The 57,178-nt window shown below is 69.9% G+C and carries 50 protein-coding genes and 2 pseudogenes (1 of these 52 cut by a window edge); 25 read left to right on the top strand and 27 right to left on the bottom strand.

Features of this window, described 5'->3' with window-relative positions:
- Positions 1–92: 92 nt before the first annotated feature.
- Entirely contained in the window at positions 93–539 is a 447-nt protein-coding gene (locus ACWCO3_RS00405) for a Cif family virulence factor (RefSeq protein ID WP_145784555.1), read from the bottom strand.
- A gap of 71 nt (positions 540–610) precedes the next feature.
- The gene (locus ACWCO3_RS00410; protein WP_358052007.1) at positions 611–1,141 is read right to left on the bottom strand and encodes a P-loop NTPase family protein; all 531 of its coding nucleotides are present in this window, start codon (positions 1,139–1,141) and stop codon (positions 611–613) included.
- A gap of 169 nt (positions 1,142–1,310) precedes the next feature.
- On the opposite strand from ACWCO3_RS00410, the gene ACWCO3_RS00415 reads away from it, so the two are divergent.
- Positions 1,311–2,474 carry an RNA ligase RtcB family protein gene (locus tag ACWCO3_RS00415; protein ID WP_269680219.1) on the top strand — a complete coding sequence of 388 codons (1,164 nt, stop codon included), beginning with the start codon at positions 1,311–1,313 and terminating at the stop codon, positions 2,472–2,474.
- Positions 2,471–3,106: a peptide chain release factor H gene (prfH, locus tag ACWCO3_RS00420; protein ID WP_450007709.1), complete on the top strand. Its 636-nt coding sequence runs from the start codon at positions 2,471–2,473 to the stop codon at positions 3,104–3,106. Before ACWCO3_RS00415 ends, prfH begins: the two co-directional genes overlap by 4 nt.
- Positions 3,107–3,115: 9 nt before the next feature.
- On the opposite strand, the gene ACWCO3_RS00425 is transcribed toward prfH, so the two are convergent.
- Complete coding sequence (locus ACWCO3_RS00425) at positions 3,116–3,991, bottom strand: alpha/beta fold hydrolase (protein ID WP_358052011.1); 876 nt, start codon at positions 3,989–3,991, stop codon at positions 3,116–3,118.
- 225 nt (positions 3,992–4,216) lie between these two features.
- On the opposite strand from ACWCO3_RS00425, the gene ACWCO3_RS00430 reads away from it, so the two are divergent.
- The 3 genes from ACWCO3_RS00430 to ACWCO3_RS00440 all read left to right on the top strand — a co-directional run bounded on the left by ACWCO3_RS00430 (position 4,217) and on the right by ACWCO3_RS00440 (position 7,194).
- Positions 4,217–5,047, top strand: coding sequence for a PIG-L family deacetylase (locus tag ACWCO3_RS00430; protein ID WP_145784563.1), 831 nt, complete (start codon positions 4,217–4,219; stop codon positions 5,045–5,047).
- A gap of 385 nt (positions 5,048–5,432) precedes the next feature.
- Complete coding sequence (locus ACWCO3_RS00435; RefSeq protein ID WP_145784565.1) at positions 5,433–6,626, top strand: endo-1,4-beta-xylanase; 1,194 nt, start codon at positions 5,433–5,435, stop codon at positions 6,624–6,626.
- Positions 6,627–6,852: 226 nt separating this feature from the next.
- The gene (locus tag ACWCO3_RS00440; protein WP_088990648.1) at positions 6,853–7,194 is read left to right on the top strand and encodes an ArsR/SmtB family transcription factor; all 342 of its coding nucleotides are present in this window, start codon (positions 6,853–6,855) and stop codon (positions 7,192–7,194) included.
- Positions 7,195–7,209: 15 nt separating this feature from the next.
- Here the strand turns inward: ACWCO3_RS00440 and argS are convergent, their stop codons facing one another.
- Both argS and ACWCO3_RS00450 read right to left on the bottom strand, forming a co-directional pair.
- Positions 7,210–8,919: an arginine--tRNA ligase gene (gene argS / locus ACWCO3_RS00445; protein WP_450007712.1), complete on the bottom strand. Its 1,710-nt coding sequence runs from the start codon at positions 8,917–8,919 to the stop codon at positions 7,210–7,212.
- Between the two features lie 31 nt (positions 8,920–8,950).
- Positions 8,951–9,094, bottom strand: coding sequence for a hypothetical protein (locus tag ACWCO3_RS00450; protein WP_167524898.1), 144 nt, complete (start codon positions 9,092–9,094; stop codon positions 8,951–8,953).
- A gap of 170 nt (positions 9,095–9,264) precedes the next feature.
- Here ACWCO3_RS00450 and ACWCO3_RS00455 point away from each other — a divergent pair, with 170 nt between their 5' ends.
- Positions 9,265–10,026: a hypothetical protein gene (locus tag ACWCO3_RS00455; protein WP_450007715.1), complete on the top strand. Its 762-nt coding sequence runs from the start codon at positions 9,265–9,267 to the stop codon at positions 10,024–10,026.
- Between the two features lie 21 nt (positions 10,027–10,047).
- On the opposite strand, the gene ACWCO3_RS00460 is transcribed toward ACWCO3_RS00455, so the two are convergent.
- The gene (locus ACWCO3_RS00460; RefSeq protein WP_145784572.1) at positions 10,048–10,431 is read right to left on the bottom strand and encodes a hypothetical protein; all 384 of its coding nucleotides are present in this window, start codon (positions 10,429–10,431) and stop codon (positions 10,048–10,050) included.
- Positions 10,432–10,770: 339 nt separating this feature from the next.
- Here ACWCO3_RS00460 and ACWCO3_RS00465 point away from each other — a divergent pair, with 339 nt between their 5' ends.
- Positions 10,771–11,205 carry a DUF6223 family protein gene (locus ACWCO3_RS00465; RefSeq protein WP_145784574.1) on the top strand — a complete coding sequence of 145 codons (435 nt, stop codon included), beginning with the start codon at positions 10,771–10,773 and terminating at the stop codon, positions 11,203–11,205.
- 61 nt (positions 11,206–11,266) lie between these two features.
- On the opposite strand, the gene ACWCO3_RS00470 is transcribed toward ACWCO3_RS00465, so the two are convergent.
- From ACWCO3_RS00470 to ACWCO3_RS00485, 4 genes are all read right to left on the bottom strand, one after another.
- Positions 11,267–11,929, bottom strand: a complete 663-nt coding sequence (locus ACWCO3_RS00470; protein ID WP_145784575.1) for a response regulator — start codon at positions 11,927–11,929, stop codon at positions 11,267–11,269.
- On the bottom strand, positions 11,926–13,071 hold the full coding sequence (locus ACWCO3_RS00475; RefSeq protein ID WP_450007718.1) for a sensor histidine kinase: 1,146 nt from the start codon (positions 13,069–13,071) through the stop codon (positions 11,926–11,928). The genes ACWCO3_RS00470 and ACWCO3_RS00475 overlap by 4 nt, the downstream gene beginning before the upstream one ends.
- Positions 13,072–13,163: 92 nt before the next feature.
- A complete protein-coding gene (locus ACWCO3_RS00480; protein WP_450007760.1) occupies positions 13,164–15,044 on the bottom strand; it encodes an ABC transporter ATP-binding protein in 1,881 nt (626 codons plus the stop codon).
- 250 nt (positions 15,045–15,294) lie between these two features.
- On the bottom strand, positions 15,295–15,786 hold the full coding sequence (locus tag ACWCO3_RS00485; protein ID WP_145784581.1) for a MarR family winged helix-turn-helix transcriptional regulator: 492 nt from the start codon (positions 15,784–15,786) through the stop codon (positions 15,295–15,297).
- Positions 15,787–15,897: 111 nt separating this feature from the next.
- Between ACWCO3_RS00485 and ACWCO3_RS00490 the strand changes: the two genes are divergently transcribed.
- The 3 genes from ACWCO3_RS00490 to ACWCO3_RS00500 are packed head-to-tail and all read left to right on the top strand — an operon-like array spanning position 15,898 to position 18,696.
- On the top strand, positions 15,898–16,947 hold the full coding sequence (locus ACWCO3_RS00490) for an LLM class flavin-dependent oxidoreductase (RefSeq protein WP_357934480.1): 1,050 nt from the start codon (positions 15,898–15,900) through the stop codon (positions 16,945–16,947).
- On the top strand, positions 16,940–17,968 hold the full coding sequence (locus tag ACWCO3_RS00495) for an LLM class flavin-dependent oxidoreductase (protein ID WP_145784585.1): 1,029 nt from the start codon (positions 16,940–16,942) through the stop codon (positions 17,966–17,968). Before ACWCO3_RS00490 ends, ACWCO3_RS00495 begins: the two co-directional genes overlap by 8 nt.
- A 26-nt stretch (positions 17,969–17,994) precedes the next feature.
- Positions 17,995–18,696, top strand: coding sequence for an NADPH-dependent F420 reductase (locus ACWCO3_RS00500; RefSeq protein WP_450007722.1), 702 nt, complete (start codon positions 17,995–17,997; stop codon positions 18,694–18,696).
- 152 nt (positions 18,697–18,848) lie between these two features.
- Here the strand turns inward: ACWCO3_RS00500 and ACWCO3_RS00505 are convergent, their stop codons facing one another.
- Positions 18,849–19,577 carry a tetratricopeptide repeat protein gene (locus tag ACWCO3_RS00505; RefSeq protein WP_423438368.1) on the bottom strand — a complete coding sequence of 243 codons (729 nt, stop codon included), beginning with the start codon at positions 19,575–19,577 and terminating at the stop codon, positions 18,849–18,851.
- 38 nt (positions 19,578–19,615) lie between these two features.
- Positions 19,616–20,380, bottom strand: a complete 765-nt coding sequence (locus ACWCO3_RS00510; RefSeq protein ID WP_450007724.1) for a GNAT family N-acetyltransferase — start codon at positions 20,378–20,380, stop codon at positions 19,616–19,618.
- Positions 20,381–20,584: 204 nt separating this feature from the next.
- Here ACWCO3_RS00510 and ACWCO3_RS00515 point away from each other — a divergent pair, with 204 nt between their 5' ends.
- From ACWCO3_RS00515 to ACWCO3_RS00535, 5 genes are all read left to right on the top strand, one after another.
- The gene (locus tag ACWCO3_RS00515) at positions 20,585–21,034 is read left to right on the top strand and encodes an iron chaperone (protein ID WP_145784593.1); all 450 of its coding nucleotides are present in this window, start codon (positions 20,585–20,587) and stop codon (positions 21,032–21,034) included.
- A 128-nt stretch (positions 21,035–21,162) separates the two neighbouring features.
- Positions 21,163–21,678, top strand: a complete 516-nt coding sequence (locus ACWCO3_RS00520; protein ID WP_358162955.1) for a hypothetical protein — start codon at positions 21,163–21,165, stop codon at positions 21,676–21,678.
- Positions 21,679–21,681: 3 nt separating this feature from the next.
- Positions 21,682–22,488 carry an inositol monophosphatase family protein gene (locus tag ACWCO3_RS00525; protein WP_450007728.1) on the top strand — a complete coding sequence of 269 codons (807 nt, stop codon included), beginning with the start codon at positions 21,682–21,684 and terminating at the stop codon, positions 22,486–22,488.
- Positions 22,489–22,560: 72 nt separating this feature from the next.
- Positions 22,561–22,965: a superoxide dismutase, Ni gene (gene sodN / locus ACWCO3_RS00530; RefSeq protein WP_145784599.1), complete on the top strand. Its 405-nt coding sequence runs from the start codon at positions 22,561–22,563 to the stop codon at positions 22,963–22,965.
- Between the two features lie 61 nt (positions 22,966–23,026).
- A complete protein-coding gene (locus tag ACWCO3_RS00535; protein ID WP_450007731.1) occupies positions 23,027–24,337 on the top strand; it encodes a radical SAM protein in 1,311 nt (436 codons plus the stop codon).
- A gap of 51 nt (positions 24,338–24,388) precedes the next feature.
- Here ACWCO3_RS00535 and ACWCO3_RS00540 read toward each other — a convergent pair whose 3' ends face one another.
- On the bottom strand, positions 24,389–25,957 hold the full coding sequence (locus tag ACWCO3_RS00540; RefSeq protein ID WP_450007733.1) for a pectate lyase family protein: 1,569 nt from the start codon (positions 25,955–25,957) through the stop codon (positions 24,389–24,391).
- Between the two features lie 435 nt (positions 25,958–26,392).
- Here ACWCO3_RS00540 and ACWCO3_RS00545 point away from each other — a divergent pair, with 435 nt between their 5' ends.
- A complete protein-coding gene (locus tag ACWCO3_RS00545; RefSeq protein ID WP_450007735.1) occupies positions 26,393–27,721 on the top strand; it encodes a hypothetical protein in 1,329 nt (442 codons plus the stop codon).
- A gap of 109 nt (positions 27,722–27,830) precedes the next feature.
- Here ACWCO3_RS00545 and ACWCO3_RS00550 read toward each other — a convergent pair whose 3' ends face one another.
- The 4 genes from ACWCO3_RS00550 to ACWCO3_RS00565 are packed head-to-tail and all read right to left on the bottom strand — an operon-like array spanning position 27,831 to position 32,130.
- Positions 27,831–28,982: a serine hydrolase domain-containing protein gene (locus tag ACWCO3_RS00550; protein WP_450007737.1), complete on the bottom strand. Its 1,152-nt coding sequence runs from the start codon at positions 28,980–28,982 to the stop codon at positions 27,831–27,833.
- A gap of 3 nt (positions 28,983–28,985) precedes the next feature.
- Complete coding sequence (locus tag ACWCO3_RS00555; protein ID WP_145784610.1) at positions 28,986–29,810, bottom strand: carbohydrate ABC transporter permease; 825 nt, start codon at positions 29,808–29,810, stop codon at positions 28,986–28,988.
- Complete coding sequence (locus ACWCO3_RS00560; RefSeq protein WP_145784612.1) at positions 29,807–30,778, bottom strand: carbohydrate ABC transporter permease; 972 nt, start codon at positions 30,776–30,778, stop codon at positions 29,807–29,809. The genes ACWCO3_RS00555 and ACWCO3_RS00560 overlap by 4 nt, the downstream gene beginning before the upstream one ends.
- Positions 30,775–32,130 (bottom strand): ABC transporter substrate-binding protein, encoded by a 1,356-nt coding sequence (locus ACWCO3_RS00565; RefSeq protein WP_145784615.1) that lies wholly within the window; start codon positions 32,128–32,130, stop codon positions 30,775–30,777. The genes ACWCO3_RS00560 and ACWCO3_RS00565 overlap by 4 nt, the downstream gene beginning before the upstream one ends.
- Before the next feature lie 371 nt (positions 32,131–32,501).
- Here ACWCO3_RS00565 and ACWCO3_RS00570 point away from each other — a divergent pair, with 371 nt between their 5' ends.
- Positions 32,502–33,527, top strand: coding sequence for a LacI family DNA-binding transcriptional regulator (locus ACWCO3_RS00570; protein WP_145784618.1), 1,026 nt, complete (start codon positions 32,502–32,504; stop codon positions 33,525–33,527).
- Positions 33,528–33,570: 43 nt separating this feature from the next.
- Positions 33,571–34,566: pseudogene (locus tag ACWCO3_RS00575) on the top strand (family 43 glycosylhydrolase); the annotation flags it as partial.
- Between the two features lie 114 nt (positions 34,567–34,680).
- On the opposite strand, the gene ACWCO3_RS00580 reads toward ACWCO3_RS00575, so the two are convergent.
- The 6 genes from ACWCO3_RS00580 to ACWCO3_RS00605 all read right to left on the bottom strand — a co-directional run bounded on the left by ACWCO3_RS00580 (position 34,681) and on the right by ACWCO3_RS00605 (position 42,659).
- Positions 34,681–37,074 (bottom strand): RICIN domain-containing protein, encoded by a 2,394-nt coding sequence (locus ACWCO3_RS00580; RefSeq protein ID WP_450007741.1) that lies wholly within the window; start codon positions 37,072–37,074, stop codon positions 34,681–34,683.
- 67 nt (positions 37,075–37,141) lie between these two features.
- Positions 37,142–37,993 carry a sugar phosphate isomerase/epimerase family protein gene (locus ACWCO3_RS00585; RefSeq protein ID WP_145784623.1) on the bottom strand — a complete coding sequence of 284 codons (852 nt, stop codon included), beginning with the start codon at positions 37,991–37,993 and terminating at the stop codon, positions 37,142–37,144.
- 6 nt (positions 37,994–37,999) lie between these two features.
- Positions 38,000–39,181, bottom strand: a complete 1,182-nt coding sequence (locus ACWCO3_RS00590; protein ID WP_208745070.1) for an ABC transporter substrate-binding protein — start codon at positions 39,179–39,181, stop codon at positions 38,000–38,002.
- 12 nt (positions 39,182–39,193) lie between these two features.
- A complete protein-coding gene (locus ACWCO3_RS00595; RefSeq protein WP_208745071.1) occupies positions 39,194–40,177 on the bottom strand; it encodes an ABC transporter permease in 984 nt (327 codons plus the stop codon).
- Positions 40,178–40,179: 2 nt separating this feature from the next.
- Positions 40,180–41,151, bottom strand: a complete 972-nt coding sequence (locus ACWCO3_RS00600; RefSeq protein ID WP_145784625.1) for an ABC transporter permease — start codon at positions 41,149–41,151, stop codon at positions 40,180–40,182.
- Positions 41,148–42,659 carry a sugar ABC transporter ATP-binding protein gene (locus ACWCO3_RS00605; protein WP_357934417.1) on the bottom strand — a complete coding sequence of 504 codons (1,512 nt, stop codon included), beginning with the start codon at positions 42,657–42,659 and terminating at the stop codon, positions 41,148–41,150. The genes ACWCO3_RS00600 and ACWCO3_RS00605 overlap by 4 nt, the downstream gene beginning before the upstream one ends.
- A gap of 523 nt (positions 42,660–43,182) precedes the next feature.
- On the opposite strand from ACWCO3_RS00605, the gene ACWCO3_RS00610 reads away from it, so the two are divergent.
- A complete protein-coding gene (locus ACWCO3_RS00610; protein WP_145784629.1) occupies positions 43,183–46,731 on the top strand; it encodes a ThuA domain-containing protein in 3,549 nt (1,182 codons plus the stop codon).
- A 95-nt stretch (positions 46,732–46,826) separates the two neighbouring features.
- On the opposite strand, the gene ACWCO3_RS00615 is transcribed toward ACWCO3_RS00610, so the two are convergent.
- From ACWCO3_RS00615 to ACWCO3_RS00630, 4 genes are read right to left on the bottom strand one after another with little or no spacing between them, the layout of a single operon-like run.
- Positions 46,827–47,825, bottom strand: coding sequence for an aldo/keto reductase (locus ACWCO3_RS00615; RefSeq protein ID WP_358162940.1), 999 nt, complete (start codon positions 47,823–47,825; stop codon positions 46,827–46,829).
- On the bottom strand, positions 47,822–48,700 hold the full coding sequence (locus tag ACWCO3_RS00620; protein ID WP_145784633.1) for an amidohydrolase family protein: 879 nt from the start codon (positions 48,698–48,700) through the stop codon (positions 47,822–47,824). The genes ACWCO3_RS00615 and ACWCO3_RS00620 overlap by 4 nt, the downstream gene beginning before the upstream one ends.
- Positions 48,697–49,458, bottom strand: a complete 762-nt coding sequence (locus tag ACWCO3_RS00625; RefSeq protein ID WP_145784635.1) for an SDR family NAD(P)-dependent oxidoreductase — start codon at positions 49,456–49,458, stop codon at positions 48,697–48,699. Before ACWCO3_RS00625 ends, ACWCO3_RS00620 begins: the two co-directional genes overlap by 4 nt.
- The gene (locus ACWCO3_RS00630; RefSeq protein WP_145784638.1) at positions 49,455–50,480 is read right to left on the bottom strand and encodes a zinc-dependent alcohol dehydrogenase; all 1,026 of its coding nucleotides are present in this window, start codon (positions 50,478–50,480) and stop codon (positions 49,455–49,457) included. Before ACWCO3_RS00630 ends, ACWCO3_RS00625 begins: the two co-directional genes overlap by 4 nt.
- A 69-nt stretch (positions 50,481–50,549) precedes the next feature.
- On the opposite strand from ACWCO3_RS00630, the pseudogene ACWCO3_RS00635 reads away from it, so the two are divergent.
- The 6 genes and pseudogenes from ACWCO3_RS00635 to ACWCO3_RS00660 all read left to right on the top strand — a co-directional run.
- Positions 50,550–50,801, top strand: a pseudogene (locus tag ACWCO3_RS00635) (UDP-N-acetylmuramoyl-tripeptide--D-alanyl-D-alanine ligase); the annotation flags it as partial.
- Positions 50,798–51,922, top strand: coding sequence for a phospho-N-acetylmuramoyl-pentapeptide-transferase (gene mraY, locus ACWCO3_RS00640; protein ID WP_145779727.1), 1,125 nt, complete (start codon positions 50,798–50,800; stop codon positions 51,920–51,922). The pseudogene ACWCO3_RS00635 and the gene mraY, both read left to right, overlap by 4 nt.
- A gap of 497 nt (positions 51,923–52,419) precedes the next feature.
- Positions 52,420–53,850, top strand: a complete 1,431-nt coding sequence (locus ACWCO3_RS00645; protein ID WP_145785527.1) for an FtsW/RodA/SpoVE family cell cycle protein — start codon at positions 52,420–52,422, stop codon at positions 53,848–53,850.
- A complete protein-coding gene (gene murG, locus ACWCO3_RS00650) occupies positions 53,850–54,956 on the top strand; it encodes an undecaprenyldiphospho-muramoylpentapeptide beta-N-acetylglucosaminyltransferase (RefSeq protein ID WP_145779728.1) in 1,107 nt (368 codons plus the stop codon). Before ACWCO3_RS00645 ends, murG begins: the two co-directional genes overlap by 1 nt.
- On the top strand, positions 54,953–56,518 hold the full coding sequence (gene murC, locus ACWCO3_RS00655; protein ID WP_145779729.1) for a UDP-N-acetylmuramate--L-alanine ligase: 1,566 nt from the start codon (positions 54,953–54,955) through the stop codon (positions 56,516–56,518). The genes murG and murC overlap by 4 nt, the downstream gene beginning before the upstream one ends.
- A protein-coding gene (locus ACWCO3_RS00660; protein ID WP_145779730.1) for a cell division protein FtsQ/DivIB crosses the window boundary here: on the top strand, positions 56,515–57,178 show its 5' portion. Its footprint extends 155 nt past the window's final position; 664 of the gene's 819 nt are visible here — the first part of the coding sequence; its start codon is at positions 56,515–56,517; the stop codon falls past the right edge of the window. Before murC ends, ACWCO3_RS00660 begins: the two co-directional genes overlap by 4 nt.

Genomic DNA, 57,178 nt, shown 5'->3' on the forward strand with positions numbered 1-57,178 from the left:
GGACACCATCCCGGGCACCGCCGCCGAGATCCTCGACGACGATGTGCGGTGGGTGTTGACCACGGGCCGACGACGACTACCTGGACCCACGGTCAGCCGACGAGCCCCAGCTTGCGAAGAGCTTCGTCCTCGCGCTCGTGCGAGAGGTAGAGCAGGATCTGCGGCCGGTCGCCGCCGACGCGCACGACGTAGGTCTGGGCGAACTGTGCGCTGCCGGCCCTGCCGGCGGACGGCGCGAAGTCCAGCGTCCACCGGGTGTGGACGAGAACGTGACCCGGCGCGAGATCGAGCACATCGTCGACCACCACACGGGCGCCGGTCAGGCCGAACTGCTCGGTCATCGCGGTGTGGCGCGCGTCGAGCGCCGCGCGGTACTCCGCGTCGTTGGTGACGACGGCGGACGTGCTCGGGTCCCCCTCGATGTACGACTCGGCGTAGCTCGCGGCGATGGTGCCGCTGTCGCCGGCCTCGACGGCTCGCGCGTAACCGCGAAGGAACCTCTCGATCGACTCGCGTACGGATGCTTCCGCAGACTTCATGTGCGGTCCCTCCGGATGTCCAGACTCGCGAGTATGTCAGGCGACGCCCTGATCAACGCCCTCGCGCGGCTTCACCGGCGGGGCAGGCTGGTCATCCAGTCGTCCAGCTCCGCCGGTGAGCGCAGCAACACCACCGGCGGCGCGGACGGGTCGGTCTGCCAGGCGCGCATCCGCCGTCGCGCCCGACCGAACGCCGTCACGTGCCACACCAGGATCGAGTCCGGGGACAGCACGCTGCCCAGCGTCTCCCGGTTGCCGTTGCAGATCTCCTCGCCCGTCAGCACCCGGCGGACGGTGCGCCGCAGCAACCGCCCGAACGAGCACCACCGGGGGTAGTCCAGGCCGACGACCAGGTCGGCGCGGGCCAACGGTACGTCCCGCCAGCCGTGGTACGCCCCGTCGACGATCCAGCGGTCCCGCCGGCAGATCTCCTCAATCCGGCTACGTTGCTGCGCGACGGGCACCTCGACCCAGCCCGGCTCCCAGAGCAGGTCGTCCACCGGATACCAGGGCAGCCCGAGGTGTTCGGCCATCCGCGCGGCGAGGGTGGACTTGCCGGAGCCGTACACCCCGTAGATCAGGATGCGACGCGGTGCGCTCATCGCGGCAGCGTACGACGCGAGGAAAAATCGTTTGTCGTACGCGGCGCGCTCCGCGAGAGTGACCTCCATGACGTACTGACGGACCCACTCCCCCTCCGCCCCCCGGTGACACCTTCCCGGGCGGCGTGACTCGTCCGTTGCCACGTTCTCGGTCAGAAGCGAGCTCTCCTTGATCCAGCACCAGTCTCTGCCCTCGTCCAACCCCGCCACCGTCACGGTGTTCGCGTCGTCCACGAGCTGGATCGAGTCGGACGCGCTCGCCCAGTGCCAGCAGGTGGCCGCCCTCGACGGCATGATTCACGTTGCCGGAATGCCGGACCTACACCCGGGCAAGGGCGCCCCCATCGGTGCGGCCATGGCGTCGACGGTGCTGTACCCGTTCCTGGTGGGGTCCGACATCGGCTGCGGCATCGCCGTGTTCCCCATCAAGCTCAAGCGGGCCGTACCGGAGCGGCTGGCCGCACGGTTCCCCGACCTCGATCGGACGCTCGACGCCGACGACCCGGCCTGGGCGGTCGTCGAGGGCGACGTCCCGGCCGGTCACCTCGACGGTCTCGGGACGGTCGGCCGTGGCAACCACTTCGTCGAGCTGGCCCGGGTCGGGCCTGTCCTCGACCCGGGCCACGCGGCTCGTCTCGGGGTCGACGCGGACGATCTGGTGCTCGTCGTCCACAGCGGTTCCCGTGGTCTGGGCGAGCGGATCCTGCGGACGCACACCGAGGCCCATGGCGCCGGTGCCGCTCCCGATCCCGCCGCCTACCTGGCGATGCACGACGACGCTGTGCGCTGGGGTTCGCTCAACCGCCGGGTGCTGGCCGCCCGGGTCGCGTACGCGCTGGGGGCCGAACCCGCCGATCCGATCGTCGACCAGTGCCACAACCTGGTCGAGATCCGCGACGGGGTCTACCTGCACCGCAAGGGCGCAGCACCGGGTGACGGCCGCGACGTCCTGGTCGCCGGCACCCGGGGAACACCGTCCTACCTGGTGGCCGCCCATGCCGGTCCGGACGCCAATTTCTCCGTCGCACATGGCGCCGGCCGCAAGATGTCGCGCTCCGACGCGCTGCGGCGGGGTCGTGCCAAGCACACGGTCGAGGAGCTACGCCGCACGCCGCTGGGTTCACTTGTGGTGTGTGGTGACCGTCAGCTCCTCTTCGAGGAGGCGCCCACCGCGTACAAGCGCATCGAGCAGGTGATCGCCGACCTCGTCGAGCACCGACTGGCCACGCCGGTCGCCAGCACGATTCCGCTGGTCACCTACAAGACGGCCGACCTCGGGCCGACGACCCGGACCGATCGGCGGGGCCACCGTGGTGGGCGGGGGCGGTCGTGAACGTGCTCCTGCTGCTGTCCGCCGGGCGCGGCCCACGGGAATGCGCCTGGGCGCTGACCCAGCTCCTGTACCGCCTGACCGCGGAGGGCACCCGTCGAGGAGTGACGATCGAGCAGGTGCAGGCGGTGCCCGGCGATCGGCCCGGCACCCACCGGTCGGTGCTCATCCAGATCTCCGGTGTCGACGCGGAGGCGTTCGCCGCCTCGTGGACCGGCACGCTGTGCTGGCAGGCCCCCAGCCCCTACCGGACGAGCACCGGTCGCAAGAACTGGTACGTCACCGCCCAGCGACCCCGCCTCGACGCGGTGCCGACGATGTTCTCGGAGGCGGATGTCGACATCGTCGGCTGCCGCACCGGAGGGCCCGGCGGCCAGCACCGGAACAAGGCCAGCACTGCGGTACGGGCGACGCACCGCCCCTCGGGCATCGTCGTGGTCGTGGACGAGGAGCGGCAGTTCAGCCTGAATCGGCGAATCGCCCTGGACCTGCTGCGGCAACGCGTCGAGCATGGCGACGAGGTGGCACGACGTGCCGTCACCACCGCCCGCTGGCGCATCCACGACGACCTCGTCCGCGGCGATCCCGTCCGCGTGGAGCGTCCGGAGCCGCAGCGGCCGGGCCGCCCGCGTTGACGGGCTCCGTCAGACCTCCAGCACCGCGTCCGCGAACGCCTGCGGCGCCTCCTGCGGCAGGTTGTGCCCGACACCGCCGCCGATGGTCCGGTGCTCGTAGCGCCCGGTGAACTGCTTGGCGTAGACGCTGGGCTCCACGTGCGGCGCGCCGTTGGCGTCCCCCTCCAGGGAGATGCTGGGTACGGTGATCTTCGGTTGCGCGGCCAGGCGCTTCTCCACCTCGTCGTACTGTGGCTCGCCGTCGGCGAGGGCCAGCCGCCACCGGTAGTTGTGCACCACGATGTCGACGTGGTCGGGGTTGTCGAACGCCGCCGCGCTGCGGTCGAACGTCGCGTCGTCGAACGTCCACTGTGGTGACGCGGTGTGCCAGATCAGCTTGTTGAAGTCACGGCGGTTCTTGTCGTAGCCTTCCCGGCCACGCTCGGTGGCGAAGTAGTACTGGTACCACCACGCCAGTTCCGCCTTTGGCGGCAACGGCGCCCTGCCCGATTCCTGGCCGGCGATGAGGTAACCGCTCACCGAGACCAGGCCCTGGCAACGCTCGGGCCACAACGCGGCCACGACGTCCGCGGTCCGCGCACCCCAGTCGAACCCGGCCAGCTTCGCGCTGTCGATGTGCAGGGCGTCCATGAGCGCGATGAGATCGAGCCCCATGGCCGCCGGTTCGCCGTTTCGCACGGCGTCGTCGGAGAGGAAGCGGGTGCTGCCGTAGCCCCGCAGGTACGGCACGACGACCCGGTAACCGGCGGCGGTGAGCAGCGGCACGACGTCGACGAAACTGTGGATGTCGTACGGCCAGCCGTGCAGCAGGATCGCGGCGGGGCCGTCGGGCGGCCCGGCGTCCACGTACCCCACGTTCAGGACACCGGCATCGATCTGTCTCACGTCGGTGAACGATCCCGCACCGGCCACCGTCATCGACCTCTTTCCCGTCCCGAGCTGTTGTGACCTGCTGGTCCTGTCGAATGTAGGAGCCGGCGCCGTGCCGGACGGCGGATTGCCCAAGCTTCGCTGGGCCGATGCCGGGCTGGGTAGGATGCGGGCCCCGCTTCCAGGCGAGGTCGGACAGGGTCCCGGCGGGCCGTCGGAGCCTGACCGTAGGGTGATGGCATGGCTGAGCGACCTCTGACCCTGATGGCGGTGCACGCCCACCCCGACGACGAGGCGACGAGCACCGGCGGCGTGCTGGCCCGCTATGCCGACGAAGGGATCACGACGGTGCTCGTGACCTGCACCGACGGGCGGTGCGGCGATGGCCCGGGCGGGGTCAAGCCGGGCGACCCGGGGCACGACCCGGCCGCCGTCGTGGCGATGCGTCGGGCCGAGTTGGAGGCCAGCTGCGCGGTGTTGAAGGTCAGCCACCTGGAGACGCTCGGTTACGCCGACTCGGGGATGATGGGATGGTCGACCAACGACCAGCCCGGCGCCTTCTGGACGACGCCGGTGGCGGAGGCGGCGGGCCGGCTCGCCGAGTTGATCCGGCAGTACCAACCAGATGTCATCGTCACGTACGACGAGAACGGCTTCTACGGCCACCCGGACCACATCCAGGCGCACCGGATCACGATGGCGGCCGTCGAGCTGACCGACAGCCCGGCGAAGGTCTACTGGACCACCGTGCCGCGTACGGCGTTCGAGCAGTTCGGCCGCATCATGCGGGAGCTCGGCGTCGACTGGGCCGAGCCGGACGAGGCGGCGGAGCCGATGCCGCAGCTCGGCCTGCCGGACGACGAGATCACCACCTGGGTCGATGCCAACAGCTACGGCGGGCAGAAGTTCGACGCGCTGGCCGCCCACGCCAGTCAGACCGAGAACATCTTCTTCCTGCAACTGGGCCGCGACCGGTTCACCGAGCTGATGGGCGTGGAGACCTTCCTGCGGGTCCGCGACCGGACGGGCGCGCCGACCCCCGAGGACGACCTCTTCGCCGGCCTGCGCTGACTGCGCGGATCAGCTCCCGTAGCGACGCCAGGCGTGTCGGCCACCCGGCCGGCACGCCTGGCGTCGCTACTCGATCACGTGGGCGACGGCATCGGACCCGACCGATAACGCGCCGAGAGCAGCGTGTCCCCGGCCGCCGAAAGTTTCGCGGTGCTGTCGCGCAAGACCGCGCAGGTCATATGACGAATTTCCGGAAGTTTTCAGCGTTGACGCCCGGACATAGACGGCCTTAACGTTTCGAGCAGGTTTCCGGTCACCGGCCGGAACTACCGGCCCTCCGGCCGCACCCGGCCGCTCCGCCCCGAATCCGCTCCTTATCCGCCATAACCGGACCCGCACCTTCTTGATCGACAGTTGTCGATCAAGGGTCTGGAAAGGAAGGCACATGAAGCTGAGACAGTGGACCACCGTCGGAGTGGTCGCCGTCGCGACCGTCGCGGCGTTGAACACCGTGCCGGCCACCGCGAGCCGGCCGTACGACCCGACGGCGCAGAGCCTCGGCGCCCTGGGTCTCCGCCACGGCCTGCACGTCGGCACCGCGGTGAACATGGATGCTCTCAACGACGCCGGCGACCCGCAGTACCGCGCGCTGGCCTCCTCCGAGTTCGCCTCGGTCACCGCCGAGAACGTGATGAAGTGGGAGGTCCTGGAGCCCACCCGCGGCACCTACAACTGGGCGGCGGCCGACCAGTTCGTGGAGTTCGCCAAGCGCAACCGGCAGAGCGTGCGCGGTCACGTGCTGGTCTGGCACAACCAGTTGCCCGCCTGGTTGACCAGCGGCGTCGCCGACGGCTCGATCAGCAAGCAGGAGCTGCGCGAGCTGCTGCGCAAGCACATCACCACCGTCGTCAACCGCTACAAGGGCAAGATCTGGCAGTGGGACGTGGTCAACGAGGCCGTCAGCGACCCGTGGGACACCCCGTCGACCCTGCACTACAAGGGCTTCTGGGCGCAGAACCTCGGGCCCGGCTACATCGCCGACTCGTTCCGCTGGGCGCGGGCGGCCGACCCCAAGGCCCTGCTGTTCTACAACGACTACAACATCGAGGCCTTCGGCTCCGGCAACCCGGCCGACGACAAGACGCAGTTCGTCTACGACATGACCAAGGGCCTGCGCGCCCAGGGTGTCCCGATCGACGGCGTCGGCGCCCAGGGCCACCTGGGCACCCAGTACGGCAACTTCGACACCCTCCAGGTGACCGCCGCGTTGAAGAAGTTCAGCGGGCTCGGCGTCGCCACCGCGTTCACCGAGGTCGACGTCCGTAGTCAGATGACGGAGGCCGTCCGGGCCGGCAACTCGGAGGAGATCAACCCACGGTTGCAGGCGTCGGCCGCCAACTTCAGCGTGCTGATGAAGGCGTGCCTCGCCGTGCGGAGCTGCCTGTCGTACACGGTCTGGGGTTTCAGCGACAAGTACTCCTGGGTGCCGGACTGGTTCAACGACCCGCCGGAGGGCCTGGCCACCATCTACGACGAGAACTACCAGCCCAAGCGGGCGTACAACGAGTTGAAGTCCGACCTGATCTTTGCTGGGCCGCCGTACGTGCTGCCTCGGATCGCACCCAAGCCGCGCCGCTGACCCGACGGCCAGGCTGATCCGGCGACGCGTGCGTCGGCGTAGGGACCGTGTGGGGCGCGGCGGAGCCCCACACGGTCCCTACGTCACCACGGACGTCGGTGTTCGACTCACGTTCGGCTGGACCGTTCCGCCATCCGGACGCCATCGGAGGTGCTGGTGCCGGTTCTACCGGTTTATTGATGGTTTTGGTGTCACTATGGCAGGCGTGGGAACTGCGAAAACTGCCATGCCTGCCATCTCGCCGCTCACCGGCGATCCGATCAAGCGGGCCGATGCCGAGCGACTCGCTGGGGTGCTGAAGGCGTTCGCCGATCCGGCGCGACTCCGGCTGCTCAGCCTGATCCAGTCGGCGCCGGACGGTGAGGCCTCCGTCAGCGACCTCACTGGGGCGCTCAACCTCTCCCAGCCGACAGTGAGTCATCACCTTCGGATCCTCACCGAGGCCGGCCTGCTGGAGCGCGACAAGCGCGGGGTCTGGGCGTACTACCGCCTGGTGCCCTCCGCCATCGCGCAGATCGCCGACCTGCTGACGCCGCCCCGGAAGCGGGCGACGAAGAAGGCCCGCTGACCGGGCGCTGCCTCGTCACATTCGATCGAGGGTTCGGATGCCGAGCAGGTGCAACCCCTGCCGGAGCGTCCGGGCGGTCAGCTCGGCCAGCAGCAGCCGACTCTCCCGCAGGTCGTCCGGCGCGCGTAGCACGGGGCAGTGCTCGTAGAACGCGTTGAACGCCGTGGCGAGCCGGTGCAGGTAACCGGCGAGTTGGTGGAATTCGAGGGTCCGCTCCACCTCGGTGACCACCCCGGCGAACCCGAGCAGCTCGACTGTCAGGGCCCGCTCTGCCGGCAGGGCGAGCACGAGGGGCGCGTCCACCCGGGCATCCGTGCCGGCCCGCCGGAACATCGACCGGACACGGGCGTACGCGTACTGGAGGTAGGGCGCGGTGTTGCCCTCCAGCGAGAGCATCCGCTCCCAGTCCAGGACGTAGTCCTTCGTCCGATCGGTGGACAGGTCGGCGTACTTGATCGCGCCGATGCCGACGGCGCGACCGATCTCGGCGGCGGCCTCGGCGTCCAGCTCCGGGTTCCGGCTCAGCGCCAGGTCGCTGGCGCGGGCCACCGCCTCCTCCAGGAGCCCGACCAGCTTCACCGACTCACCGGCCCGGCTGCGCAGCATCCGCCCGTCGGCGCCGAGGATCGAACCGAAGCCCAGATGTTCGGCGTGAGCCGGCGGACTCAGCCAACCGGCGGCCCGGGCGACGGCGAACACCATCGCGAAGTGCTGCCGCTGCGGCAGCCCGACGACGTACACCAGCCGGGTCGCGCCCAACTCGCCGGTGCGCTGCCGCAACGCGGCCAGGTCGGTTGCCGGATAGCCGTACCCGCCGTCACGCTTACGCACGATCAGCGGCAACGGGTCCCCGCCGCGACCGACGAACCCAGGCGGGAACACGCAGTCGGCCCCGTCGCTGGGCGTCAACAGCCCCAACCCGTCCAGGTCGTCGACGACACCGGCGAGCAGGTCGTTGTAGGCGCTCTCGCCCAGGAAGTCGCCCTCGGACAACGTCACGTCGAGCAGGTCGTACACGGTCAGGAAGTACCGCTCGGACTGCTCCACCAGCAGCCGCCACAGCCGTGACGTCCGCTCGTCGCCGCCCTGCAGTGCGACCACCCGTGACCGCGACCGTTCCCGGAACGCCTCGTCGGCGTCGAACTTCAGCCGGGCCGCCCGATAGAAGGTGTCCAGGTCGCCCATCGACAGCTCGTGCGCCGCCTCCGCCCCGCCGAGGTCGGCCAGGTGCTCGATGAGCATGCCGAACGGCGTACCCCAGTCACCCAGGTGGTTGACCCGCACCACCCGGTGCCCGAGCCACTCCAGCAGCCGTACCGCCGCGTCGCCGATGACCGTGGACCGCAGATGCCCCACGTGCATCTCCTTGGCCACGTTCGGCGCCGAGTAGTCGACCACCACGGTCTGCGGCGCGGTCGTGGACGGCACCCCGAGCCGGGCGTCGCCGGCCAGCCCGGCGGCCAGTGCCCGGTCGGCGACGGTCAGATTGAGGAAACCCGGCCCGGAGACCTCCGCCGACGCGCAGACGTCGTCGAGCACCGCGCGCTCCAGCACCGCGGCGGCGATGTCGCGCGGCGGGCGACCGAGCCGCCGGGCCAGCGCCAGCGCCGCGTCTGACTGGAAGTCCGCGCGCGGAGACCGCCGCACCAGCGGGTCGACCGGGCCACCGGCCACCTCCGCGAACGCTGGCGCCAGCCGGTCGGACAACAACCTTTCAAGATCCATGAGTACGCCGATCTCACTCGGACCCGCGCTGTCACGCGAGCCGTTCAACGGGGAGATGCGGGCGGACCGGGAACGACCAGTCGGTGACCGGCGGCTCGATCCGCCGGTCGCAGGAGAACAGGTCAGCGCGGGCGGGCGACGGATCGCCGGCGTCGCGCACCAACCAGGACGTCACACGACGCTCCGGTGCAGGGCACGATCACGCTGGTCATGGCAGCAGCCTAACGGCTGGTCCGGTGTGGCGGCACCCCGGTTTCGGCAGGTCCGGTTACCGTCCGATGGCGGTGTGTGGTCGTTTCGGCCGACTCGTAGCAGGGAACTGCCCGGGACAACCGAGGGAGGATCATGAGCCGACACCGACCGACGTCGACCGCCCGTACGCGCGGCGTCCTTGCGTTGATTCCGCTGGTGGGAAGCGTCGCACTGGCCGCCTGCACGTCCACCGAGGACCCGCCGGGCTCGACCCCGTCGATGGCGGCCCCGACGGTCGCCTCGGCATCAGCGAATCCGACCGACGCGCCGACGCCGGGGGCCGGCACTCCGGCAACCATCCCGACGTCGGCCTTCGTCGAGTTGCCGACCGAGTTGCGGAAGTCCCCCCGGCGGACGACGCCGGTGACGGACGCCCTACCGACGATGTGCGGCAACGAGTTCGGGACCGGGGGTCGGCAGGTCACGGCGAGCGCCGCGATGACCAACACCTACCAGAAGGCCGGCGCTACTGAGGCTGACGTGCCGCAGGGCCTGATCCACCAGGTCATCTTCACCTTCGACGGCGACGGCGCGTCGGCGTACCTGGGACGTCTGCGTACCGACGTGCAGGCGTGCCCCGCCTACGACCAGTCCGGAAACCGGGTCACTGTCAAGAGCGAGCCGCTGACCGGCGTCGGCGACGAGGCGCTGCTGCTGACCCGCACCTGGGCCGAGACGAGCCTGAACGGAGAACGCACCGGCGACACCGCGTCCAGCCAGATCGCCGTCGCCCGGGTCGGCAAGGCGGTGACGGTCTTCAACGACCAGGGGTGGGAGGGCACCAGCGGCAACTCCACCATCCTGGACCGGGTCGTCCGCGACGGCGTACGCACCATCGACGCCTGGCAGCGGTAGATCACCCGGCTGCCCCGCGGGTCAACGGCCGAACGCCAGATAGAGACCCAGGCCGAAGTTCACGACCAGGATGATCGCGCCGACGACGGCGAACCAGCGCTGCCATGCCGTCCACCGGACCGTCCGCTCGGACTCGACGATGCCCGCCTCCTCCACCCGCATCGCCGCGATCTTGTCGCGCTCACTGGTGTCACGGCGGTTCGAGGTCACGTTGGCGCTGAGCAGAGACGCGTTGGCGCGTATCTCCTCGGTGAGGGACCCGAGTGCTTTCGTCATCGAGTCGATCGAGCCATTGATCTGTCGCAGGTGCTCATCATGCCCCTGCAGACGCTGCTCGATCCGGCCCGCGTCCTGACCACGCGCGTAGGCGGCCGCCTTCTCCGGGGTGTTCTCCGGGCTTGTCACTGTGGATGCATGGTGCTCGTGAGACTCATCAACGCCACCTCCTACTGACCCGCACCACCCGGTCGATGCATCAGTCGTACCACTTGCGGGCGTCGAACACCACTGCCGGAATCCGACAAAACCGCAGGTCAGAGGCGTTCTTCAAGACCACGTCGTGCGCGAGTCAGGGGTGCCGGACGGTGGCCCGCACCAGCCCGGGAGACAACCACTGCGGTACGACGCCCCCGAGCCCGTACATCCCGGGTGGTAGGCCTACCGGCAACTCCGGCATGACGACTCACCAGCGGTCTGATTCCTAGGCTGCCACCCGTACCCGTCACGCGACCGAGGGGATCCACGATGTCCATCCGTCACCTGCTCGCCGCCGCCGTAGTCGCCCCGCTGGGGGGCATCGAACCGGCGGCCCCGGCAGCCGCGCACGTCTCGGCCCAGCCGATCGCCGCCGCTGCTCTCTCCATGAGTTCCGGGCGTTTCGGCGCCAGTGCGGCCGTCCTGCTGGGGCTGGTCGGCGCCATCGTCGGCGGGCTGGCTCTGGCCCGCCCCGCCAGTCGCATCGGCGCTGCTTCGGGGCGCCTCGGAGCCCTCTTGGCCCTGGCGACAGGGCTGGTCGGCATGGCGCTCGGTGGTCTGGTGGTGGCCACCTCCGACAGCGGCATCGGCACCGGAAACGGGCGAGGCGGGGCCTTTGTTGCTCTGGCAGTCGGACTGGTCGGAGTGGTTCTCGGCGGGCTGGCCCTGGTTCGCGCCCGCCGCACCGGCCGCCTGACCGGGTGACGGGCTGACCGTTCCGGCGCAGGCGCCGGTCGTGGCTCTGCCGCCCAGCCGGAGACCGTGGTCAGGAGCGGGCGAGCCAACCGGGCACGGTCAGGCCGGACTCGTAGGCGAGGATCACCAACTGGGCCCGGTCCCGCACCTGCGACTTGGTCATGATCCGGCTGACGTGCGTCTTGGCGGTGGCCGGACTGAGTACCAGCCGTGCGGCGATCTCGTCGTTGGACAGGCCCGCGGCGACCAGGGCCAGCACCTCACGCTCCCGCTCGGTGAGCACGCTCAACCGCGGTTTGGGGTCCGGATGCGTCGCCCGGGTGGCGAACTCGGCGATCAGTCGGCGGGTGATCGACGGCGCGATCAGCGCGTCGCCCCGGGCGACCACCCGGACCCCGTGGATCAGCTCCGCCGGCTCGGTGTCCTTCACGAGGAAGCCGCTCGCGCCGGCCCGCAACGCACCGTAGACATATTCGTCCAGGTCGAACGTGGTCAGGATGATCACACGGGCTTCGGTGCTCGCAACGATCTCCCCGGTGGCGGCGAGGCCGTCCCGCACCGGCATCCGAATGTCCATGAGGACGACGTCCGGCCGCAGCTGCGCGGCGAGGCGCACCGCCTCGGACCCGTCGGCCGCCTCGCCGACCACCTCGATGCCGTCCTCACCGTCCAGGATGGAACGGAAGCCCGCGCGCACCAGGGTCTGGTCGTCGACGATCAGCAGCCGGATCATGCCGGCTCCGACGTCGGTGCCGGGCGGGGACGCAGCGGCAGGCGGGCGTGGACCCGGAATCCGCCGTCCGGCCGCGTACCAGTGGTCAGTGAGCCGCCGAGCGCGCGGGCCCGCTCGTGCATGCCGAGTATTCCGCTGCCCGGCGCGCCGGGCGCGCCGGTGCCGTCGTCCTCCACCTCGACCAGCACGTCGTCACTGTCGGATCGCACCCGGACCACAGCGGTGGCGGCCCTGGCGTGCCGGGTGACGTTGGTGAGCGCCTCCTGGACGATCCGGTACACCGCCAGGTCGACCTCCGGCGGCAGCGAACCGACCTCCGCGAACTCGGCTCGGATGTCCACCTCGGAACGCCCGACCGTCGTGATCAGATCGTCGAGGCGGCGCAGGCCCGGCGCGGGCACGACCGGCGCCTCGCCCTCCTGCCGTAGCGCCCCCAGCGTCGTTCGCAACTCACGCAGCGTCTCCTTGCTGGCTTCCTTGATCGCGGTGAGCGCCTGCTCGGACCGGGTGGGGTCCGGTCGGTGCAGTGCGGCACTGGCCTGGACGTTGATCAGCGAGAGGTGGTGGCCGAGGATGTCGTGCAGGTCGCGCGCGATGCGCAGTCGCTCCTCGGTGGCGCGTCGCCGCGCTTCCTCCTCCGTCCACTGCTTGGCTGCCACTGCCCGGGCCTGCGCCTCGGCAAGGTAGGCCCGGCGGTTGCGGGTGACCCCGACGATGACCGCGACGAGCCAACCGGCGTGCAGCAGCGTCGCCCCGTTCATGGTGTCCGGGGATCGGTTGTAGCCGTCCGCGACGGCGAAGGCGATCACCGAGGCGAGACCGAGACCGACGGCGACCCGGAGATGGCCCTCGTCGACGACTGTGTAGAGCGCCACGACGAACACCAACATGATCGGGCCGGGCTTGTGTAGCAACGCCCCGTACGCGCCGACGGCGGCAAGCGCCACGAGGCCCACCGGCACCGGGTGGCGACGGCGGACGGACAGCGCGGCGGAGGAGGCCAGCACCACCGGAAGTGCCGCCCATTCGGCGACGGTGTCGATGCCCCGCGACTGCACCACCAGGCCGACGAGGGCGACCAGACCGACGGCGAGCACCAGGGCTGTGTCCGCCGGTCGACCACGCCATCGCGACACCGACATGGACCGCAGCCTAACCTCCCCACGACCGGCGGAGAACGGCCTAACCGCTGGGTGAGCCCGATGAAACGGCCCGTCCGCGCCGGCGTTGGTGGTCAGCGGGAGGCCGAGGGCGGCCGAGGATCCCCGGCCGGGCTGGTGTCGTAACCGGCGGCCTGGAGGGCGAACAGCTCGGCGTACCGACCGCCGGTGGCGACGAGGCCGTCGTGCGTGCCGGCCTCGACCAGCCGGCCGTGGTGCAGGACGAAGATCCGGTCGGCGTGACGGACGTTCGCGAGCCGGTGCGTGATGAGGATCGTGGTGGCTCGACCTCTCCGGTCACGGATGGCCTGGAACAGGGCGTCCTCGGCGCGGGGGTCGAGCGCTGAGGACGGCTCGTCCATGATCAGCAGTTCGGCGTCACGCAGGAAGCCACGGGCTGCGGTGATGCGCTGCCACTGCCCACCGGAGAGGTCCTGGCCACGAGCGAAGGTGCGGTCGAGCAGTGTCTCGTACCCGTGGGGCAGCTCGTTGATCATGTGGTGGGCCACCGCGCGGGCGGCGGCGGCCTCGATGCGCTCCTGCCGGGCCTCGGTCTCGACGTCGCCGATGGCGATGTTGGTGGCGGCGGTGAACGGCCACTTGTGGTACTCCTGCGTCACCACGGCGATCCGGGCGCGCAGCCCGTCGACGTCCCAGTCCGACAACTGTCGGCCGTTCCACTCGATCGTGCCGTCGCTGGGTACGCGGAGGCCGGCGATCATCGCGGCGAGCGTCGTCTTGCCCGAGCCGTTCTCCCCCACGAACGCGACCGTCTGCCCAGCGGTGATCCGCAACGTCACGCCGTCCACGGCAGGGGTGTCCCGGTCGGGGTAGCGCAGGCTCACCCCCCGGACGCTCAACTCCCGCAGCCGTTCGGCACCGGCACCGGCATCGGGTCGGGTGGCCTTCGGCAGGTACGCGACGGCCCGCGCCATGAAGCCCGTGTAGTCACCGAAGTGCTGCCCCTCGGTGTAGACGTGGTCGACCTGGAAGGTGGCGATGGCCAGGGATCGCTGGGCGGACTGCACCGCGATGACGCAGGTCGCCGCGGCGGCGAGAGGGATCTGCCCGTCCAGGAGCAGCAACCCGAGCAGGACGTACACGGTGCCTGTGGCGAGACCGCCGATGAGTGCACCGACGGTGGTGGTCGTGGTGACCCGGCGGGCGAGGGCGAGTTGGATGTCGGTCTCCACCCGCATCACCCGGTCGTACTGGTCGAGCAGGAATCCGCGTAGCCCGTACGAGCGCAGCTCCGGCGCTGAGGCGCGTTCGGCCATCAGCTTGTGCAGCAGCCACAGTCGACGCCGACGCACCGACCCGGCGGTGTACGTCCGGTACCGCAGGTGCCCGGACCGCAGCGACGCCCAGGCGTTGGGCACCGTGGCGACGACCAGCGCCAGCAGCAGCAACGGGTGGATGATGACGACGGCGGCCGCTACGGCCAGGAGCCCGGCCAATCCGGCGAGCAGGTTCATCGACGCCTGCACCAACCCGATCGTCGACTCGGTCCCCCGGGAGGCCCGTTCCATGTCGTCGGCGAACGCGTCAGCGTCGAACGCCTCCAACCGGACTGCCGTCGACACCTCGAACAGCCCCCGCTCCACCTCGCGGCTCACCCGGGGCGTCAGCCCGTTCTGCGCGTACCCGGTGGCGATGCCCATGCCGGCGCGGAGCGCAACCGTCGCCGCCAGCACGGCCAGCGCGGGCAGCGCCGCCCGCACCTTGTCGGCGGTCGGTCCGCCGGCGAACAACTCGACGAGGACCCGCTGCGTGGCCAACAACCCGAAGGCCGCCATCACCCCCGCGCCGACCGTCGCGGCGGCCACCACGCCGGTACGAAGTCGGTCCGCGCGCCAGCTGATGCCCAGCGCTGTCCGGACGAGCCCGGGTAGTTCCGCGAACACGGCGAAGACGCCGGCCTCCGCCCGCGCCCGCACTCCCGTCTCCCACCACATCTCGCGTAACTCCGGCAGCACCGACTCCGCCCGCTGGTTTGGTGGAGTCGGTCGGGTCCCTGCGGTGGCGGTCTCGATCATGGGCGTACCTCCCGAGCGGCGCAGCCGTCGCCAGTCCGCCGGTCGGCGGTCGGAGTGGCGGGTTTCTGGAGGATTGGACCACCCCAATGTTGCTGTGGGCAATCTGATGATCACTGACAGTTATTGACGTCTGCTGTTTCCAGTGAGCCGTTCACCCGGTGACCGTCGGTCATCCCTCGCGGAGGACGTCGAGATTCCTCTGCAGCGCTGCGGCGATCTCGCCCGCCGCGACGATCTGATCCGGCGTGAGGGCGTCGACGAACAGCTCGCGGATGGCGCGTAGGTGCGGAAAGGTGGCCCCTCCGAACGCCTCGGCACCGGTCGTGGTGAGCAACACCTCCGCCCCTCGGGGCACTGTCGCGCACTCCTGACGGCGGATGAGACCACGTCGCTCCATCCGCCCCAGGTGGTGCGACAGGCGGCTGCGCTCCCAGCCGATGTGTGCGGCGAGTTCGGACGACCGCATCGACTGACCCTCCGCCTCACTGAGAGCGAGGAGCACGGCGTAGTCCCCGGTCGAGAGCGAGGAGTCGCTCTGGAGACGGGATTCGAGTCGGGAGCTCAGCGCTGCCGTCGTCTCGATGAAGTCCCGCCAGATCCGCAACTCCTCGGCGGTCGGGAGTTGGCGGCCGCCCCGCCGGCCGGGTGTGGTCTCCGTCATCTCACTCTCCCGGGAATTGACGCGTCAATCGCCAAGTTAGCATCATTGACACGTCAACCGGTAGGTCTACTTCCGTGGATCGCCGGCTGCGAGAGCACCGAGGAGGAGACGATGGCAGCTGCAGACTTCGAGCTGGGGCTCAACTCGTTCGGCGAGGTGGCCACCGACGGCGACCGCGTCCTGAGCGACGCCGAGACCGTACGGCTGCTCGTGACCGAGGCACGACTCGCCGAGTCGGTCGGACTCGACGTGTTCAGCCTGGGTGAGCACTACCGGGAGGGTCACAACGACTCCGCGACACCCGTGTTGCTCGCGGCAGCCGCGACGGCGACCGAGCGGATCCGCCTCGGCACCTCGGTCACGGTGCTCAGCACGAACGATCCGGTACGCCTGTACCACGAGTTCGCGACCCTCGACGCCGTCTCGAACGGCCGCGCCCAGATGGTCCTCGGCCGCGCCTCGGCGACCGAGTCGTTCCCGCTGTTCGGTTACGACCTGGCCGACTACGAGCGACTGTTCGAGGAGAAGCTGGATCTCTTCCTGCGACTTCAGCGCGACGAACCGGTCACCTGGTCCGGGACGGTGCGAAGCGCTCTGGTCGACCAGCGCCTGCACCCCCGGATGCAGCCCGGCGGCATCCCGACCTGGATCGGCGTCGGGGGCAGCCCGAACTCGGTGGTCCGCGCCGCCCGGCACGGCCTCCCGCTCATGCTCGCGATCATCGGCGGGCGACCCCAGCGGTTCGCCGGCCACGTGGACCTCTACACCAAGGCGCTCGAACAGTTCGGGCATACCCCGCAGCCAATCGGGCAGCACTCTCTCGGCCTTGTCGCCGACACCGACGAGGAGGCGGTGGAGACGTGGTGGCGGTACTGGCAGCCGGTCGCGGCGGCGCTCGCCAAGGAGCGTGGCTTCTACAAACCGGACCGCGCACGCTACGAGGCGGAAATCGACCACGGGGCGCTCTTCGTCGGATCGCCCGAGACGGTGGCGCAGAAGATCGCCAGAGTCGCCCGCGACCTGCGGCTGAGCCGCTTCGACCTGAAGTACGACATCATGCACCTCCCCCGCGACGCACGCGCGCGCACCATCGAACTGCTCGGCAGCGAGGTCGCTCCGCGGGTCCGCGAGTTGTTGGCAAAGGAGCCCACCAATGTCTGACGTTCTGTTCGGCCTCGACACGTTCGGCGACGTACCGAACGACGACTCCGGCAAGCTCGTCTCCCACGCCGCGGCGATCCGGCAGGTCGTCGACGAGGCAGTGCTCGCCGACCAACTCGGCGTCGACGTCATCGCCCTGGGCGAGCACCACCGGCCGGAGTACTCGGTGTCGACGCCGGAGACGGTCCTGGCCGGCATCGCCACCCGTACCTCCCGGATCCGGCTGGCCTCCGGCGTGACAGTGCTGAGTTCGGACGACCCGGTCCGGGTTTTCCAGCGCTTCGCCACCGTCGACGCGCTGTCGAACGGTCGGGCCGAGGTCATCCTCGGTCGCGGCTCGTTCACCGAGTCGTTCCCCCTCTTCGGTTACGACCTGCGCGACTACGACACGCTGTTCGAGGAGAAGATCGAACTCTTCGTGAAGCTGCTGGACGAGAAGCCGGTGACCTGGAGCGGCACCCTGCGGGCGCCGCTGGAGAACGCCGACGTCTTCCCGAAGACCGAGTCGGGTCACCTGAGCACCTGGGTCGGCGTCGGCGGCTCGCCGCAGTCGGTCGTCCGCACCGCCCAGTACGGCCTCCCGCTCATGCTCGCCATCATCGGTGGCGCCCCCGAGCGGTTCGCGCCCTACATCGACCTGTACCGCCGGGCGGCCGACCAGCTCGGCACGACCGCGCACCCGGTCGGGATGCACTCGCCCGGCTTCATCGCCGACACCGACGAGGAGGCCAAGGAGATCTACTGGCCGCACTACCGGGTCATGCGGGACCGCATCGGCAAACTGCGTGGTTGGCCGCCGATCCGCCGGCAGGAGTTCGACTCCGAGGTGGAGAACGGTTCCCTCTACATCGGTTCCCCGGAGACCGTGGCCCGCCGGATGGCCCGTGCGATCCGCAGCCTCGGTGTCGGCCGGTTCGACCTCATCTACTCGGCCGGAGCACAACCGGCGAGCGCCCGGATGCGCGCCGTGGAGCTGTACGGCTCCAGGGTGATCCCCATGGTCCGCGACATCCTGGCCTGATCAGCCCGTCACACCGAGAGGACGACATGAACGACAACGACCGGAGCCGGCCCACGACCCTTGGCATCCTCGGGGCCGGCAAGGTGGGAACGGTGCTGGCCCGCCTCGCCGTCGCCGCCGGCTACCGGGTGTTGGTGGCCGGCTCCGGCGACCCAGCGAAGATCGCGCTCACCGTCGAGGTCCTCGCCCCGGGGGCGGAGGCCACAACGGCCCTCGACGCTGCGGCACGCGCCGACGTCGTCATCCTCGCCCTGCCACTGGGCAAGTACCGCAGCGTCCCCGTCGACGCACTCCGCGGCAAGCTCGTCGTCGACGCCATGAACTACTGGTGGGAGATCGACGGCATCCGCGACGACCTCACCGACCCGCGTACCTCGTCGAGTGAGACAGTGCAGGCCTTCCTGTCCGGCTCACGCGTCGTCAAGGCGTTCAACCACATGGGCTACCACGATCTCGAGGACGAGGCCCGGCCGGCCGGCACGGCCGACCGCAAGGCCATCGTGCTCGCTGGTGACGACGCCACCGACGTCAGCGCCGTCGCGTCCCTGGTGGACGCACTCGGCTTCGATCCGGTCGTCGCCGGCCCGCTAAGCGAGGGGGTACGCCTCGAACCCGGCAGCGAGTTGTTCGGCGCGAACGTGAGCGCCGACGACGCGCGGGCCATGCTCGACCGCTTCCCCGAGTCGGAGCGTGGACGGATCATCGCCGACGCCCGAGAACAGTCCTAGCCGTCCCGGCGGCCGTCGCCACGATCCGCGCAAGACACGATCCGCGCAACATCAGGGATGTTGGTGTCTCCCAAGCTCCGGAGGCAGCACTATCCATGAAGTTGCGCGGATCTTGGGCGCGAGGCGCGAGTGCGCGGGGCGCGTGCGTTCGGTCAGCGGTTGTCGTAACCGAAGGCCCTTTGCGGGTCGAGGCGCTGTCCCTCGGCGTACTCCTTGTCGAACGCGGCGGCGCCGAGGGCCTCGGTCGCTGCGGCGCGCATCGTGGCGAGATCGGCCGCGTCGTCCGGGTCCGGCACCTGGCCGATCGCCGCGAACGCCGCGTCCGTGACACCGATCATCCGCGCCGTCCGCGCGTGGTCGCCCTCGGCCGACGCGAGCGCGGCGCCGGCGACGCAGACGTACGGCACGAAGTCGGCCCAGGCGTTGCGGAACACCCGCTCGCGGTTCTCGGCGAACAGTGTCCTCGCCACCTCGAGGTTGCCCAGCCCCAGCTCGCAGAACGCCAGGTTGTGGTACTCGGAGTTGACAGTCTGGGGTTGGCCCAGCGTCTCGTTGAGCGCGATGCTCTCCCGATACAGGTCCCGGGCGCGGACCAGGTCACCGGACATCCGCGCGACGCCGGCCAGCACGTGCCTCGGCCGTTCCTCGAGGCTGCGGTCACCGGAGCGCAGCGCCACCTCCAGGGCCTCCCGCGCGCGGGCCTCCCCGCCCGGCAGGTCACCTCCGCGGATGGCGACCCGGGCCAGGCTGTAGCGGGCCTCTACCTCACCTGCCGGGTCGCCGGCTGCCTGCGCCCGCGCGATCTCGGCCTCGCTCATGCGCACCACGGCGTCGGTCTCGCCTCGGCGGAAGGCCGAACGTACGTTCTCGCTGAAGCTCATGGCCTTCTCCCCCATCAGGAAACAGTTCGATCGCGCCGTCACTGCGTCGCGAACATCGTCCAGTTCTCCACGAGCGCGAACCCCATCGACTCGTAGAGCGGCCGGCCCATCGGGCTGGTGTGCAGGTAGGCGGCGTCCGCGCCGGCCGCGATGCCATCGCGCAGCACCGTTTCGGTGAGCGTGCGGCCGAGGCCACGACCCCGGGCGGACGGTACGACGCCGATGTTGAAAACGCCGATCACGCCGGAGGTCAGCATCCCGAGGGCGGTGCCGACGGGACGGTCGGACTCCTCGGCCAGGTAGCCGGTCACACCGTCGGTGTCGAGCACCGCACCGCCCATCAACGAGCCGAAGGCGCCTTCGGGCGCCTCGAAGCTCTCGGTGAGGGCGTCGGTGTACGTGTCGTTCTCGGTGGCACCAACCCGACGCACCGGAGTCCGCTGCTGGGGCGGGTCAGGCCGGAACGCGATGTCATCCGTGGCGCAGGCCAGGAAGGGCATGACGCTGCGTCCCCGCAGCCCGTGCCGGGCCGCGAGGTCGACGACCGCGGCGCCCGCCTCACCTCGAACAATGATCGACCAGTGCGGAATGTGCCTGGCGACCTCGGTCGCCAACTCGTCGAGCGACTCGAGATCCGGGTCGGTGGTCAGGTCGAAGACCCCGTTGAGCGACGCGAGGCCGGCGTGGGTGATCCCCGCGCGAGCGGTGCCCCGCTCGGCGTACCAGCCCTTCGGGGTCACCTGGCAGAGGGCCGCGATGGCGTCGAAGTACGCGGTCGCCAACCGGTCGGCGGTGGTGCTCATGCCTGGTCTCCCCCATCGAACGGTCGTCCTGCCAGAACGCCAACCTAGCCAGCGACCTCTTACGTGAGCAAACGTGACGATCCGGGCACTTCGTAACGCGCCGCACCGATCAGGAATCAAGAAGCCCCGGGGCGCACGTCCGGCCTAGCCTTTTTCCAGGCAGCCGGCAGCACACCGAGCCGGACGACGAGAGGGAGCCCGAGCATGGCCGCGAAGACCACCACCACCGATTCCGACGGCTTCACCGCCGAGGAGCGCGCCGCGATGAAGGAGCGCGCCGCCGAGCTGCGCGCCGAGGGCAGGAAGGGCGCGAAGAAGGCCGACGGGTTGCAGGCAGTCCTCGACCGGATCGCACAGATGGAGCCGGAAGATCGCGCGCTCGCCGAGCGCGTACACGTGACGGTGACCGCAGCCGCCCCGGAGCTGTCGCCCAAGACCTGGTACGGCATGCCCGCCTACGCGAACGAGGACGGCAAGATCGTCGTCTTCTTCCAGGACTCCGGGAAGTTCAACTACCGGTACTCGACGCTCGGCTTCCAGGACCCTGCCAACCTCGACGACGGGGACCTGTGGCCGGTGGCGTACGCGCTGCAGAACTGGAGCCCCGAGGTGGAGAAGAAGATCACCGCTCTGGTGCGGGCTGCGGTCTCCTGATCTCTGCGGGCATCGGGGCAACCGCCCTGGCACGACCGGCCTGAGGTGAGCGATGATCGAGATCGGAGCTGAGGGAGGCGGACAGTGCGGACGACGGGGCGCGGGCGAGCGGCGAGACGAGTCACTCGGTGACGGCGAAGGCAGGCCAGGCGTTCGACATCGGTCGGGCGGTGTCCGACATCGAGTCGCTGCTCGCCGTCGAACTGCCCACCGACGGCGACCCGGTCAGTGAGGGAGACCCGGCCACCGGGGAGTGGACCGGCACCCGGGGGGCGGGCTTCCAGATCATTCCGCTCTGGGAGAGCGACGACCTCGTTGGTGTGTACGGCGCCGACTGGAACGAGGCCGAGGATGCCGCGATGGCGAACCTGGCCCTCGTCACAGGTGAGCTGGACCGCCGCTGGGGGCCGCACCGCAGGGTGTCCATGCACGTACCCATGTTCCGGAAGCAGGCCGGCACACCGATGCCGGTGCTCTTCCAATCGCTGTCCGACATGGACTGCTACGGCGACCTCGCGGTCTGGGGCCCGACGACGGCCGATGGTCGATGGGTCGCGGTCTCGGTCAACCAGTGCGACGGCGACGCCCCGATGATCATGACGGCGGTGGCCAGTCGGTTCGCGATCACCGAACTGCCGGAGTGACGAGTGCCGATCACTGATCACGCCTTGGCCATCGCGGCGGCGGAAGCCGGCGCCGCGGTCGTCCGTGCTCGATACGGGTCGTCGCTCACGCGCTTCATGAAGATCGGAAACGACTTCGCCACCACCGTGGACATCGACGCGGAGAAGGCCATCCTCGACGTCCTACGCGGGGCGCGTCCGCACGACGTCGTGATGGGCGAGGAGAGCGGGCGCACGGGCACTGACGGAAACGGACGCACCTGGCTGGTCGACCCGCTCTGCGGCACTGTGAACTACGCCGCCCGCACCACGCTGGTCTCGGTCAACGTCGCGCTGCACACCGGGACGGGCAGCGCCGTTGCCGCGTCGGCGGACCCGTTCAGCGGTGAGGTGTTCTGGACCGACGGCAGCGCCGCGTACGTCCGCTGCGCCGGCACGGACGATCGACTTGTCCCGTCGGCCGAGTCGAAGCTGGTCGACGTCAACCTCGACCCGCCGTTCCCCAGCCGGGACGTCTTCCTGGCCGCCCGGATGCTCGCCGACGACGACTTCATCGATCAGTTCCATCCACGGGTGGTCTCCACCAGCCTGGCCGTGGCATGGGTCGCCGCCGGTCGCCGCGCCGCCTATGTGACGGACCGCCGCGACCTGAGCCGCAGCGTCCACTTCGCGGCCGGAATCGCCCTCTGCCAAGCAGCCGGTTGCGTGGTCACCGGGCTCGACGGCGAACCGCTGCACACCGGTGGGAACGGTCTGATCGTCGCCGCCGACGAGCGGACCCACGCCGCCCTGCTGACCCTCGTCCGGAGGCAACGCACCGCGACGACGTGACGCTTGACATGAAGTACGGTTGAGGTCTTAGCCTCCCGTCCGTCACTTCAGCCTGTTGTCGGAGGGAATCTGATGCACCTGCCACGCCTTCTCCGCCCACGCACCGTCGCGAGCGCACACTGCGACCTGCCGTGCGGCGTCTACGACCCGGCCCAGGCTCGGATCGAGGCCGAGTCGGTCAAGGCCATCTCCGAGAAGTACCAGGCCAGCGACGATCCGGAGTTCCGCACCCGCGCGTTGGTCATCAAGGAGCAGCGCGCCGAGCTGGTCAAGCACCACCTCTGGGTCCTCTGGACCGACTACTTCAAGGCACCGCACTTCGAGAAGTACCCCCAGCTGCACGACCTCTTCAACGAGGCCACCAAATTGGCCGGCGCTGGCGGCGCGAAGGGCGCCGCCGACCCGGAGGTCGCCGAGCGACTCCTCGGCAAGATCGAGGAGATCTCGAAGATCTTCTGGGAGACCAAGCAGAGCTGACCCAGCGGAACCGGGTGGCGTCGGCCACCCGGTTCGGCGCACCACGTTTCAGGAGGACCGCATGGCGTCGCGCACCGATCTCGTCGAAGAGTTGATGAGCCGTTATCCGCAGGTGCCGCGAGAGGCGGTCATCAAGGAGGACCTGCTGCGCGGCGGGCTCGCCTTCGACGACGCTGCGCTGACCGACAACGAGAACGGCAGCGTCAAACCGAAGTCGTACTTCATCTTCTCCTTCGACCACCGGACGCTTCCGGAGTTGGGGACGGCCGCGCTGCGCCGACCGCCCGAGGAGATCGTGCTCACCGGGGGCCCGTACGAGCTTCGTCGTACCGTCGTTTCGGTCCGCACCAACCCCAGCTCGCCGTACCGCGTCGGAACCGACAGCGACGGCCGGCTGCGCCTGTTCCTGGACGGGCGGGCGATCGCCGACGTCGGGCTGCCCCCGATGCCGGCCTACTACCGCCACACGCTCGCCAACGGTAAGTCGGTGATGGAGGTCGCCCCGACGATCCAGTGGGGCTATCTGATCTATCTGACCGCGTTCCGGGTCTGCCAGTACTTCGGCGCGAAGGAGGAGTGCCAGTACTGCGACATCAACCACAACTGGCGGCAGCACAAACAGGCCGGTCGGCCGTACACCGGTGTCAAGCCCGTCGACGAGGTGCTGGAAGCCTTGGAGATCATCGACCGGTACGACACCGAACGTGCCTCGCAGGCGTACACGTTGACCGGCGGCAGCATCACCTCGCAGGTCAACGGGCTGGCCGAGGCGGACTTCTACGGCCGGTACGCGCAGGCGATCGAGGAGCGGTTTCCGGGGCGGTGGATCGGAAAGGTCGTCGCCCAGGCGCTGCCCCGAGCCGACGTGCAGCGCTTCCACGACTACGGGATCCGCATCTACCACCCCAACTACGAGGTGTGGGACAAGCGGCTGTTCGAGTTGTACTGCCCGGGCAAGGAGCGCTACGTCGGCCGGGAGGAGTGGCACCGCCGCATCCTCGACTCCGCCGAGGTGTTCGGTCCACGCAACGTGATCCCGAACTTCGTGGCGGGCGTCGAGATGGCCGCCCCGCACGGCTTCACGAGCGTTAGCGAGGCGATCGACTCCACCACCGAAGGGCTTGAGTACTTCATGTCGCGCGGGATCACGCCGAGGTTCACCACCTGGTGCCCGGAGCCCACCACACCGCTCGGGCGGACCAACCCGGAAGGCGCACCGCTCGAATACCACGTCCGCCTGTTGGAGGCCTATCGGGCGACGATGGACGCGCACGGGCTGTCCAGCCCACCCGGGTACGGCCCGGCGGGGCCCGGCCGAGCCGTCTTCTCGGTCAGCTCCTTCATGGACACCCTGCCGTCCGCCGATTCCTGACGAGCGCGGGCGGGGGCAGCACCAGAGGCCGCCCCCGCCCGCGTCACCGCACTAGCTGGCGTACGTCTCGAATTCGGCGACTCGAGGCGTACCACCGGAGCTGTTGATCTTGAAATTGATCTTGCTCAGCGAGGTCGCGGAGAAGGTGATCGAGCCCGCCCCGCTACCGGAGGCCAGAACGGCACCGTTGTCGTTGTTGACCAGTTGCCAGGACCCGATCGAGCCCTGCGTGCCGGACGGCTCCCGGATGACCACCCGGGACACCCGGGTGGCCGAGCCCCACTTGATCGAGATCGTGCCGGTCGATCCGGCCGGTGACCAGTACGTGGTGATGTCGCCGTCGCGCACGTTGCCGTAGCTCGTCCCACTGGCCTTGCTGGAACCGTCGGCACCGGCGCCGAGGCTCAGGTTGGTCCCGCCGGACGGCGGTGGGGTGGTCGGCGGGGGCGTCGTGGGCGGAGGCGTGGTCGGCGGTGGCGTGGTCGGCGGCGGGGTCGTGGGAGGCGGGGTCTGCGGAGAGCAGCTGCCGTTCGACACCCGCAGGCCCGTGTTGGCGCCCACCGTCTGCCGGACGATCTCCGGCACGCAACTCGCGCCGTCGAGGCTGTACGGGTACGGGATGCCGACGGTGGTGGTGGACGTCAGGTTGGGGCCCGCCGGGTAGGTCTCGCTGCCGGCGCTGGACCAGGTCACGTTGTCGAGGATGTTGCCGCTGACCTGCCAGTAGCCGCGCTCACTGGTGTAGAAGGTGCCGAGGACGTCCTTGGAGTTGCGGAAGTAGTTGTTCTCCACCTTGGCCTTGGCGCCAGCCCGGGAGTTGATTCCGGACTCGTGCAGGCTCACGTAGTGGTTGTTGTAGATGTGGGCAGTGCCGCCGCGTAGCAGCGGCGTACGCGAGTCGATGTTCTCGTACAGGTTGTGGTGGTAGGTGATGAAGCCGTTCGACAGGTCGCTCTCGCTGGACCCGACGAGGCCGCCCCGACCGGAGTTACGCAGGATGCTGTAGGAGAGCGTGACGTACTGAGTGTTGTCCTTCATGTCGAAGAGCCCGTCGTAGCCCTCCGACTCCCCGCCCGAGGCTTCCAGGGTCACGTGGTCGACCCAGACGTTGCGGACGGTGCTCTCCATGCCGATGGCGTCCCCGCCGTTCGAGGTGGGTGAGCCCGACTTCTTGACGTTCCGGACGGTCACGTTCTGGATGATGATGTTGCTGGAGTCGCGGATGTGGATGCCGAGCTGGTCGAAGACGGCCCCGCTGCCGACACCGAGGATGGTGACGTTGCTGATCTGCTTGAGCTCGATCACGCCCGCCGCGGTGTTGCAGCTCGACCCGGAGACCTTGCTGGTGTTGCCGTGGTTGATCGTCCCGGACACCTCGATGACGATCGGGGTGCTGCTACTGGCCCGGCCGCACAGGGCGGCGTGGATCGCCGTCCCCGTGGTGGCCCGCACGGTCTGACCGCCCGCGCCGCCGGTCGTCCCGCCGTTCTGGGTGGCGTAACCGGTGGCGCTGCCGACCGCCGCCGACGCCTGAGGGGTGGGCAGGGCCACCCCGACCGCGATCCCCACGGCTGCCGTGGCCAGCGCCGCCTGAAGTCGCAACGCGACTGGTCGTCTCATCTCGCCTCACCTTCGCATTCGTTCCGCCCACGGCGTCGCCTCGACGGTCGCCGCGACCACACCGCCACGTCTTTATGAATAGGCGGATGTGAATCACAGAAGAATTCATCGAAGTCGCATAAGCCCTGGTGGAAGCAGGGTTTCACCGGGCGCTCGCAGCGCCACTGTCGGCACTGACCGCCCGGCCTCTAACGGAAACATCGATGTAACGCAATCGTAGGAAAGCGGTTTCCGCAAAGGCAAGGTTTGACGCTTGCAGGTTTGTTGCAGTGCCGGGGAGGCCCGGCCTGACCCAACCCCGGCGGCGAGCCCTGCGCCTCCGAGTATTGACACCGCCCGGCGCGCCATCGATGCTCTGCTAAATCAGTTTAGCGACGGTCTTCGTCTCTCTCCGACATCGCTGGCTGAGCGCACCACCACCGAGAAAGGACTCGCATGAGACTCCGAAACGGACTGATCCCGCTCGCCGCCACCCTCGTGCTGGCCAGCGCCTCCGGCACGGCGTACGGCAGCGCGAGCGGCAAGCCCGGCGCCGACGACGGAATCCGCAGCATCACCCCGATCACCACCGTCTACACGTACGGCCAGAAGGTCTCCGCGGTCGCGATCGAGTACGGGGCCACGGTCAATCCCCGCACCCTCGACACCGGCACGTTCTCGGTGAGCGACACCGTCTACAACTTCCGCTTCAACCCCATCGAGGACCTGCCGAAGCTCGCCGACCGGACCGTCACCCGCACCTACACCAACGGGGTGCCCGGCACGCGCAGCGACCACCGGTCGGCGCCGGGCAGGTACGTCATCGTCGAACTCGACCCCGCCGACACCGGCGGCTCGACTGTCATCGTCTCCAAGTGCCCGACCTTCCTCTGCACTGTGAAGGTCAACCCCGAGCTGCCCACCCGGGTCGTGCAGCACAAGGACGTGCACGCCCAGCCCGGCCGAGGGGCCGGCAAGGGCCCGGTGCTCGCCCGGGCCACCCCGCGCGAGTCCCGGCCGGTCACCGAGAAGCCGGTAAACCAACTGGTCGACGAGTTCACCTACGGCTCGTACCTCAGTGGCGGCATGGTGCTGCCGTACCACTACCACCTGCCGAAGAACTACCAGCCCGGCCGCAGGTACCCGCTGATGGTCGTCCTGCCCGGTCACGGGATGGGCTGGGACGGCGACAACCTCGGTGTCCAACTCGCCGCCGACATCCCGGCCACCGCCTGGTTGCAGCCGGAGTGGACCGGCACCTCCGAGGACGTCATCGTCCTGGCGCCCCAACACCAGCGGGTGGGCGGGGCCGCCGAGGCGGACCTGCTGATCAAACTGCTCGACCAGTTCGTCGGCCAGTTCGCGGTGGACACCCGCCGGGTGTACGCGACCACTGTCTCGTACGGCTCCCAACTGCTCTGGGCGGCGTTCGCCAAGCGGCCGGACCTTTTCGCCGGTGGTTTGGTGACCGGTGGTTTCCCGGTCAACGCCACGCAGGCGACAGCCATCGCGGCGGCCGAGGTGCCGGTGTGGATCACGCACGGCGAGCACGACCACCTGCTCAACGTGTCGGGCGCGCGCAACTCCACGACGCTGCTGCGGCAGGCGTACGAGGCCCGGGGTAAGAGCCCCGAGCAGGCCGCCGACGTCGTGCGCTACACCGAGTACGCCGACCCCGCGTTCTCGTTGCCGGACTACCACGCGGCGTTCGGCCCGACCTACGAGGACAGCAGCATCCTGCGGTGGCTCCTCGGCCAGGCAAAGCCCGCCACCTCTGGCAACTGACGGTGCGGAACCGGGCGACGTCTCGCCGCTGATCCGGCAGCGCTGATCCCGCGCCCGGTGATCATCGCGAGGCGTCGCCCGGCGTCCGGCCGGAGGGGAGGTCCGGGGGTCAGTTCAGGCAGGCGCGGAGGGCTGCGGTCAGCCGGTTGGCGCGCTCGTCGCCCATCCCACGCATCTGGTTGACCACGTACCCGAACCCGACCTGGTGCTGGGCGTCGGCGAAGGCCAGGTTGCCGCCCGCGCCGTCGTGGCCGAAGCTACGCTCGCCCAGCAGTGGCCGGGCCGGCGGTGAATGCAGCAGGAAGCCGCTCCCCCAGCGTTGCCCGGTGTCCGGCGGGCCGTGCCGCTGCTGGCCCCGCGAACGGACGACCACCGCGTCGTCCACCGACGCGGCCGTCAGCAGCGGGCCGTGCTGGATGTCCGACACGCAGGCCGCGTAGAGGCGCGCGAGACCGTCCGCGGTGCTCACCGCGCCCGCGCCGGGAACGCCGGCGGCCCGGATGGCCGGGTCGTTGAAGCTGACCAGACCATTGTCGTCGGCGGGGAAGGCGAAGGCGCCTCCCATGGTGATTCCGCGTTCGGCGACCGGGTCGACGAACGGGTCGGCGTCCGGAGGTGGCGCCAGACCCCATGCGACGGTGTCACTCTCCGCGGCGGGAAGCCCGAGCCAGGTACGCAGACCGAGCGGCTCCGCGACGACCTCGGAGAAGTACGCGCCGGGCAGCTGGCCGGTGACGCGGCGGATCACCTCGCCGACCAGCCAGCCGTAGGTCATCGAGTGGTAGCCGTGCGCGGTGCCCGGCTGCCACAACGGGGTCTGCGCCTCGATCGCCTTGATGACCGGATCCCACGCCAGAACCTCGTCGAGGGCCAGGGGCCGGTCCAACGCGGGCAGGCCGGCCTGGTGGGTGAGCAGCCACCGCACGGGGATGTCCGCCTTGCCGTGCTGCCCGAACTCCGGCCAGTAGCGCGTCACCGGAGCGTCGAGGTCGAGCCTGCCCTGCTGGACCAGGAGGTAGGCGCAGATCGCCAGGATTCCCTTGGTGCAGGAGAAGACGACGACCGGCGTGTGCGCGTCCCAGGGGCGTCCGGTGCGCGTGTCGGCCACCCCGCCGTACAGGTCGACGACCTTGCGGCCGCGTACGTAGACGGTGGCGGCGGCGCCGACCTCCCCCTGGGTGGCGAAGTTGTCGCGGAACACGTCGGCGACGCGGCCGAAGCCCTCGTCGGCATGGCCGTGGATCTGCGGCTGTGTGAGCACTGCCTACCCCTTCACTGACCCCTGGATCAGGGCCTTGATGAACTGTCGCTGGAAGATCAGGAACACGATGAGGGTGGGCGTGAGGATCAGCAGCGATCCGGCGCACAGCAACACCAGGTCCGTGCCCCACTGACCCTGGAACGCGCCGAGCGCCCCGGCCATGGTGCGTTTGGTGGCGTCGTCGACGAGGACGATGGCGAGGAGGAACTGGTTCCAGGTCCAGAGGAACATCAGGATGGTCAGCGAGGCGATGGCCGGCCGGGCCAGTGGCACCTGGACCCGCCAGAACATCTGCCACGTGCTACTGCCGTCCACCCGGGCCGCCTCGGACAACTCGACGGGCACGTTGGTGAAGTGCGCCCGCATCCAGAACACCGCGAACGGCATGTAGAGGCCGATCAGCGGAAGGATGATCGCCCAGCGCGTGTTGAGCAGGCCGAAGTCCTGCATCTGGTAGTAGAGCGGGGTGACCACGGCCTCGAACGGCAACGTCAGGCCGAGCAGGAGCAGGCCGAAGACGAGTCGACCGCCGGGCACCCGGAGCTGACCGAGCCCGAACCCGGCCATGGTGGCGATGAGTACGGACACCGGCACGACGCCGGCCACGATGAGCAGGCTGGAGCGCAGCAGAGCGCCCATGTTGGCGGCGGTGAAGGCGTCGGCGAAGTTGCCCCACTGCGGGTCGGACGGCCAGGCCAGACCGGTGGGCACGGTGCCGCGTGGCTGCAACGCCGCCGAGAGCATGCTCACGAACGGCAACAGGGTGACGAGGATCAGGGCGATCAGGAAGACGCGACCGGTCACCTGTTCACGGCGGCTCAGGTTCACGGCTTCTCCCCTCGGGTCAGTCGCTGGATCGGCAGCACACAGACCAGCACCAGCAGCATGAGGACGACGGCGAGCGCGGAGGCGAGCCCGACCTGACGCTGCGAGAAGGCCAGCCGGTAGATCTCCAGTCCCGGAACGGTGGTCTGGAGGCCGGGACCGCCGCTGGTGGAGATGTAGACGATGTCGAAGCTGGCCAGGGCGGCGATGATCGTCACGGTGAGGCAGACGCCGATCTCCTGGCGCAGGCTGGGCAGGGTCACGGCGAGGAACTCACGGACCGGGCCCGCGCCGTCCAGGCGGGCGGCCTCGTAGAGCGCGGGATCAATCTTGCTCATGCCGGTGACCAGCAGGATCGTGCAGAGGCCGAGCAGGACCCAGGCCCCGATCACGCCCACCGCGGGCAGGGCCGTGTCGAAGTCGCCGAGCCACGCGCGGGCGACGCCACCCAGGCCGACCGCGCGCAGCGCCTGGTTGACCAGACCGTTCGACGAGAGCAGCCAGCTCCACGCGATGCCGGCCGCCACCAGGGGGATGACCTGCGGCAGGAACAGGATGGTCCGCACGACGGTCCCGAACGCGCCGGTCGTGATCCGCCGAACCATGCTCGCCACCAACAGACCGAGCGCGACGGGGATGAAGCTGAAGAAGACGATCAGGACGACGGCGTTGCCGATGATTTTGAGCAGGTCGCTGTCGGTGAACACGGTGACGTAGTTGTCCAGACCCGCCCAGCGGGCCACCCCGATCCCGTTCCAGTCGTAGAGCGAGTACTGGAACGTCAGGACGAGCGGGCGGAGGACGAACACCGCGTACATCACCAGGGCGGGCAGGACGTACAACCAGCCGGTCCCGGCCGCGCGGGCCCACCGAAGTCGGTGAGCCCGCGTGGGGGTGGGACGGGCGGGACGATCCGCTGACGACACCTGGTCGTCCCGCCCGGTTGGTGCGCTGCCGAGGGCAGACGTCATCGGGACAGTTCCTTCGCGTACTCGGCCTGGACGGCCTTCACGTACCCCTCGGGAGTCTGCTGTCCGGCGACCAGCTTCTGCATCTCCGGGGTGATCGCGGCGGCGAAGATGCCACCGGTGGCGTTCGCGGTGAAGTCCACCGCGCCGTTCTCCGCGCCGAGCTGCTGCGACGCCTTCAGGGTCTCGGCCAGGACGGTGTTCGGGGCGGCGGCCGGCACCGGCAGGTCACTGGGGCCGCCGGGGCTGGAGCCTCCGACCGTCACCGCGATCTCGCGCGCCTTGTCGTTGGTGTGGACCCAGTTCAGGAAGAAGGCTGCGGCGTCGGGGTTCTTGGCCTTGGCGGAGACGCCGAAGGTGTTCGGGGCGGACATCGCGACGTGCTTGCCGCCGGGGGCCTCCGTCGGGAACAGGAAGAAGCCCACGTTGCCGGGCATCCCCTTGTCCAGGTTGGCCGACTCCCAGTCGCCGTTGAACATGAACAGGCCGTTGCCCTTCTGGAACTCCCCCACCATCCCCGCGTAGTCGATGGCGTTGGCGTCCTTGGGGAAGTAGCCGGCCTGCGCCCACTTCTGGATGGTCTGGGTGGCCTTCAGAGCGGCCGGAGTGTCGAACGTGGCCCCCGGCTTCTGGAAGATCCAGTCGGCGACCTGGGTCGGGTCTCCGAACTGGTTCTGCAACGCCTGGTGCGGGAAGTTGATGCCCGCCGTGTTCTTGTTGAACTGCATGATCGGCTGGACCCCGGCGGTCTTCGCCTTCGCCAACAGCTGCTCGAAGTCGGCGACGGTGGCCGGCGGCTGGGTCATGCCGACCTGGGCGGCCAGCTTCTTGTTGTAGAAGACGCCGGTGACGCTGTAGCCGAGCCCCATGCCGTACAGCGACCCGGTGCCCCGGGTGTTCTCACCGACGCGCAACTGCATGAGCTGCGAGGCGGGGAACTTGTCCCACCCGTACGCGGTGAAGTACGGGTCCAGGTTCTTGAGCAGGTCGTCCTTGACCAGGTCGACCATTGTGGGGAGCCGGATGATGTCGGGTGAGTTGTCCGACGCCATCACCCGTGGCGCGTTCTCCACGATTACCGTGAACTGGTCCTCGCGGATGTTGAACGTGACGTTGGAGTGCTGCTTGGAGAACTCGTCGGCCAGTGCCTTGGCCAGGGGAAAGCCGGTCTCCGCGTACATCTCCAGGGTGATCGGAGCGGTCCCGAGGTCGGTCTTCACGGCGGCGTCGGACTTCGGGGCCGACGACCGGTCCTCCCCGGGCGCGCTGCACGCCGTGGCGGCCATTCCGACCGACAGCAGCGACGCGAGGAGCACGGTTCTCCGTCGCGCGAGATTTGTCAGCAATTCTGCCATTTCATGACTCCTCGACTATTCATCCGCCACGCGGCCCCACGACCGCGCGACAGCTCCACCGGAACCACCGCGCCGGAGTGACGGCGACGACGTGCGCGTCGCTGCCCGTGGATCGAGCACGACACCGCACCTGTCACCACGAGGCCCCGGCACGGCCATCGAAGGCGCCTCTGGATGCACCAGAAGTGGTCGCTAAACTGATTTAGCAGAGCATGCGCGTGGCACGGGAAGCTGTCAAGGACAACCTGGCAACAGGGCGGAAACGTCGGGTTCACACCACTCCGGGCGTGACCGACGCGAGATCTCGGGCGGCGACGCATCATGATGAGCAGGAGCAGCGCCTACGGCACCGCGCCTGATTCGGAGGACTGATGGGCAGCAACAGAGCAACACTCGCCGACGTCGCGCGGAGAGCCGGGCTGTCCAAGACCGCCGCGTCGATGGTGCTCAACGGTCGGGAGGGCACCCGACTCTCGGCCGAGGCGCACCAGCGCGTGTTCGCCGCCGCCGAGGAACTCGGCTACCGGCCCAACCTCGCCGCGCGCAGCCTGCGTACCCGCAAGACCGCCACCATCGCGTTCGTCTCCGACATCGTCGCCACCACCCGGTTCGCCGGCGACCTCATCCGTGGCGCCCTCGACGCGGCCCGCGAGCGGGACCACGTGCTGCTCATCACCGAGACGCAGGGCGACGCCACGTTCGAGCAGTACGCCATCGAGGCGATGCTGGACCGGCAGGTCGACGGGGTGATCTACGCGGCGATGGCCACCCGACGACTGACGGTGCCTCCGGCCATCCTCGGCGGTCCGGTGGTGCTGCTCAACGCCACCAGCTCCGACGGCCTGCCCAGCGTGCTCCCGGACGACGACCGGGCCGGCCGCACCGCCGCCAACACGCTGCTCGAACTCGGCCACCACGACGCCATCGCGCTGATCGGCCGCAACCGGCTCAAGGAGGAGGACCCGGAGGTCTCGCTCGCCGCGCGGGCGCGTCTGCACGGCATCCGGCAGGCGCTGGGCGACGCCGACGTCTCGCTGCTGGCCGAGTGCTTCTGCACCGAGTGGCTGCCCGAGCACGGGTACGCCGCCATGCGCGGTCTGCTGAACCGGTCCAAGCGGCCCAGCGCGGTCATCTGCATGAACGACCGCCTGGCCTTCGGCGCCTACCAGGCACTCGGCGAGGCGGGGCTGACGGTCCCCGAGGACATCTCGGTGATCTCGTTCGACGACGATCCGATCGCCGCCTGGCTGCGCCCCGGCCTGGCCACCACGGCGCTGCCGCACGAACAGATGGGACGGCGCGCGGTCGAGCTGCTCCTGGACGGCGCCGACACCGAGCCGTCGCTCGTGCCGATGCCCCTGCGTCGCCGAAAGTCCCTCGCCCCGCCGGCGGAATGACCACGCGCCCGCCGCGGGCCGCCCGAGCGCTGCACCGAACCCGCCCAGCCCGACGCTAAAACGGTTTAGTGCTAGGTTTTCGGCCATGCTACGTCTACCCGACCACTGGGTGTGGGACAGCTGGTACGCGCGGGACGACAACGGCCTCTGGCACGTGTTCTTCCTCCGCGCCTCCCGTGCCCTGCACGACCCGCACCGCCGTCACCGCCGCGCCACGATCGGCCACGCCGTCTCGTCGGACCTGCACTCGTGGCACCTGGTCGCCGACGCCGTGGTCCCCGCCGACACTCCCGCCTGGGACGACCTGGCGACCTGGACCGGCTGCACGGTCCGCGGCCCGGACGGACGCTGGTACCTGTTCTACACCGGGGTCGGCCGCGCCGAGGACGGTCTCGTGCAACGCATCGGCCTCGCCGTCTCCACCGACCTGACCACCTGGCACCGGCACGGCACCGAGCCCGTCGTACAGGCCGACCCGACCTGGTACGAGCTGCTCGACAAGGACCTGTGGTACGAGCAGGCCTGGCGTGACCCGTGGGTGTTCCCCGACCCGGACGGCGACGGCTGGCACATGCTCATCACCGCGCGCGCCAACACGGGACCGACGAACACCCGTGGCGTCGTCGGCCACGCCACCTCCCCCGACCTCCTCACCTGGACCGTCCAGCCGCCGCTGTCGACGCCGGCCGGCTTCGGTCACCTGGAGGTGCCCCAGGTCGCTGTCGTCGACGGGCAGCCCCTGCTGTTGTTCTCCACCGATGCCACCAGCAGCGCTCGACGCGACGACCACCGGATCTGGGTGGCGACCGGCGAGACCGTCCGCGGCCCGTGGGACATCGCGTCCGCCCGGCCGTTCACCCACCCGCACCTGTACGCACCGCGACTGGTGTCTGGACCTGCCGACGACTGGTCACTCATCGGCTTCCTCGACCACGTCGACGAGACGTTCGTCGGGGAACTCACCGACCCCATCCCGGTACGGTTCGACGCCTCGACCGGGCTGGTGCTGGACCCGGCGCGCACGCTCGCCGCGACCTGACCGGACACGGCACAGTGCGTCGACCCGGCCACCGGGGCGAGGCCGACCGGTGCGCACACGGATCCGGGCTGAGGCGTTCGCCCCAGCCCGGACCGTGAACAGCTCGCAGTCAGCTCAGCTCCGCAGCTGCCACTGCTGGTTGGTCCCGCCGTTGCAGGACCAGAGGATCAACTTCGTGCCGTTCGCCGTTCCGGCGGCGTTGGCGTCCAGGCAGAGACCCGACTGCACGCCGGTGATCGTGCCGTTGGCGTTGATGTTCCACTGCTGGTTGGCACCGCCGTTACAGTCCCAGATGACCACCTGGGTGCCGTTGCTGGTGCCCTGGCCGGATGCGTCCAGGCACTTGGTGCCGTACACCATCAGCTGCCGGCTGGCGGTGTGCGTCCACCGCTGGTTGGCGGCGCCGCTGATGCAGTCCCAGATCTGGGCCTGCGTGCCGTTGGTCGTGCTGGAGTTGCCGATCTCGGCGCAGCGGCCCGACTGGACGCCCACGATCTGCACGTTCTGCGGGTTGGTGCTGCCGCCGCTCTGCACACCGGCGGCGTTGATCACCGTCTGCGCGCCGGACGGCCAGTTGCCTCCGGAGACCGTGACGTTGCCGTTGACCACGTTGCCGCGATCACCGTTGGTCACGTTCGTGCTGTTGTTCGTCGCCCAGTTGTTGGTGACGGTGAAGTTGCCCATGTTCTCCGCGTACCAGTAGTTGGCGGTGGCCCAGGTGCCGGTGCTGGAGAAGACGTTGTTGCGGGCGGTGTAGTAGCGGGAGCCCTCGTCGAAGTAGAGCCCGAACCAGCCGTTGGTCCGCAGGCAGTAGTTCTCGTTGATGGTCCCGCCCGGGTTCGCCGACAGCGTGTAGATGCACCCACCATCGGTCATCTGCTGCATGACGTCGTGCACGTAGTTGCCGATGACCTGGTTGTTGGCGGCGACCGTCGCCGTCGTGTAGCGCGGCTGGTAGTTGTACAGGCCCCGGTTCGCGTAGTGCTGGCTGCCGCCGGCGTCGTTGGCACCCCAGCCGTAGCCGACCGACAGACCGGTGTACGGCATGTTGTAGACCTCGTTGTGCGAGACCAGCGCGGTGTTCACGTAGGTGGTCAGGATCGAGACCACACCCCGGTACTCCAGGCCCAGATCGTGCACGCGGTTGTTGCTGATGGTGATGTTGCGGTTGACCATCCGTTGGTCGCTGGGGTGGTGGGCGTCGGCGCGTACGCCGCCGACCACGATGCCCCCGGCGGAGTTGCGGGCGATCTCGGAGCGGGTCACCGTGATGTTGCTGGCGCCCAGGCCGACGCCGCTGGCGTGGGCGTTGGCGTCGTTGCCGATGCCGATGGCCGTCTGCCCGAGGTTGACGAACTGGGAGTCGCTGAAGGTGATGGTGTTCGCGGCCGAGACCTGCACGGCGGCGGGCATCTGGTTCCAGTTCGGCCGGGTGGCCTCGAACTGCGGGCAGCCGGCCTGGCAGGAGGTCAACGCGTCGGACGGACGGGACCACGTGCCGGTGATGTGCGCGCCGGTCTGCTGGTCCGCGAAACCGTTGCTGCTGCTCGGGCCGAGCCAGCTGGTGCCGGTGAAGGTGATCCCGCTGAACGAGATGTGGTGGGCCGGCGCGTCGTAGGTGCCGCCGACGTTGACGAGGGACTGGAGCTGCGGCAGCTCCACACTGACGGAGCTCATGTTCTGTCCCGAGAGCGGGATGTAGTTGAGCTGGCCGTTGCTCGGGTTGAGGTACCACTCCCCCGGTGAGTCCAGGAACTCGTACGCGTTGGTCAGGTAGAAGGGGCCCGCGCGGTGCGGGCTGGAGAGGGTGTCGAACCCGAAGGTGTTGTTGTTCCACGCGGGCTGCTGCATGGTCAGGAAGTTCCCGCTGATGCTCTGCACCGGCGAGTACCGGTCGGTGAACGAGCCGACGCTCTCCACCTCGACCCGGTTCTGGTTGCCGAGGTTGTTGAGGTAGTTGAGCGCGCTGTTGCTGAACCGCATGCCGCTCGTGGTGAAGGTGAAGTCGGCCCGGTTCACTGCGGTACGCGCCCGCGTGGCGACGGCCCCGTTGACGTAGAGCTGACGGGCGTCGAGCCCGGCGCCGACGTTGGCCCGCCAGATGTTCTTCCCGGAGTCGACCTGCGACCACCCGGTGACCGCCCGGGCACCGGTGATCGTCGGCCGGGCGGAGGCGGCGGCCCGCCAGATCACCTGGTAGCCGTTGTTGCCCGAGTCGGCTGCGGTCAGTCGCATCGGCGACGTGAGCCGGTAGGTGCCGTTGGCCAACTCCACCACGATGTCACCGGACATGGAGGTGTTCTGCGACCGTACTGCGGCCTGGGCGGCGGTCAGCGAACACGGCTGGCTGGCCGTACAGCTGCTGCCGGTGCCCGCGGGGGACGCGTAGAGGGTGGTGGTGGCCGCGGCGGCCGGGGACGCCGAGGCGGCGACCGCGACCAGCGCGGTCAACGCTGTCGCGGCGGCGCCGGCCAGCAGCCGACGCAACGGCGGAGGGGACGAGGACACGGGGGTACTCCAGACGTGAGGGGGTGGTGGGTGGGGCGCTGTGCCTCGGCGGGCACGTGCCACGCGGTTATTCGAGGATCTCCCGGAGATAGCGCAGGCCGTCCGTGGCGAGACGGTCCTGCGAGGGGGCCAACGGACGCCAGATCGCCGCGGCGGTGGCGATGGTCTCGTTCTCCGCCGTGAACGACTCGATGCAGATCGCGCCCTGGTAACCGGTCTCCCGCAGGACCGTGAAGAACCGGGGCCAGTCGAAGTGGTCGGCACCGGGAGCGCCCCGGTTGGTGCCGCTGACCTGAACGTGCTTGATGTGCCGGCCGGCGACGGCGAGGGCCGCGTAGGGGTCGGCCTCCTCGATGTTCATGTGGTACGTGTCGATCATGATGCCGACACTCGACGGAAGGCCGTCGATCAGCTCGACCGTCTGCTCGATCGTGTTGACGACGCTCGTCTCGTAGCGGTTCAACGCCTCGACACCGAGGCTCACCCCGCACTCGCCCGCCTGCTCCGCGACCGGCGCCAGGGCGCGCCGGAAGTCCGCGTAGCAGGCGGCGCGAGCCGTCGGCGACATCCGCCAGGTCCGACCGACCGAGGCGTACACGGGGCCGCCGACGCATCCCGCGCCGACGGCCGCCGCGTTCGCCACGCACTCCTTGAGGTACGCCACCGTCGACTCGACGACCGCTGGCGGGGCGTCCACCAGGTCACGCCCGGGCGGGGTGACCGCGCAGACGCCGGCGGCGACGAGGCCGTGCTCGGCCAGCAGGTCCCGGGTACGGACCGGATCCCAGTCCCCGGGTTGCTCGATCGGCAACTCGACCGCGTCGAAGCCGAACGACGCGATCCGTGGGATCAGCTCGGCCAGGGCCTTGTCGTCGACCGGCGAGGCCCACACCCACGGGTTGACGCCGATGGCGTACATCGGTTCCTACTTCCAGCGCTGCGGGTAGCCGGGCAGGTCGGTGCAGCCACACATCGCGTAGTGCAGCGGCGGCATGCTCGGGTCGAGGTACGTGTCGAGGTTGTCCTGCGTGACGGTCGGCTGTGGCAGCTTCCATGGGCTGGACACCTGCTTGCCGTCGAGGATCTGCAGCACCGCCAGGATCGGCGTCCGCCACTGGTAGGTCGGATAGGTCGGTGCGATGGCGGTGAGGTTCTTGTCCTTCCAGATCTTCAGGAAGTCGAGCTGGTCCTCGCCGTTCATCGGCGGAACGGGCTTGCCCGCGTCCTGGAACGCCTCGACCGCCGCGACGGCCGTCGCTCCGGCGTCCATCCAGACACCGTCGATCGTGCCGTACCGCTGGATGTAGTCGTCGACGATCTTCTTGGTCTTGGCCGGGTCGCCGTCGGTGAACTCGACACCCACGACGTCGACCTTCGCCTTGTCGAACGCGACCTTCGCCGCCGACCAGCGGGTCTCCAGGACGTCCACGCCCGGCAGGATCCGCAGGGCGAGGACCTTACCGCCGGGCTTCATCTTCTGGCTGACGAACTCGGCGCCGACGTGGCCGAACCCGTAGCCGCCGATGGGGTTGATGAACGTCACCGGGCACTTCGTGTTGACACCGCGGTCGAAGACGACGACCGGCAGCCCCGCCTTGCAGGCGGCCTCGACGGCCGGGGTGAGCGTGGCGGTGGTGTTCGGCGAGACGATCAGCGCGTCGCAGCCCTTGCCGAGCAGGTCGTTGATGTCCGCGATCTGCTTCTGGTCCTTGCCCTCGGCGTCGACGTGCACGAACTCCTTGATGCGGCTCTTCTGCGCCTCGACCTCGGCCTGCATGGTCTTGAACCCGACCTGCCGCCACGGGTTGTTCAGGGCCGCGTTGGAGAAGCAGATCTTGTGCGGCCCGTTCTTCTTGAACTTGGCGGTGTCCACCATCTTCGGGTTGAGCGCCTGCTCCCACGGCTTGTCGGCCGGACCCGTGGCAGTGGCGGTCAGCAGTGCAAGCTCGGCGTCGTAGTCGGCCTGCACGAAGAACTTCGACTGCTCACCGGTGCCCGATCCCGCAGCCGGGGCACTCCCCGAAGGGCTCGCGGCCGGTTCGTCGGTGGCGCACGCGGTGAGGGACAGCACTGTGACAGCGGCCAGCGCCGCTAGGGAACGTCGCACTATGGCTCCTCTTTATCTCGACGAAGAACGCGTTGCGGAGACCGCCACGGCGAGCAGGATGATCCCGCCCTGGACGGCCGACCTGAGGGCGCCGGAGACGCCGTAGAAATTCATCAGGGCGAACAGCAGCTCGAGGGTCAGCGCGCCGAGCATCGCGCCGACGACAGCGCCACGGCCGCCGCCCAACGCGACCCCACCGAGGACGACGGCGGTGATGGCGCCGAACTCCAGGCCGGCCCCGGCCTGGAACGACACCCCGCTGTAGCCGCCCAGCAGGATCGCCGCCACCGCCGCCGCGAGGCCGCTGAGGATGAAGGCGAGGGTTCGGGTACGCCAGACGCGTACGCCGCTCAACTCGGCGGTGCGCGGGTTGTCGCCGACGGCGACCAGGGTGCGCCCGAAGTCGGAGCGCATCAGCAGCACAGCCACCACTGCCAGGAACAACAGCACCAGCAGCGCGTACGGCACGCGGCCGAGCAGCGGCACGTCCTCGAAGGCCCGCCGGCCGAACCGACGGAACTCCTCGGAGAGCGCACCCTTCGGGGCGCCGTCGGACCACAGGTAGACCGCCCCGAAGAGGATCAGGAACATACCGAGGGTGGTGATGAACGACGGCACCCGCAGCCGTGTCGTGACGAGGCCGTTGACCAGGCCGACGAACGCCCCGAAGGCGAGCAGGAGCAGCACCACCGGCCAGGTACGGCTCGGGTCTCCGTCGATCAGCCGGGCGGCGACCACCACCTGCGCGGTGACCAGGGAGCCGACGGACAGGTCGAACTCGCCGGAGACGATCACGAAGTACTGGCCGGCGGCGAGCAGGATGATCGGCGCCGAACGGCCGAGGAAGGACATCAACGACGGGGGTGCCAGGAAGTCGGGCTGTCGGATGCCGACGAGCACCAACAGCACCCCGAGGATCACGAGGATCGGCAGGACACCACCGGGGCGGACCCGGGGGAGCCGCAGCGGCAGCGAACGGGACTGGACGGTCTGCATGGCTAGGACGCCTTTCGCAGGGCCCTGCGGGCGTAGACGGCGACCGCGGCGATGATGATGACGCCCCGGATCACCTGCTTGAAGAAGGCGTCGACCTCGAGCTGGTTGAAGATGGAGTCGATGCTGGCGAGCAGCAGCACGCCACCGACGGTGCCGATGACGCCGCCGCGACCACCGGCGAGGGCGGTCCCACCGATCACCACGGCGGCGATCGACTCCAGGTCGTAGAGGCCCTCGGTGCCCACCCGGGGCGCACCCGAGCCGAGCCGACTGGCGAGGTAGATGCCGGCCAGCCCGGCGCACATCGAGCAGAGCATGTGGGCGGTGACGAGGATCCGGTCGTTGCGGACACCGGAGAGCCGGGCCACCTCCGGATCGCCGCCCACGGCGACCAGGTGGTGCCCGAACCGGGTCCGCGAGAGCGCGAACCAGGCTGCGGCGGTCACGGCGAGCAGCAGCAGGAACGACACCGGCACCGGACCGACGCGCTGGTAGCCGAGGGACTGCACGAGCGAGGGCGCTGTGGTGCCGGCCGGGCCGTCGTAACCGTTGTCGAGGTATCCCTTGAGCAGCAGCCCGACGCCGAGCGTCGCGATGAACGCGTTGACCCGGAACTTGGTGACGAGCAGCCCGTTGAGCAGCCCGATGCCCGCGCTCACGGCGAGCGCCAGGCCGATCGCCGGCACCAGCGCGCCGTCGCTGCCGTTCATCGTCTCGGCCGCGACGAGAGTGCTGAGGCTGATCACGTACGCCACCGACAGGTCGAGCGAGCCGCCCAGGATGACCAGGGTCTGACCGACGGCGACGAGCCCGAGCCCGGCCGCGACGTGCAGCAGACTCACCGTCGTGGACTGGTTGAACAGCTGACCGCCGTCGACGAGGACGACCAGCCAGCCGATCGCCAGGGTGAGGACCAGGGCCACGAAGACGCCCGGCACGGGACGGCGGGCCGGAAGGAGCGACAGGGCACTCATGCGGCGGCCTCCCGTGCGGTGCCGACCGCCAGGGCGACGACGTCCTCCTCGGTCGCGCCGGCGGGCAGCTCGCCCGCGACGCGCCCTTCCCGCATGACGACGATGCGGTCGCTCATTCCCAGCAGCTCCGGCAGATCCGACGAGATCATCAGCACGGCCGCGCCGTCGCGGGCGAGGCTGCGGACGAGGTCGTGGATGGCCGACTTCGCGCCCACGTCGATCCCCCGGGTCGGTTCGTCGAAGAGCAGGATCCGCGGGTTGAGCGCGAGCCAGCGGGCCAGTACGACCTTCTGCTGGTTTCCGCCGGACAGGAAGCGGATCTCCTGGTCGTCGCCGGCGGAGCGGACCTCCACGGCGGCGAGCAGCTCGCGCAGGCGTTGCGTGCGGGCCGCACGGCCGGACCGGGCAGCGAAGACAGCGCGGCTGGCGAGCAGCGCGTTGTCGAGCACCGACTGCCGGGGCACGATCCCCTCGCCCTTGCGGTCCTCGGTGACGTACGCGATGCCGGCCCGCATCGCGGTGCGGGGTGAGCGCAGCCGGACCGGTCGGTCGTCGACAGTGACGTCACCGGTCGTGAACGGGGTCACCCCGAAGATCGCGCGGGCCAGCGCCGAGCGCCCGGAGCCCTGGAGGCCGCCGATGCCGAGCACCTCACCGGCGCGCAGCTGGAGGTTGACGTCGTGCAGCTTGCGGTTGCCGGCGTCACGGAGGTTGAGCCGCACCGGGCCGCGGTCCTCGGGGGCGGCCCGGTCCGGGTAGTAGCTGGACAGCTCCCGGCCCACCATGTGGCGCACCAGCTCGTCGGCGTTGGTGGCCGTGGTGTCCACGGTGGTCACGCGGCGGCCGTCCTTGAGGACGGTGATCCGGCTGGACAGGTCGAAGACCTCGGCGAGCCGGTGCGAGACGTAGAGCAGGCCGATGCCTCGTTCCTGGAGTCGGCGCACCAACCCGTAGAGCAGCTCCACCTCGTGGTCGGCCAGCGAGGCGGTCGGCTCGTCCATGATGAGCAGGCGGGCGTCCAGGGCGAGCGCCTTGGCGATCTCGACGACCTGTTGCTGTGCGACGCCGAGCTGTCCCACCCGGGCGTCCGCCGGCAGCGCGGTCTCGCCGATCGAGGTGAGCAGCTGTGTGGTGCGGTCGAGCATCGCCCGACGGTCGACCAGCCCGCGGCGGACCGGCTCGTGCCCCAGGTAGACGTTCTCCGCGACGGTGCGTTCCGGGAGAAGGTTGAACTCCTGGTGGATGATCCCGACGCCGGCCCGCTGCGCGTCGCGCGGACCACGGAACGTGCGCTGCTCGCCGGCGAACTCGACGGTGCCCTCGTCCGGGGCGTACCCGCCCGAGACGATCTTCATGAGGGTCGACTTACCGGCGCCGTTCTCGCCGACGACGGCGTGCACCTCGCCCGGCGCGACATCGAGGTCGACAGCGTCGAGAACGCGTACGCCAAGGAAGGACTTGCCGATGCCCCGGAGGTTGAGTAACGGCACCGGCCGTGCGTCTGACATTCCGAAAGCCCTCACAGACAGTAGTCATCAACAAGGTTCGATCAAACGCTACGGCGACTTCGAGGCACCAGCCATCGAACTTTCGTAGGTAGCGGCGGATGCTTACGTTCTTCTATCGCGAACATTCCCTTGACATCGACGAAACATCACACGTATGAAGATAGATGTTTGGATGCTGGACCGCAATCCTCGACCGGGGCCGATTGCCAGGCCCGGCAGCCAGACCGGCAGCGATGCCGCAGCGGGGAAGTGGATGGCGGCCGTCGTCAACCGGGCAGAACGTCGGACGTCACTTCATTAATTGACAGTCATGGATCTCTAGCTCATCCTGACCTCGTGGACCACGGGACGAGAACCACGGCGACCGTCACGCTGGGTGATGTCCTGCGGGTCTGACTGCCGTTGCGGCGAACGGCATGAGGACAGACCAGAACGCTCGCGCCCACCCGCGCGTCCAGGCACAACCTGACGCTGCGTGGTGCTCGTGGTCACACCCCCACGCCCGCCCAACCTAGGAGACGGCATGCGTCGCAACACATTGCTCATCTCAGTGATCGCCGGCCTGTTGCTGGCGCTCGGACTCGCCCCACCCGCGTCGGCGGCTCCGGCCTTCCGCGCCTTGGTGTTCAGCAAGACCACCGGCTACCGGCACGACTCGATCCCCGCCGGGATCAGCATGCTCCAACAGCAGGCCGCCGCGAACAACTTCGAGGTGGTGGCGACGGAGGACTCCAGCGTCTTCACCGCCAGTAACCTGGCGACCTTCGACGTGATCGTCATGCTCCAGACCTCCGGCATGGTCTGGACCTCGACGGCGCAGCGCCAGGCGGTGGAGGGCTACCTCGCCAGCGGCAAGGGCATCGTCGCCATCCACAATGCCACCGACATGGGCATCGAGAGCGAATACCCGTGGTGGGACCAGACCATCAACGGTGGCGCCCACATGCCCGAGCACTCCCCCGGCGTGCTCCAGGGCACCGCCATCGTCGCCGACAAGAAGCACCCGTCGACGGCCAGCCTGCCGGATCGGTGGACCCGCAGCGAGGAGTGGTACAACTTCGACGCCAACCCGCGCGGCAACGTCCACGTGCTGGTGACCGCCGACGAGCGCACGTACAACCCGGGATCCCGGGCGATGGGCCCGGATCATCCGATCTCCTGGTGCCGCAACACCAGTGGCGGGCGAGTGTGGGCCACGGCGATGGGCCACGCGATCGGCTCCTACAGCGAGGCGAACTTCCAGAATCACGTGCTCGGTGGCATCAAGTGGGCGGCCGGTAACGCCGCCGGTGACTGCGGCGGCACCGTCTGGGGCAACTTCGAGAAGCGCACCCTCGACGACAACACCGTCGACCCGATGGCGCTGGGTGTGGCACCGGACGGCCGCGTCTTCTACGTCCAGCGCGGCGGCCAGGTGAAGATCTTCAAGCCCTCCACCAACAGCACCGTCACCGCTGGCACGCTCAGCGTCTACACCGGCGGCGAGGACGGCCTGACCGGCATGGCGCTGGACCCCAACTTCGCCACCAACGGGTACATCTACCTGTACCACTCGCCGGCGAGCAGCAGCACCGACGTCAACCGGGTCTCCCGCTACACGGTCAGCGGTGACACGCTGAACACGTCCAGCGGCGTGACGATCATCGACATCCCGGCGTACCGGGACCGCACGTTCCCCGAGCCCGGCCACACCGGCGGGTACATCAAGTTCGGTCCCGACGGCAACCTCTTCATCGGCACCGGCGACGACACGCCGCCGAACCTCGACCCGAACTGGCAGGGCTACGCCCCGCTGGACTGGCGGTCGGGCAAGTCCAACCTGGATGCCGCCCGCAGCGCCGGCAACACCAACGACCTGCGCGGCAAGCTGCTGCGCATCCGGCCCTCGGCCAACGGTGGCTACACCATCCCGTCGGGCAACCTCTACCCCCAGGGCACCGCGCAGACCAAGCCCGAGGTCTACGCGATGGGCTTCCGCAACCCGTTCCGCTTCTCCATCGACCCGGCCAACGGCTGGGTCTACCTGGCCGACTACGGACCGGACCGGAACCCGCCCACCACCAACCGCGGGCCCGAGGGCCTGGTCGAGCTGAACGTCATCAAGCAGGCCGGCAACTACGGCTGGCCGTTCTGCCACGGCGACAACCAGCCGTACGCGCCGTTCAACCCGGACACCGGCGTCGTCGGCTCCAAGTTCAACTGCAGCTCGCCGGTCAACAACTCGCCGAACAACACCGGTCTGACCAGCCTGAAGCCGGTCGTCGCACCCAATATCTGGTATGGCTACGGCACCTCGCCGACCTTCACAGAGTTGGGCTCCGGCGGCTCGGCGCCGATGGGTGGCCCGGTCTACCGGTACGACGCGTCGAACCCCTCCGCGACGAAGTTCCCGCCCTACTACGACGGGGTGCACTTCTTCTACGAGTGGGCGCGCAACTACGTCAAGGAGGTGCACTTCGACTCCTCCTCGGCGGTCACCCGCACCAACCCGTTCCTGCCCAACGTGCGGTTCAACAAGCCGATGGACATGGAGTTCGGCAAGGACGGCTCGCTCTACCTGCTGGAGTGGGGCACCAACTTCGGCGGCGGCAACAGCGACTCCGGGCTCTACCGGATCGACTACAACCAGGGCGGCCGGTCACCGATCGTCAAGGCCACCGGCACGCCCACCAGCGGCAGCGCACCGCTGACCGTCCAGTTCAGCAGCGCTGGCACGTCCGACCCGGACGGCAACACGCTGAGCTACCTGTGGACGTTCGGCGACGGCACCACCTCGACGGCGGCCAACCCGTCGAAGGTGTACACCTCCAACGGCAACTACACCGCCCAGTTGAAGGTCACCAACAGCGCCGGCAAGACCGGCTTCGCCAACGTTCCGATCACCGTCGGCAACAGCGCCCCGGTGGTCACCATCACCACACCGGGCAACGGCGGCATGCTGACCTTCGGTGACAAGGTGTCGTACCAGATCACCGTGACCGATCCGGACGGCGGAACCGTCGACTGCTCGAAGGTGTTCCTCAACCCGGCGCTGGGTCACGACGACCACGCCCACGAGACCACCGAGTACCCGGGCTGCTCGGGCACCATCTCCACCGACCTGCTCGGTGGGCACCCCGATGGCGCCAACCTGTTCTACGTGCTGAACGCGCGGTACACCGACAACGGCGGCTCGGGCGGCGGGTCCCCGCTCACCGGCACCGCACAGGCGATCCTGCAACCGAAGCACAAGCAGTCCGAGTACTTCAGCAGCCAGTCCGGCATCCGGGTGGTCGACCAGGCGGCCGCGGAGAGCACCAAGCGCATCGGTGACATCTCCTCGAACGACTGGATCGCGTTCAACCCGATGAACCTGTCGGGGATCTCGACGGTCAGCTACCGGCTGTCGTCGCCGTCCGGCGGCGGCTCGATCGAACTGCGGGCCGACTCGCCGACGGGCACCCTGCTGGCCACCACCACGGTGCCCAGCACGGGTGGCTGGGACAACTACCAGTCCACGACACCGGTGAACGTCGCCGCCCTCGGCGGTACGCACACGCTCTACATGGTGTTCAAGAACAGCAACAACTCGTTCGATGTGGACTCGCACACCTTCGGCGGCAACGGCGTCGGGACACCCGGCACCGGAACCGGCACCGGCCTGGCCGGCAAGACATACACGGTCGCCGCACAACACAGCAACAAGCTGTTGGACGTCAGCGGTGTCTCCACCGCCGACGGCGCCCAGATCACCCAGTGGGCGTCCACCGGTGGCAACAACCAGAGGTGGCAGGCGGTCGACGCCGGTAACGGCGCGCTCTACCTCAAGGCCGTGCACAGCGGCAAGTGCGTCGAGGTGATCGGTAGCTCGACCGCGGCGGGTGCCTTCCTCCAGCAGGCCACCTGCAACAACGGCAACCAGCAGAAGTTCACCGCCACCGCGACGGGAACCTCCGGCGTGTACACGGTGAAGAGTGCGCTGAGCGGGCTCTGCATGGACGTCAACGGCGCTTCCACGGCCGACGGCGCCCGGGTGTTGCAGTGGAACTGCACCAACGCGACGAACCAGCAGTGGCGGTTCACCGCGCTCTGACCTGCGGCTGTCGCGGTAACAGATGACGTCCCGGTCGGGACCGGTATCCGAGTAACGGAGCCGGTCCCGGCCGGGACGCCCTTTTCCCAACCGCGCTACGCGGCCTCGTCCGGGCCGGGCTGTACGGCGAGCAGCCCCGCCTCCGCCAACGCGTTCCAGAGCTCCTCGGGTACGACGGTCTCGAACCGCCGCATCGTCTCGGTCACCTGCGCGCCGTCGCGCACACCGACGACAGTCGACACCACTGCCGGATGCCTGCGCACGAAGGCGAGCGCCGCCTGCGGCAGGGTCACCCCGTACGTCTCGCAGACCGCCGCGATCCGTCGCGCCCGTTCGATCACCTCCACCGGTGCCTGCTGGTAGTTGTAGACGGCATCGGCCGGTGGCCGCTCCCGCGACAGCAGCCCCGAGTTGTAGACGCCCGCGATGACCACGCCCACGCCCCGCCTTCCGGCGGCCGGCAACAGGTCGTCCGCCGCTCCCTGCTCCAGCAGGGTGTACCGCCCGGCGCACATCAGCACGTCGACGTCGGTCTCGCGCACGAACCGCGCCAGCATCGCCGACTGGTTCATGCCGGCGCCGATCGCGCCCACGACGCCCTGGTCACGCAGCTCGACAAGGGCGGGTACGGCTTCGCGTGCGGCCTGCTCCCAGTGGTCGTCCGGGTCGTGGAGGTACACGACGTCGACCCGGTCCAGCCCGGTCCGCTCCAGGCTGGCCTCGATCGAGCGGAGGACACCGTCGCGGCTGAAGTCCCAGACCCGCCGGTGACTGGCCGGGACGTCGAACCCGCCGGAGTCCCGCAGGTGCGCGTCCTGCGGGGACGGCACCAGGAGTCGCCCCACCTTCGTCGACACCACGTACTCGTCACGTGGCCGCTCCCGCAGGGCAGCGCCGAGTCGACGCTCGGACAGCCCCAGCCCGTAGTGCGGCGCGGTGTCGTAGTACCGGACGCCCGCCTCCCAGGCCGTGTCGACCGCCGAGGCGAACTCCTCGTCCGTCGTCGTCCGGTACAGGTTGCCGCCCTGAGCCGCGCCGAAGCCCAGCTCGGTGAGGCGTACCTGCGGACGGAGCGGCAGTGCCCGCGCCCTCACGACGCCTCCAGCCCGTAGACGCGGCGTGCCGTTCCGCCCCAGATTGACGCCTGGTCGGCCTCGTCGTGGCCGCCCAGCCACTCCGCCAGCGCCTCGACCCACCGCGCGTACGAGCTGGCGAGCAGGCAGACCGGCCAGTCCGAGCCGTACATCAGTCGGTCCGGCCCGAACGCGTCGAGTGCGGCCTCGACGGCCGGTCGGAGGTCTCCCGTCGTCCAGGGCGACCGCTCGACCTCGGTCACCAGACCGGAGACCTTCGCCGTCGTGTTGGGCGCGTCCGCCAGCGCCCGCAGGCCACGGGTCCACTCCGTCATCTCCGGACGGCCCAGCGCGGGCTTGCCCAGGTGGTCGAGGACGAAGTCCACCTCCGGCAGGTCGTGCGCCAGGCGCGCGGCCATGGGCAGCTGGTGCTGGCGGACCAGCAGGTCGTACACCAGGCCCGCCGCGCCCACCGCGGCGATCCCCCGCCGGACGTCCGGACGGTCCAGGTACGCCGGGTCGGTCTCGCTCTGCACGAGGTGACGGATGCCGACGAGGCGGTCTCCGCCCGGTGCCGCCCGCAGGCGGTCGATGCGGGCGACGACGTCGGCGGCGGTGAGGTCCACCCAGCCGACGACCCCGCGGACGAGAGTGTCCCCGGCCGCGATGCCCAGCAGGTCCACCGTCTCCGCCTCGGAGGCGATGGACTGCACCGCCACTGTCGCGGTAACCCCGGCCGCCTGGGCCAGCGGCGCGAGGTCGGCGGGCTCGAAGTCGGCGTCGATGGCCGCCATCGTCACCGGGTCGATCCACGACTGGGGGTGCCGTGCGCGGACCCAGAGGTGGTGGTGTGCGTCGACGATCCCGGCTCGCCGAGGCCCCTGCCCGCCGGTCATCGGCCCAGCCAACCGCCGTCGACGGGCAGCACGATCCCGTTGACGTAGTCGGACGCGGCCGACGCCAGGAACACGGTGGCGCCACCGAGATCGTCGGCCCGGCCCCACCGGGCGGCCGGAATCCGACCGAGGATCGCCTGGTTACGGTCGGGGTCGTCGCGCAGCGCCTGGGTGTTGTCGGTGGCGATGTAGCCGGGCGCGATGGCGTTGACGTTCACCCCGTGGGCGGCCCACTCGTTGGCCAACGCCTTGGTGAGGCCGGCCACGCCCGACTTCGACGCGGCGTACCCGGGGACGGTGATGCCGCCCTGGAAGCTCAGCAGCGACGCCGTGAATATGATCTTGCCTTGGCCGCGCTCGACCATCGTCCGGCCGATCTCCCGACTCAGGACGAACTGGCTGCTGAGGTTCACCTCGATCACCTGGTCCCACATCTCGTCCGGGTGCTCCGCGGCCGGAGTACGGGCGATCGTGCCACCGTTGTTCACCAGGATGTCGACGGGCCCGAGAGCGGTGAGGTCCCGGGCCAAGCCGTGCACGGCGGTCCGGTCGCCGAGGTCGACCCGCAGCGCGGTGAACCGGCGGCCGGCGGCCTGCACCCGGGCTTCGACCTCGCTGCCGCTCGCTTCGAGCTGGGCGGAGACGCCGACGATGTCAGCACCGGCCAGGGCCAGGGCCTCGGCCATGGCGAGACCGATGCCGCGCCGGGCCCCGGTCACTACTGCGGTCTTACCGGACAGGTCGAACAGCGCCGTCACTTGTTACCTCCCTGGAGATCGAGCAGCACCTTCATCACGCCGCCACCTTCGAGCGCCGTGAAGGCGGCGGCGGCCGCGTCGATCGGCTCGACCCGGGAGATGAGCTGTCGTGCCGGGATGGCGCCCGAGGCGACCAGCCGGATCGCCTCCTCCATGTCGTCCCGCTGGTAGAGCCGGGCGCCGAGGAGTTCCAGTTCGCGCCAGAAGAACCGGTGCAGGTTCACCTCGCGGGGCCTGGGGTGGATCGCCACCATCACCAACCGGCCCCGGGTGGTGAGCACGTCGACAGCCGTGGTGACACCGGCGGCGGCGCCGGACACCTCGAAGGCGATGTCGGCGCCCGCTCCGTCGGTGCGGTCGCCGACGAGAGCCACGACGTCTGTCGACCCCGGGTCGACGGCCTCGATCCCGACGCCGCCGGCCACCTCACGCCTGTACGGGTCCGGCTCGACCAGCAGCACCCGCGCGCCTCGGCTCTGCGCGACGGTCGCGATCAGCACCCCTACCGGCCCACCGCCGACCACGACCACCTGGTCGTCGGCGGAGACCTTCCCCCGCCGGACGTCGTGCACGGCGACCGCGACCGGCTCCACGAGCGCGGCGTGGTCGAGCGGTAGGTCCTCGGGCAGTGGCAGAACCAGCTCCGCCGGCACGTTCCAGGAGGACTGCATGGCGCCGGGTGAGTCGATACCGAGGAAGTTCATGGCGTGACAGATGTGCGAGGTGCCGCGCCGGCAGGCCGCGCACTGTCCACACGGGCGGGTCGGCATCACGGTGACGGGCTGGCCGACGGTCATGCCGTCGACGTCAGCGCCGACCGCCGCGACACGCCCGGACATCTCGTGCCCGATGATCGCGGAGTCACCGACCCGGGCGTCCATGTCACCGTGGTAGATGTGCAGGTCGGTGCCACAGATTCCGGTGTAGGCCACGTCGATCCGCACCTCTCCGGGACCGGGTGGCGCCGGTTCGCGGTCTTCGATTCCGAGGTCACGCGCCCCCCGGTAGACGACTACCTTCATCGATCCTCCGTCTCGACGGTCGGTACGTCGGTCGTGCCGACCGAGCATGGTCGTGGGTGCACCGCCGCGGCGGCCGAGTTGGGTGTCGACCGGCTGCTCGTGGTGGGTGAGCCGGCCGCGCCGATCCACGAAGGCGCGACAGCGGTAGGGAACTGGGGAGGAGAGTCGGTGCTGCTCACCGATCAGGCAGCGGCCGTCGAGGTGCTGCGGAGTGAACTACGACCGGGTGACGTCGTCCTGGTCAAGGGTTCCCGGTACCGGACGTGGGAGGTGGCCGACGCCCTGCGCGCCGACGCCGCCGCCGGGGAGGCCGGCCGATGAGGGCGGTCATCGTCGCCATCGGGGTGGCCTTCCTCGTGTCGCTGTTCTGCACTCCGATCGCGATCAAGGTGTTCACCCGGCTCAAGGCCGGCCAGCCGATCCGCTCCGACGGCCCGGCCATGCACCAGGGCAAGAAGGGCACGCCCACCATGGGTGGCGTGGTCTTCATCCTCGCCACGGTGATCGCGTACGTGGCCGGGCACCTTGCCCTTACCACCCTGCCGGACCAGCAGATCGCGCAGGTGGAGCCGACCATCACGGCGCTGGTGCTGCTGGGGCTGATGGTCTTCTCCGGCGCGGTGGGTTTCCTCGACGACTTCCTCAAGGTCCGCAAGCGCAACAGCGCCGGCCTGAACAAGCGCGGCAAGCTGCTCGGGCAGATCCTCGTCGGCGCGGTCTTCGGGGTGATCGCGCTGTGGTTCCCGAGCACGATGACCGACGCGACGGGCAGGGCGACCAACACCGAGACGGTGGGCAGCACCACGCTGAGCTTCATCCGGGACATCGACTTCCTGGAGGTCAGCAAGGTCGGCGCGGTGATCATCTTCATCTTCGTGGTGATGGCCGCGACGAACGGCGTGAACCTCACCGACGGTCTGGACGGCCTGGCCACCGGCGCCTCGGTGATGGTGCTCGCCGCGTACGCGTTGATCGCGTTCTGGCAGTACCGGCACTGGTGCGCCGACCCGAGCTACACCCAGCCGTACTGCTACGAGGTCCGCGACCCGTTGGAGATCGCGCTGATAGCCGGGGCGGCGGCCGGGGCCTGTGTGGGCTTCCTCTGGTGGAACACGTCCCCGGCACGGATCTTCATGGGTGACACCGGGGCGTTGGGGCTGGGTGGTCTGATCGCCGGCATGGCGATGTCGACCCGCACCATCCTGCTGCTTCCGATCATCGGTGGGCTCTTCGTCATCATCACGATGTCCGTGGTGATCCAGATCATCTCCTTCAAGACCACCGGTAAACGAGTGTTCCGGATGTCGCCCCTGCAGCACCACTTCGAGTTGGCCGGCTGGAGCGAGGTCAACATCGTGGTGCGCTTCTGGATCATCGCCGGGATCGGCGTGGCGATCGCCCTGGGCCTGTTCTACAGCGAGTTCCTCGCCAACATGACCTGACCGGTCCCCACCTTCCGTCGACCCCCGACCCCGGCCCAGCCCCGGACGCCCCAGCGCCCGGGGCTGCGCCTTCCCCAAGATCCGCACAACATCGGCGAAGTTGCTGTCTCGGCGTGCTCTGAGGCAGCAATTTCCCCGATGTTGTGCGGATCTTTGCGGTCCGACACGCCGGGGGTCTCGTTGTGGGCTCGCCGGGCGTGGCTAGCGGTGATGATGTCGGGGTGGGGGAGGAACCAGGCACCGACGACAGGGACGACAGGACGGCCGTCCGGCCGCGGCGGTCAGCGGGCCCGGCGGGCAGCGTTCCGCCGGGCCGCGCGGACGACCGGCGTGGCTCGGAACCCGGCGCGCCGCCGCGAGGGCTGAGGTCCGGCGCGGCGGCGGGCGGTAAGGAGTCCGGTTCGCCGCCGCGTGAGCCGAGGCCCGGCGCGGCAACCACGGGTCCGGAGTCCGGCGCTGCGGGCCGCGAGCCGGAACCGCCGGCGCCGCTGCGCGGGCTGGACGGGGCCGCCGGGCTCGCCGCCCTGCGCGGCCTGCTGGACCGGCCGCTGGCCTCCTACTACCTGCTGCTGTCCTGTGCCGGCCTGCTGCTGCTGATCGGGCTGACCATGGTCTTCTCGGCGACCAGCGTGAAGGACTACGCCGAGGACGGCAACGCCTCGGCCTCGGTGACCAAGCAGGCCATCTTCGCGGTCATCGGCATCGGTGCGTTCTGGGCCTGCCAACGGCTGCCCGCCAGCACCTACCGGTCCCTGGGCCGGCCCTTGCTGATCACCTCGGTGGTGCTGTTGCTGGTCCTCAACCTGCTGGTCGCCTACGCCCGGCTCACGAACCAGAAGTCGGCCGGATTCGGGCCGATCGAGGCGCGCCTGAACTGGCTGTTCATCGGCGGGATCCAGGTGCAGCCCTCGGAGCTGGCCAAGTTCGCGCTGGTGTTGTGGGGCGCGCACCTGATCGCCCGCAAGGGTGCCGCGTTGGGGTGGTGGCGGGAGTTGGCCACCCCGCTCTTCCCGGTGATGGGCCTGCTCTTCGTCCTGGTCGGCTACAACGACACGGGCACGATGCTCTGCCTGCTGGCCCTGGTGGTGGGGCTGCTCTGGGCCGCCGGTGTCCGGATGCGGGTCTTCGGCGTGCTGACGGTCGTCGGGCTGCTCGGCGTCGGCCTGCTCGTCGCGGTGGCCTCGCTCGGGGCCGGCTCCGGCGAACGCGGCGAGGAGAACTACCGCTTCGCCCGGCTGGCCATGTTCTTCAACCCGCCGGACCCGGAGACCTGCAAGCTCGACGGCTGCCTCCAGTTCTACCAGGGGCGGCTGGCCATCGAGCACGGCGGCTGGTTCGGCGTCGGGCTGGGCAAGGGCAGCCTGAAATGGGACTGGCTGCCCGAGGCGCACAACGACTTCATCTTCGCGATCATCGCCGAGGAGTTGGGCGTGATCGGCTGCGCGGTGGTGCTCGCCCTGTTCGCGGTCCTCGCGTACACCGGGTTGCGGATCGCCCGCCGGGTCGACGACCCGTTCCGCCGGCTCGCCGCCGCCGCCGTGACCACCTGGCTGGTCAGCCAAGCCGTGATCAACATCGGCGGGGTGGTCGGGCTGCTGCCGATCACCGGCCTGCCGCTGCCGTTCATCTCCGACGGTGGAAGCGCCCTGGTGGTGACGTTGGCGGGCATCGGCATGCTGGCGTCCTTCGCCCGCGCCGAACCCGATGCGGCCAGAGCACTGCATGCCCGTCCGCCGGCCCGGTGGGTCCGACTACTCTGGGCCCCGTTGCCGCCGCTTCCCGGCCGGCGTCGCCGGCCGGCGACGCCGCCCGCTGGCCGAGGGTCCGTGCCCCGGTCCCGTGAGCGGCGCCATGACGACCAGGCCGTGCCGCGCGGGGTCCGACAGGACCGGAGCCGCAGGGGTACGGCGAGCGAGAGGAGACGCTGATGGGTCCGCTGCGTTCGGTGGTGCTCGCGGGAGGTGGCACCGGGGGGCACGTCTACCCGCTGCTCGCCTTCGCCGACTGCCTGCGCCGACACGACCCGGGCGTCCGGATCACCTGCCTCGGCACTCCACGCGGCATGGAGAACGACCTGATCCCGCCGCAGGGCTACGACCTGCGGCAGATCCCGGCGTACCAACTGCCCCGGTCGGTCAACATGAACCTGGTCCGTACCCCGGGCCGGATGTGGACCGCCGCGCGCGCGGCGGGCAAGGTGATCGACGAGGTGAAGGCCGACGTGGTCGTCGGCTTCGGCGGGTACGTCTCGGTGCCGGCCTACCTGGCCGCGTGGCGTCGGGAGATGCCCATGGTGATCCACGAGGTGAACGTGCCGCCGGGCGTCGCCAACCGGCTGGGCATGAAGTTCACCAAGAACATCGCCGTCGGCTTCCCGCACCAGCCCAGTCAGGCCGAGTCCCTGCGCGACGCCACCATCGTGGGGGTGCCACTGCGTCGCAGCATCGCCGCACTGGACCGGTACGCGCTGCGCAACGCCGCCCGCGCCCACTTCGGGCTCCGCCCGGACCTGCCGGTGCTCTTCGTCTCCGGCGGCTCGTCGGGCGCCCGTTCGATCAACCTGGCGGTGTCCGGCGCGGCCAAGGAGTTGGCCCGCAACGGCGTGCAGGTGCTGCACGTGATGGGCGCGCGCAACGAGCCGGTGCCGATCCCCACCGACCTGCCGGTGCCGTACGTGACGCTGCCGTACCTGTCCGAGATGGAGCTGGGCTACGCCGCCGCCGACCTGATGCTGGCCCGGGGCGGCGCGATGACCGTCGCCGAGGTTTCCGCGATCGGGCAGCCGACGATCTACGTGCCGTACCCGCACAGCAACCAGGAGCAGCGGCGCAACGCCCTGCCCGTGGTGGAGGCCGGCGGCGGTCTCCTGGTCGACGACGCGGAACTCACCCCGGACTGGCTGGAGCGCACCGTCATCCCGCTCATCCGCGACCCGCAGCGGTTGCACACGATGGGCGCCGCCGCGGCGAGGTACGGGCGACGTGACGGCGACGAGGCGCTGCGCTCCTTCGTCCTCCAGGCGGTGGCCCGATGACCGCGCAGTTCACCCCGGCCGGCACGCTCACCGCCGAGGACCTGGGCGCCGTCCACCTGATCGGTGTCGGTGGGGTGGGCATGCTCGGCGTGGCGCGGCTGCTGCTCACCCGGGGCATCCGGGTCTCCGGCAGCGATCTGCGGGAGTGGCCCTCGTTGGCGGGGCTGCGGGCGCTTGGCGGCACCATCTACCTCAGCCACGAGGCGACCAACCTCGACGGGGTCGACACCGTCGTCTACTCCTCGGCCATCCCGCAGGACCACCTGGAGCTGGTCGAGGCTCGTCGGCGCGGCCTGCGGGTGCTGCATCGCTCCGAGGCCCTCGCTGCGGCCATGACGGGCCGTCGGGCGATCGCGGTGGCCGGTACGCACGGCAAGACCACCACCACGTCGATGGTGACCATGGTGTTGCAGCAGGCCGGGGTGGACCCGTCCTTCGTGATCGGCGGCGAGATCTCCGAGGTCGGCTCGGGCGCCCACCACGGCACCGGCGAGCACTTCGTGGTCGAGGCGGACGAGAGCGACCGCTCGTTCCTCATCTACCGCCCGTACGTCTCGATCATCACCAACGTCGAGGCGGACCACCTCAACACCTACGGCGACTACGCGACGCTGGAGGCGGCGTTCGTGGAGTTCGCGCGCCTCACCGACCCGGACGGGTTCATCATCACCTGCGCCGACGACGCGGGCGGTCGACGGCTGGCCGAGAGCCTGCGCGCCGAAGGGCGGCGGGTGTTCACCTACGGCGAGGCGGCCGACGCCGACCTGCGGCTGACCGAGATCTCCTCCTCCGCGCGGGGGGTGCGCTACCTGGCCGCCATCGACGGCCGGTCGCTGGGCGAGTTCCGGCTCCCGGTGCCGGGGCGGCACATGGGGCTGAACAGCGCTTCCGCCGTGCTGGCCACGTACCTGCTCGAGTTGCCGCTGGAGGCGGCGGAGGCCGCGCTGGCGGTCTTCCCTGGCGTGCGGCGGCGCTTCGAGCGCAAGGGTGTCGCGGACGGCGTGCTGGTCTACGACGAGTACGCCTACCACCCGACGTCGATGACGCTGGCGTTGCAGACGCTGCGTGAGGTGGCCGGGGACGGGCGGTTGATCGTCGTCTTCCAGCCGTACCGGCTGTACCGCACCCGCGACAACCAGGCGGAGATCGCGGAGGCGCTGGCCATCGCCGACGAGGTGGTGCTGCTGGAGGTGTTCGGGCCGGGCGAGCTGCGCCAGCCCGGTGAGGGCTCGGCGGCGCTGATCGCGGCGGTGGACCTGCCCGCCGACCGCAAGGTCTTCGTCGACTCGTGGGAGGCGGCGCCGGTCGAGGTGGCCCGTCGGGCCCGCCCGGGGGACGTGGTGGTGACCATGGGCGCCCCGCCGATCTCGCTGATGGGCGACGAGTTGCTGGCCGCGCTGGGGGAGCGGGCGGGCGGCTCCGCGCCGACCGCGACCGTCGACCCGGTGGCCACCGCCCCGGTGCTCGGCGATCCGGTGCCGGGCGGGGCCACGGCCGGCGGCGACGGGGCGGCCCTCGGTGGCACCGCCGCACCCGGCGGCACGGCGTCCACGGCCGGATGAGTCCCGGCCCGGCCCGAGGGCGGACCAGCGCCGGCGACGGCGGCGCTCCGCGTCGTGGTCCGGCCCGGCGTTGGCAGCTGGTCCGGGCCGGGCGGGACGCGGTTCCGCCCTCGACCCGCCGGTTCATGGCCCGGGCCCGGCAGCGTCGTATGCGCGCCGCGCTGCCCTGGGCGGTGGCCGCCGGGGTGCTCGCCCTGGCCGGGCTGGTCGCGTGGGTGGTTCTCGGCACTGGGCTGTTCGGTGTGCGGGAGGTACGGGTGGAGGGCGCCGACCTGGTGACCCCGGTGCAGGTGCACGACGCCGTCGCGGTGCAGGACGGGGTGCCGCTGGCCCGGGTGGACCTGAACGCCGCCGCCCGTCGTGTCGGCGCGTTGGCCCCGGTGGAGCGGGCCACCGTGTCCCGGGACTGGCCCGGCACGCTCGTGGTGCGGGTGACCGAGCGGACTCCGGTGGCGGCGGTGCCGCAGGGGGAGAGGTTCGCCCTGATCGACCGCAGCGGGGTGGCGTTCCGGACGGTGGACCAACGACCCGCCGAGTTGCCCCAGGTGACGGTGGTTCGGCCGGCTGCCGACGACCCGGGCACCCGCGCCGGGCTGGAGGTGCTCGTCGCGTTGACTCCGCAGCTCCGCGCCGAGGTGGTGGACGTGAACGTGGAGGGGC

This window comes from Micromonospora sp. NPDC002411 (genome assembly GCF_053592955.1).

Bases quoted from the DNA above. Each gene is read 5' to 3' on its own strand.
- ACWCO3_RS00405 (WP_145784555.1), bottom strand. From the start codon at position 539: ATGAAGTCTGCGGAAGCATCCGTACGCGAGTCGATCGAGAGGTTCCTT.
- ACWCO3_RS00410 (WP_358052007.1), bottom strand. From the start codon at position 1,141: ATGAGCGCACCGCGTCGCATCCTGATCTACGGGGTGTACGGCTCCGGC.
- ACWCO3_RS00430 (WP_145784563.1), top strand. From the start codon at position 4,217: ATGGCTGAGCGACCTCTGACCCTGATGGCGGTGCACGCCCACCCCGAC.
- ACWCO3_RS00435 (WP_145784565.1), top strand. From the start codon at position 5,433: ATGAAGCTGAGACAGTGGACCACCGTCGGAGTGGTCGCCGTCGCGACC.
- ACWCO3_RS00440 (WP_088990648.1), top strand. From the start codon at position 6,853: ATGCCTGCCATCTCGCCGCTCACCGGCGATCCGATCAAGCGGGCCGAT.
- argS (WP_450007712.1), bottom strand. From the start codon at position 8,919: ATGGATCTTGAAAGGTTGTTGTCCGACCGGCTGGCGCCAGCGTTCGCG.
- ACWCO3_RS00455 (WP_450007715.1), top strand. From the start codon at position 9,265: ATGAGCCGACACCGACCGACGTCGACCGCCCGTACGCGCGGCGTCCTT.
- ACWCO3_RS00465 (WP_145784574.1), top strand. From the start codon at position 10,771: ATGTCCATCCGTCACCTGCTCGCCGCCGCCGTAGTCGCCCCGCTGGGG.
- ACWCO3_RS00470 (WP_145784575.1), bottom strand. From the start codon at position 11,929: ATGATCCGGCTGCTGATCGTCGACGACCAGACCCTGGTGCGCGCGGGC.
- ACWCO3_RS00475 (WP_450007718.1), bottom strand. From the start codon at position 13,071: ATGTCGGTGTCGCGATGGCGTGGTCGACCGGCGGACACAGCCCTGGTG.
- ACWCO3_RS00480 (WP_450007760.1), bottom strand. From the start codon at position 15,044: ATGTGGTGGGAGACGGGAGTGCGGGCGCGGGCGGAGGCCGGCGTCTTC.
- ACWCO3_RS00485 (WP_145784581.1), bottom strand. From the start codon at position 15,786: ATGACGGAGACCACACCCGGCCGGCGGGGCGGCCGCCAACTCCCGACC.
- ACWCO3_RS00490 (WP_357934480.1), top strand. From the start codon at position 15,898: ATGGCAGCTGCAGACTTCGAGCTGGGGCTCAACTCGTTCGGCGAGGTG.
- ACWCO3_RS00495 (WP_145784585.1), top strand. From the start codon at position 16,940: ATGTCTGACGTTCTGTTCGGCCTCGACACGTTCGGCGACGTACCGAAC.
- ACWCO3_RS00500 (WP_450007722.1), top strand. From the start codon at position 17,995: ATGAACGACAACGACCGGAGCCGGCCCACGACCCTTGGCATCCTCGGG.
- ACWCO3_RS00505 (WP_423438368.1), bottom strand. From the start codon at position 19,577: ATGAGCTTCAGCGAGAACGTACGTTCGGCCTTCCGCCGAGGCGAGACC.
- ACWCO3_RS00510 (WP_450007724.1), bottom strand. From the start codon at position 20,380: ATGAGCACCACCGCCGACCGGTTGGCGACCGCGTACTTCGACGCCATC.
- ACWCO3_RS00515 (WP_145784593.1), top strand. From the start codon at position 20,585: ATGGCCGCGAAGACCACCACCACCGATTCCGACGGCTTCACCGCCGAG.
- sodN (WP_145784599.1), top strand. From the start codon at position 22,561: ATGCACCTGCCACGCCTTCTCCGCCCACGCACCGTCGCGAGCGCACAC.
- ACWCO3_RS00535 (WP_450007731.1), top strand. From the start codon at position 23,027: ATGGCGTCGCGCACCGATCTCGTCGAAGAGTTGATGAGCCGTTATCCG.
- ACWCO3_RS00540 (WP_450007733.1), bottom strand. From the start codon at position 25,957: ATGAGACGACCAGTCGCGTTGCGACTTCAGGCGGCGCTGGCCACGGCA.
- ACWCO3_RS00545 (WP_450007735.1), top strand. From the start codon at position 26,393: ATGAGACTCCGAAACGGACTGATCCCGCTCGCCGCCACCCTCGTGCTG.
- ACWCO3_RS00560 (WP_145784612.1), bottom strand. From the start codon at position 30,778: ATGACGTCTGCCCTCGGCAGCGCACCAACCGGGCGGGACGACCAGGTG.
- ACWCO3_RS00565 (WP_145784615.1), bottom strand. From the start codon at position 32,130: ATGGCAGAATTGCTGACAAATCTCGCGCGACGGAGAACCGTGCTCCTC.
- ACWCO3_RS00570 (WP_145784618.1), top strand. From the start codon at position 32,502: ATGGGCAGCAACAGAGCAACACTCGCCGACGTCGCGCGGAGAGCCGGG.
- ACWCO3_RS00585 (WP_145784623.1), bottom strand. From the start codon at position 37,993: ATGTACGCCATCGGCGTCAACCCGTGGGTGTGGGCCTCGCCGGTCGAC.
- ACWCO3_RS00595 (WP_208745071.1), bottom strand. From the start codon at position 40,177: ATGCAGACCGTCCAGTCCCGTTCGCTGCCGCTGCGGCTCCCCCGGGTC.
- ACWCO3_RS00600 (WP_145784625.1), bottom strand. From the start codon at position 41,151: ATGAGTGCCCTGTCGCTCCTTCCGGCCCGCCGTCCCGTGCCGGGCGTC.
- ACWCO3_RS00605 (WP_357934417.1), bottom strand. From the start codon at position 42,659: ATGTCAGACGCACGGCCGGTGCCGTTACTCAACCTCCGGGGCATCGGC.
- ACWCO3_RS00610 (WP_145784629.1), top strand. From the start codon at position 43,183: ATGCGTCGCAACACATTGCTCATCTCAGTGATCGCCGGCCTGTTGCTG.
- ACWCO3_RS00620 (WP_145784633.1), bottom strand. From the start codon at position 48,700: ATGACCGGCGGGCAGGGGCCTCGGCGAGCCGGGATCGTCGACGCACAC.
- ACWCO3_RS00630 (WP_145784638.1), bottom strand. From the start codon at position 50,480: ATGAAGGTAGTCGTCTACCGGGGGGCGCGTGACCTCGGAATCGAAGAC.
- mraY (WP_145779727.1), top strand. From the start codon at position 50,798: ATGAGGGCGGTCATCGTCGCCATCGGGGTGGCCTTCCTCGTGTCGCTG.
- murG (WP_145779728.1), top strand. From the start codon at position 53,850: ATGGGTCCGCTGCGTTCGGTGGTGCTCGCGGGAGGTGGCACCGGGGGG.
- murC (WP_145779729.1), top strand. From the start codon at position 54,953: ATGACCGCGCAGTTCACCCCGGCCGGCACGCTCACCGCCGAGGACCTG.